This window comes from Bradyrhizobium sp. NBAIM08 (assembly GCF_020193935.1).
GTDB lineage: Bacteria > Pseudomonadota > Alphaproteobacteria > Rhizobiales > Xanthobacteraceae > Bradyrhizobium > Bradyrhizobium yuanmingense.
Genome location: NZ_JADYVR010000026.1, coordinates 1 through 42,668, shown reverse-complemented (window position 1 = coordinate 42,668; position 42,668 = coordinate 1). Strand labels below are relative to the sequence as shown.

Annotated in this window: 30 protein-coding genes, 8 pseudogenes and 1 riboswitch; of the genes and pseudogenes, 20 read left to right on the top strand and 18 right to left on the bottom strand. The window is 58.8% G+C overall.

Annotated features, from left to right (window positions below):
* The first annotated feature begins 476 nt into the window (after positions 1-476).
* On the top strand, positions 477-755 hold the full coding sequence (locus tag I6F37_RS37695; RefSeq protein ID WP_225129189.1) for a hypothetical protein: 279 nt from the start codon (positions 477-479) through the stop codon (positions 753-755).
* 287 nt (positions 756-1,042) lie between these two features.
* Here I6F37_RS37695 and I6F37_RS37690 read toward each other — a convergent pair whose 3' ends face one another.
* The 4 genes and pseudogenes from I6F37_RS37690 to I6F37_RS37675 all read right to left on the bottom strand — a co-directional run bounded on the left by I6F37_RS37690 (position 1,043) and on the right by I6F37_RS37675 (position 2,983).
* On the bottom strand, positions 1,043-1,618 hold the full coding sequence (locus tag I6F37_RS37690; protein WP_225154086.1) for a hypothetical protein: 576 nt from the start codon (positions 1,616-1,618) through the stop codon (positions 1,043-1,045).
* Positions 1,619-1,952: 334 nt separating this feature from the next.
* Positions 1,953-2,111: pseudogene (locus I6F37_RS46105) on the bottom strand (recombinase family protein); the annotation flags it as partial.
* 303 nt (positions 2,112-2,414) lie between these two features.
* Complete coding sequence (locus I6F37_RS37680) at positions 2,415-2,702, bottom strand: recombinase family protein (RefSeq protein ID WP_225129194.1); 288 nt, start codon at positions 2,700-2,702, stop codon at positions 2,415-2,417.
* 107 nt (positions 2,703-2,809) lie between these two features.
* The gene (locus tag I6F37_RS37675; protein ID WP_157785360.1) at positions 2,810-2,983 is read right to left on the bottom strand and encodes a hypothetical protein; all 174 of its coding nucleotides are present in this window, start codon (positions 2,981-2,983) and stop codon (positions 2,810-2,812) included.
* Positions 2,984-3,289: 306 nt separating this feature from the next.
* Here I6F37_RS37675 and I6F37_RS37670 point away from each other — a divergent pair.
* From I6F37_RS37670 to I6F37_RS37650, 5 genes and pseudogenes are all read left to right on the top strand, one after another.
* A pseudogene (locus I6F37_RS37670) lies at positions 3,290-3,693 on the top strand (ATP-binding protein); the annotation flags it as partial.
* A gap of 1,399 nt (positions 3,694-5,092) precedes the next feature.
* Positions 5,093-5,734, top strand: coding sequence for an N-acetyltransferase (locus I6F37_RS37665; protein WP_225154091.1), 642 nt, complete (start codon positions 5,093-5,095; stop codon positions 5,732-5,734).
* Between the two features lie 430 nt (positions 5,735-6,164).
* A pseudogene (locus I6F37_RS37660) lies at positions 6,165-6,311 on the top strand (IS5/IS1182 family transposase); the annotation flags it as partial.
* Between the two features lie 125 nt (positions 6,312-6,436).
* Positions 6,437-6,591: riboswitch (cobalamin riboswitch) on the top strand.
* Between the two features lie 103 nt (positions 6,592-6,694).
* The gene (locus I6F37_RS37655) at positions 6,695-8,620 is read left to right on the top strand and encodes a ribonucleoside-diphosphate reductase subunit alpha (protein WP_225154085.1); all 1,926 of its coding nucleotides are present in this window, start codon (positions 6,695-6,697) and stop codon (positions 8,618-8,620) included.
* Entirely contained in the window at positions 8,611-9,684 is a 1,074-nt protein-coding gene (locus I6F37_RS37650; protein ID WP_225154084.1) for a ribonucleotide-diphosphate reductase subunit beta, read from the top strand. Before I6F37_RS37655 ends, I6F37_RS37650 begins: the two co-directional genes overlap by 10 nt.
* A gap of 1,178 nt (positions 9,685-10,862) precedes the next feature.
* Here I6F37_RS37650 and I6F37_RS37645 read toward each other — a convergent pair.
* From I6F37_RS37645 to I6F37_RS37625, 5 genes and pseudogenes are all read right to left on the bottom strand, one after another.
* A complete protein-coding gene (locus I6F37_RS37645) occupies positions 10,863-11,636 on the bottom strand; it encodes an outer membrane protein (protein WP_225145055.1) in 774 nt (257 codons plus the stop codon).
* A 1,142-nt stretch (positions 11,637-12,778) separates the two neighbouring features.
* Positions 12,779-13,030 (bottom strand): hypothetical protein, encoded by a 252-nt coding sequence (locus tag I6F37_RS37640; RefSeq protein ID WP_014490241.1) that lies wholly within the window; start codon positions 13,028-13,030, stop codon positions 12,779-12,781.
* A 3,580-nt stretch (positions 13,031-16,610) separates the two neighbouring features.
* Positions 16,611-16,820, bottom strand: a pseudogene (locus tag I6F37_RS37635) (transposase); the annotation flags it as partial.
* Entirely contained in the window at positions 16,726-17,184 is a 459-nt protein-coding gene (locus tag I6F37_RS37630) for a hypothetical protein (RefSeq protein ID WP_244431553.1), read from the bottom strand. The gene I6F37_RS37630 and the pseudogene I6F37_RS37635, both read right to left, overlap by 95 nt.
* 8 nt (positions 17,185-17,192) lie before the next feature.
* A complete protein-coding gene (locus tag I6F37_RS37625) occupies positions 17,193-17,402 on the bottom strand; it encodes a hypothetical protein (protein ID WP_100213412.1) in 210 nt (69 codons plus the stop codon).
* A 526-nt stretch (positions 17,403-17,928) separates the two neighbouring features.
* On the opposite strand from I6F37_RS37625, the pseudogene I6F37_RS37620 reads away from it, so the two are divergent.
* Positions 17,929-18,063, top strand: a pseudogene (locus I6F37_RS37620) (transposase); the annotation flags it as partial.
* Between the two features lie 716 nt (positions 18,064-18,779).
* Here I6F37_RS37620 and I6F37_RS37615 read toward each other — a convergent pair.
* Positions 18,780-19,076 (bottom strand): annotated as a pseudogene (locus tag I6F37_RS37615) (integrase core domain-containing protein); the annotation flags it as partial.
* 753 nt (positions 19,077-19,829) lie between these two features.
* Here I6F37_RS37615 and I6F37_RS37610 point away from each other — a divergent pair.
* Positions 19,830-20,126 carry a DUF3892 domain-containing protein gene (locus tag I6F37_RS37610; protein ID WP_011091022.1) on the top strand — a complete coding sequence of 99 codons (297 nt, stop codon included), beginning with the start codon at positions 19,830-19,832 and terminating at the stop codon, positions 20,124-20,126.
* Positions 20,127-21,765: 1,639 nt separating this feature from the next.
* Here I6F37_RS37610 and I6F37_RS37605 read toward each other — a convergent pair.
* From I6F37_RS37605 to I6F37_RS37580, 6 genes are all read right to left on the bottom strand, one after another.
* The gene (locus I6F37_RS37605) at positions 21,766-22,056 is read right to left on the bottom strand and encodes a hypothetical protein (RefSeq protein WP_157785319.1); all 291 of its coding nucleotides are present in this window, start codon (positions 22,054-22,056) and stop codon (positions 21,766-21,768) included.
* 603 nt (positions 22,057-22,659) lie between these two features.
* The gene (locus I6F37_RS37600) at positions 22,660-23,559 is read right to left on the bottom strand and encodes an HlyD family secretion protein (RefSeq protein WP_157785322.1); all 900 of its coding nucleotides are present in this window, start codon (positions 23,557-23,559) and stop codon (positions 22,660-22,662) included.
* A 1,732-nt stretch (positions 23,560-25,291) separates the two neighbouring features.
* Positions 25,292-26,494 (bottom strand): bifunctional diguanylate cyclase/phosphodiesterase, encoded by a 1,203-nt coding sequence (locus I6F37_RS37595; RefSeq protein ID WP_225154083.1) that lies wholly within the window; start codon positions 26,492-26,494, stop codon positions 25,292-25,294.
* 639 nt (positions 26,495-27,133) lie between these two features.
* Positions 27,134-27,652 carry a GGDEF domain-containing protein gene (locus I6F37_RS37590; RefSeq protein WP_202948393.1) on the bottom strand — a complete coding sequence of 173 codons (519 nt, stop codon included), beginning with the start codon at positions 27,650-27,652 and terminating at the stop codon, positions 27,134-27,136.
* A complete protein-coding gene (locus I6F37_RS37585; protein WP_202948394.1) occupies positions 27,615-28,046 on the bottom strand; it encodes a hypothetical protein in 432 nt (143 codons plus the stop codon). The genes I6F37_RS37590 and I6F37_RS37585 overlap by 38 nt, the downstream gene beginning before the upstream one ends.
* Before the next feature lie 810 nt (positions 28,047-28,856).
* Entirely contained in the window at positions 28,857-29,165 is a 309-nt protein-coding gene (locus I6F37_RS37580) for a hypothetical protein (protein ID WP_036046636.1), read from the bottom strand.
* A 110-nt stretch (positions 29,166-29,275) separates the two neighbouring features.
* Here I6F37_RS37580 and tnpB (I6F37_RS46100) point away from each other — a divergent pair, with 110 nt between their 5' ends.
* From tnpB (I6F37_RS46100) to I6F37_RS37545, 7 genes and pseudogenes are all read left to right on the top strand, one after another.
* On the top strand, positions 29,276-29,428 hold the full coding sequence (gene tnpB, locus I6F37_RS46100) for an IS66 family insertion sequence element accessory protein TnpB (protein WP_157785328.1): 153 nt from the start codon (positions 29,276-29,278) through the stop codon (positions 29,426-29,428).
* Positions 29,429-29,834: 406 nt separating this feature from the next.
* Positions 29,835-30,677, top strand: a pseudogene (locus I6F37_RS37570) (ISL3 family transposase); the annotation flags it as partial.
* Positions 30,678-31,539: 862 nt separating this feature from the next.
* Positions 31,540-31,755: a cold-shock protein gene (locus I6F37_RS37565; protein ID WP_081493998.1), complete on the top strand. Its 216-nt coding sequence runs from the start codon at positions 31,540-31,542 to the stop codon at positions 31,753-31,755.
* A gap of 670 nt (positions 31,756-32,425) precedes the next feature.
* A complete protein-coding gene (locus I6F37_RS37560; protein WP_225154082.1) occupies positions 32,426-33,025 on the top strand; it encodes an Hsp20/alpha crystallin family protein in 600 nt (199 codons plus the stop codon).
* The gene (locus tag I6F37_RS46095) at positions 32,995-33,294 is read left to right on the top strand and encodes a hypothetical protein (protein WP_225154088.1); all 300 of its coding nucleotides are present in this window, start codon (positions 32,995-32,997) and stop codon (positions 33,292-33,294) included. Before I6F37_RS37560 ends, I6F37_RS46095 begins: the two co-directional genes overlap by 31 nt.
* A 284-nt stretch (positions 33,295-33,578) precedes the next feature.
* Entirely contained in the window at positions 33,579-33,878 is a 300-nt protein-coding gene (locus tag I6F37_RS37550) for a hypothetical protein (RefSeq protein ID WP_157785339.1), read from the top strand.
* 347 nt (positions 33,879-34,225) lie between these two features.
* A pseudogene (locus tag I6F37_RS37545) lies at positions 34,226-35,505 on the top strand (ISNCY family transposase).
* Positions 35,506-35,739: 234 nt separating this feature from the next.
* On the opposite strand, the gene tnpB (I6F37_RS37540) reads toward I6F37_RS37545, so the two are convergent.
* Both tnpB (I6F37_RS37540) and I6F37_RS46090 read right to left on the bottom strand, forming a co-directional pair.
* The gene (tnpB, locus tag I6F37_RS37540; RefSeq protein WP_202948395.1) at positions 35,740-35,898 is read right to left on the bottom strand and encodes an IS66 family insertion sequence element accessory protein TnpB; all 159 of its coding nucleotides are present in this window, start codon (positions 35,896-35,898) and stop codon (positions 35,740-35,742) included.
* A 120-nt stretch (positions 35,899-36,018) separates the two neighbouring features.
* Positions 36,019-36,318, bottom strand: a complete 300-nt coding sequence (locus I6F37_RS46090) for a transposase (RefSeq protein WP_063710717.1) — start codon at positions 36,316-36,318, stop codon at positions 36,019-36,021.
* Between the two features lie 644 nt (positions 36,319-36,962).
* Here I6F37_RS46090 and I6F37_RS37525 point away from each other — a divergent pair.
* The 5 genes from I6F37_RS37525 (at position 36,963) to I6F37_RS37505 (ending at position 42,563) form a co-directional block, all read left to right on the top strand.
* Positions 36,963-37,670, top strand: a complete 708-nt coding sequence (locus I6F37_RS37525) for a hypothetical protein (RefSeq protein ID WP_225154081.1) — start codon at positions 36,963-36,965, stop codon at positions 37,668-37,670.
* A gap of 482 nt (positions 37,671-38,152) precedes the next feature.
* Positions 38,153-38,929, top strand: coding sequence for a cupin-like domain-containing protein (locus I6F37_RS37520; protein WP_081494001.1), 777 nt, complete (start codon positions 38,153-38,155; stop codon positions 38,927-38,929).
* Positions 38,922-39,899: a threonine/serine dehydratase gene (locus tag I6F37_RS37515; RefSeq protein WP_050992087.1), complete on the top strand. Its 978-nt coding sequence runs from the start codon at positions 38,922-38,924 to the stop codon at positions 39,897-39,899. The genes I6F37_RS37520 and I6F37_RS37515 overlap by 8 nt, the downstream gene beginning before the upstream one ends.
* Before the next feature lie 1,180 nt (positions 39,900-41,079).
* The gene (locus tag I6F37_RS37510; protein ID WP_225154080.1) at positions 41,080-41,400 is read left to right on the top strand and encodes a hypothetical protein; all 321 of its coding nucleotides are present in this window, start codon (positions 41,080-41,082) and stop codon (positions 41,398-41,400) included.
* Entirely contained in the window at positions 41,394-42,563 is a 1,170-nt protein-coding gene (locus I6F37_RS37505) for a DUF3141 domain-containing protein (protein ID WP_249795421.1), read from the top strand. Before I6F37_RS37510 ends, I6F37_RS37505 begins: the two co-directional genes overlap by 7 nt.
* Positions 42,564-42,668: the final 105 nt, after the last annotated feature.

The following is a 42,668-nucleotide window of genomic DNA, read 5'->3' as shown; positions in this document are numbered from 1 at the left end:
TCGGCCAGCGCTGATGTGATCTCGCGCTTTGCGCGCATGCTGATCTTCCCTGCCATAGCCGCCACCGATCTGATTCGGCAGCTCCGCCCCAGACACGACAGGGAAGTTGTCCGGTAACATTTTTAGCCAGGCAATGCGGCCCTCGACGTCACGAGGAATTGCCCCCTCCTTGGATAGCCGAGGAGAGAGCGAATGAACGAGGAACGAATCAAAGGCTTGTCGTGGAGTAATCCACGGGGGCAGGTGATGAATACGCCAGATGACGTGGCGGAGATGTTGCATCTGAGGGTGTGTGGGTGAGGTCTAAAGCGGATTGCGCGCCAGCTGGGCTGCAGACGGTGAAGGACTACGTGGCGCGGGTGGGTGTAGCCGTTCAAGTCGCCTGAGCGGGCGAAGCGGGTCATGGCCTTGAAGGCTGGCTGCGCGAGAGGTTCATTCGACATCGCGGCAATGCGGATGCGGTCCGTCACGACCTGTTGGCCGAAAACGGCTTGGCGGTCAGCCGGCGAACGCTGCGACGCGCCGTGCAACCCTACCGCCAGGCACTGAAGGCCGAAGCGCTGGCGACGACCCGGTTCGAGACGCCCCCGGGGCGGCAGCTACAGATCGACTTCGGCGAGCGTCTGGTCGATATCGGCGGGGCGAAGGTCAAAGCATTTGTGTTCGTGGCGACCCGCGCCGAAAAGCAAGAGCACTGGTTCGCTGGGCTCGAGAGCCATTCACGACCTTCGATGGCGTGCCGGAGGAAGTGCTGAAGGACAATCCACGCGCGCTCGTGGTGCGCCACGGCAGATGAGCCGGTCGGTTCAGTTTAACGACAAGCTCATCACGTTCGCGAAGCATTGGGGCTTCCGTCCTCGCGCCTGCGCACCGTATCGGGCGCGCACAAAGGGCAAGACGGAGAATGGCGTCCGCTACGTGAAGAAGAACGTGATCGCGGGGCATTCCTTCGCGAGCTGCGAGGCATTCGAGACGCATCTCGCCGAGTGGGAGGGCGGGGTGGCGAACGTACGTATCCACGGCACGACGGGCGTGGCGCCGATCACTCGCTTTGCGTGTGACGAGGTACACCGTGACGGTCGCGGCTGGCGAGGTGCGCATCCGCCATGGCATGCGCGAGGTTGCAGTCACAAGCAATCGGAGGATCGCCGGCCGCGGATCGTCGAGTTCGCCCACCTCGACGGGGTTGCCTGTCGCGATGGCGCGGTCTGCCAACCAGCAAGCGCGACACCGACAGTGCCGGCGCCTTCACCACTGCCTCGTTGTTACGTCCTCTTGCCGAATACGAAGCTACGATCCTGTTGCGCGTCGCAGCTGTTGCACCCGGACTTTCCCAAGCTCTCTTGAGTTCGGAATCAAGCGCAAGTAACCGATCGCGATCGATGTCGCTCAACGTCATCTCCGGCGTAGCCAACAACGTGTCGCGCTCGCCCTCAAGCTCGCGGACAGCGACCAGGCGTTCGTTCCAGCGCCGCTCCAGCTCGCCGGCAACAAGACGATTGTCCGAATCGACAGCCTCGTATCGCCGACGAGCGCGAGTTGCCTCGTAGCGTGCCTGCTCCAGAGTCAACTCGAGCTGACGCAGCTTGTCGGCGTGTTCACGGCCGCGCGCTTCCATGGCCGCCAGCGCCGCCTGTATACCCAGCGGCTGCAGCCGCGCGATGACCTCCGCGCTGATCGCGCGATCCGCGCGCAGACCGCCTAATGAGATGCACGGGTCTCCACCATGGTTGATCTGGCTACCGCGGCAATGATACCGCCCGACAGTACTGTGCGTACCGCTGTAGGTAACGTGAAGTTTGCGGCCGCAGTGGCCGCAACGAAGAACCCGCGAGCAGGCCTTCGCCGCTGCGAACCGAGCCTCGACTCATGAAGCTTTTTCCGTTGGCGTTGTCGGTGATCAGGCCCTGATTCTTCTCGAACTCCGCCCACGTAATGTAGCCCTCATGGTGGTCCTTGATCAAAACCTCCCAGTCGTTGCGCTCGCGCCGGAAGCCCCGCACGATCCTCTTGCGGCCGGCCTCGATCGTCACCCGACTGCCCGAGCGCCCGAAGACATAGGCGCCAGCATAGGCGGGATTGGTCAGGATGTGGTAGATCGTATTGTACACTGGCAACTTCCATTCGACGTGGCGGCCCTCGGGGCCATGGCCGCCCCCCGGGCAAAGTGATTCGCTCCTGCCGTAAGCAGAGGTGGACCTGGCGCGGTGTCTGCATCTCGGCAAACTTGGTGAACACGAGTGCGAGCGCCTCCTGAATGCGCCGATCAGGGTCCTTGTCGATCCGATCGTTGGAGACCTTGAGATAGCCGATGGCGACGTTGAGGAAAAGCTCACCCCTGCGTGCCTTCTGCTCCAAGGCTTCAAGCGAGCGTTGCCGAACGATAGACAGCTCCATCTCGCTCAGCGTGCCTTTCATGCCAGCAGAAGGCGATCGTTGGGATGGCGAGGATCGTCGACGCCATCCTCATCGACGATCAGTGTTCCAACGAGCCCGTAGAACTCCAGGAGCGTATGCCAATCCCTGCCGTTGCGCGCCAGCCGAGAGGCCTCACTCGAGACCACAGCGCCAACTTGCCCTTCGCAAATGGCGGCGAGCAGCTTCTCGAAACCGGGACGCGCGGTGCCGCCACCAGAGCGACCGAGTTCGTCGTCGATTACGGCCACCTCGCTCCAGCCCAGCTGCCGGGCAAGGTCGGCCAAGCCGTACTAGCGGCGCTCGCTCTCGCGGTTGTTGATGACCTGGTCTGCCGTCGACTGGTGAACGTAGACGACGGCCCGGCGAGCAAGGTGCTCAGGCGTGATATTGCTCACCGCCGTCCTCCCGGTTTCACGTCATGTGCCTCGACTGCGCTGTCGGTGAGCGCTTCGCTCAGAATCTCCTTTAACAGCTCGAGCATTTGCTGTTGGGCTTCGATTGGAATGCTGCTGTATGTCGGATGGCTCTCAAGCAGATCCCCCTGACGACGTGATGCGTCCGCCATGACGGCCTCCTCGCGAGTTGGACGATTCCCTGGAAGAGGAGGCTAAGAGCGCCTCGACAAGAAGACGCGCCTCCAGTAGACGATCCACCGGAAGCTGCGGATCAGCTTTGAGATGGAAGGAAGCGGCGGCGGGAGCCGCCATCCATGCCGGCAGCAGCGTTAAGGTGGCGTCAGGTTGTCTGATAACAAAATGCGTCTCACCCCCAAGCCGCTTGCAGGAGACAATGACGACTGACGCTCCGCATCGCGGATGGAACGGGTAAAGGATCTCCAGCTCAGATCCCAGACACCCGGCATTATGACGCTGGTCCGCCAGGCGTCGGCAAGACGCACCTGTCGATTGCTCTCGGGCGAGAGGCGATCCTGGCCGGGTACACGGTGCAGTTCACCACGGCAAAGACGCTGGTCGCGGGCCTCGCCAAGGCGCACGGCGAGCGGCATCTGGACGAAAAAGTGCTCGCGCTGTCGAAGCCAAAGCTACTAATCGTCGACGAACTCGACTACCTGCCCCTGAACCCGACGCTGCGCATCTGTTCTTCCGGCTGGTCAGTCGCCGTTACGAAACCGGCGCCATGCTGATCACGTCGAACCGCAGCGTTGCCGAATGGGGCACCGTGTTTGCCGATCCCGTGGTAGCCACCGCGATCCTCGACCGGCTCCTGCACCACAGCCACGTGCTGACGATCCGCGGCGACAGCTACCGACTCCGCGCCAAGAGCTCATCAAACCGCCGACCGCCGGTGACGGCCGTCCGGTCGGCTCCGCCTCCCTCCGTCCCGTCACCGGCGGAAGCGACCATCAAACGTCCGATGGTGGGGCAGTTCTTCATGACGAAAAGGGGGCAGTTCCGGATGGCGTTCGACAGACTATGCTCAAGGTTGAACCCGGGCCAACTCAGCATCAAGGGCGGATAGATCCCTACCCATTCTGGGGAGGTCTTCGCTACATTGCCTTCTGATATGCTGCCCCGACTACAGTTTTCCAAGACAGAACGAAACAACATGACTCACCACGTGGATCTCGGACCTGGTGTGGCAAGCATACCAGCGCCAAGAAATCTTCCAAACCGTTCCGATCAGGGAGTGAGTTGGAACAAGACCTATGAAGCCATCAACGCTTGTGGCCAAAAACCTCTTTTACGAGAATTACTCGCGCAACTACGCCAGCCTGCTGTCTTTCCCACTATGGCAAGGATCGCGGCGGATACAACTGACCTGGGCGTCAAGTTCGACGACGGCACGACAGCAACGTTTTCGCTCGATAGAGCTAACGCCGTTGTGCGAGCGATCGACACGCCTGACGATCAATCAAGGCACGAAAGCTCTCGCGCGATCCCAAGTTGCGTTGTTTAGTAGGTCGACGGCGGCAGCGTCGTGGTATCCAGTCGCGTTGCCTTGATCCGACAATCGCGAATCGCGGCGATGATGCGCCGAGAGTTGTTGGACACAAGAACATCAAGGAGCGCGGACAGCATGCGATAATTGGAAAGCCGCTGTACTACGCATATGAGTCTCGCAGACGAAAGCTCTCTCTGCCGGTGACCGCGGACACGACGTTGGCAATGGAGGTTTCGCACTTAGCATGTGTTTTGACCAAGAAACTTACGAGAACCGCTCAATACGAGACGAGGTGATGATTCCCTGCCTAGTCTGGACCTCGACGCGCGACACTTGGCTAGCTGTTTGCTCGTGCCGGAGCCCGGTTCAGGCAGCCATCGCCCGATGTTCGCCATGCCCTGACTTCTTCGCACTTGCAATCTCAAAGGCGTCCTCATGTCATTCCCTTCGCGGACGGTTGCAGGCTGCCGAACCGTGTCGACCTTGAGAACGTCGGAGCTTCCTTTGGGAAGGGCGGGGCGGGTTCCAGATAGGGCGTGGAAGCGCAGAAGCTCGCCAGGAATATGTAGATCCAAGCATTGCCGACCAAGGAGCCTTCGTCCGAAGTGGCCGTCAACGTCAGCCGTCTGAGACAGGCGGAGATCTCGGAAGGGAAACCAAATGCACCCGGCGGGTCCCCGTCGGTGCATCCATTCCGCTCACCGTCAGACGCGTCGATGCCATGCTCCTCCTTGGAAGGCCAATGCCAAAACAGAGCCCCGAAAACGGCATCATGACAGAGGAATCAGATATCAGATCTGCGAACGCAAACATTCGTGCAAGCACTGTCTGGACCATTGTGCTCGGCTTTGCCGCGGATCCGTTGATGCGTTGGAGTTGGCCTGACCCAGGGCAATACCTTAGGAGCATGCCTCAGTTCATTGACGCCTGTGGGGGCCGAGCATTTGCACATGGCACAGCCTACGTCGCGGGAGAGATTCGTGGCGCGGCCCTGTGGCTGCCTCCCAACGTGCAGCAAGATGAGGAGGCATTGGATGCAATCATGGCGCTATCCCTGCGCCCGGAGATTACCGAGGATATGGCACACTTGCGGCGGAGAATGGCCGAACATCGTCCCCACGAGCCACATTGGTATCTGCCACTCATTGCCGTCGATCCGAACTGGGTCGGAAAAGGGCTTGGCACGTTGCTGATGAACTACGCCCTTCAACGATGCGATGAGGACGGCATTGTTGCCTACCTCGAAAGCTCGAACCCTGAAAACATTCCCTTTTACCAACGTCACGGCTTCAAGGTCGTTGGTGAGATACAACACGGTTCTTCGCCGCCGCTCACGCCAATGTTGCGAACGGCTTCATTCCCACCCAGCAAGGCCGCGCCGCCGGATCGGCTCGTCACCCAGACTCAAGCATAGCTCATCCCGTTAGGATTGATTGCCAATAACCTGACATGACCGCGTTCGGTCAGGACGGCTTATGTTCGCGGCCAGACAACTGAGCACGTGAGGCGGCTCGCCCGGCCTGCGAAAAGCATACGAATCGCCTCTTCGGCAAAGTTGGCACGTCTGATGTGAGAGCTGGCGGGGTCAAATCCACTAAGCGTGGGACATTGCCACGGGCGGCTGCATCGATTGCGGTCGGGCTCCAGACAATTTTTGATCTAAGGGCCACAGAAAGCGATGAATGGCGAGACGCGTATGGCTACCGAAACCCGATCCGGCCCAACTCAATTCGCGGACCGCGAACCGATCGATGCCAACATTCAGGATGTCCAGGGTTGCTGTTCCCCTGTTGGAGAATTTGCGACGCCACTTCCAAAGGCTTGAGCACATCTTGGCCGATCGCAGGCGCTCGGTCGTCGAGCGCACCTTTGCGTGGCTCGGCAGATGTCGGCATCTCTGCAAAGACTTCGAAGGTTCCGCCGCTACCGAGCTCGCCTGGCCGCTCGTCGCCCATCTGAGGCTCCTAACTCGCCGATTGGCCAGGCCTTGAGACATCTATGCTTTTTGAGTGAGGCTCTCAGGACAGGCGCTCGGCGAATTTCGAACCTCGACCTCGGGGCTGCTCCAACTGGTTAACTTGACTGTGCCGTCTTGACGAGTCTGGGCAACGGCTTCTATATGTGGTGTCGTCGTGGTTTTCAATTCGCCTATATGGTGGCACGGAGTTAAGGGGAACCCATTGTGCCGGCAGCGGCTATTCCGAGGCATTAGCGCGACAGCGCTGGGAAGACCCGCGAGCCAGGAAACCTACCGCGACAGAACCCATGTCCTCGGGCGGGGTGCCCGGTGGGTCGCTTGCAGCCGGGGACATTGGCCGGGTCTCCTCGCAAGTCGTCCGCACGGTCCCAGCCCCCAAATATCACGGGGTTGCCGATGTCGGCGTCTTACGATTTCGATCAGTATGGTCATCTCATTGAGCTGCCGAGTGTGCGGCAGCCCTCAGCGCAGGCAAAGGTCTTGTGCAGCCCCCCAGCATTGCCGGCTCCCCTGCCGAGGCCCCCCGCGCGATCGCCAACTCCGTCTGACCTTTCGCTCGATCGGTCGCGCGACGACCTGCTGACCTCGTTTGGTAGGCTGACGCTGACCGACCGCTATCTGCTCGCCGGCGAAGGCCTCCAGGACATGTTCGCCCGAGTGTCTTGCGCCTTCGCGGACAATGTTGCGCATGCCCAACGTCTATATGATGCGATGTCTCGGCTGTGGTTCATGCCGGCCACACCGGTGCTCTCCAACGGCGGCACGACGCGCGGCCTTCCGATCTCGTGCTTCCTTAACTCAGTGTCGGACTCGCTCGAAGGCATCGTCGGCACCTGGAACGAGAACGTCTGGCTTGCTTCCAATGGCGGCGGCATCGGCACCTACTGGGGTAATGTTCGCTCAATCGGCGAGAAGGCGAGGGGCGGCGTCACCTCGGGCATCATCCCGTTCATCCACGTCACGGACGGCCTCACGCTGGCGATCAGCCAGGGCTCGTTGCGGCGCGGCTCGGCGGCGGTCTATCTCGATATCCACCATCCCGAGATCGAGGAGTTCCTCGAGATCCGCAAGGCGTCTGGTGACTTCAACCGCAAGAGCCTCAACCTACATCACGGCATCAACGTCACCGACGAGTTCATGTGTGCCGTGGGCGCCGGCACCGCATTCGCTCTGCGCAGCCCGAAGACTAACGAGGTCGTCCGCGAGATCGATGCCCGCCAGCTGTGGCAACGCATCCTTGAGAACCGGCTGCAGACCGGCGAGCCTTATCTCTTGTTCATCGACACCGTGAACCGTGCGCTCCCCAAGCACCAGCGCGAGCTCGGCCTCAAGGTCTCGACCTCCAACCTGTGCAGCGAGATTACCCTGTCGACCGGCATCGATCATCGCGGCGAGGAGCGCACCGCGGTGTGCTGCCTGTCGTCGCTCAACCTCGAGACCTGGGACCAGTGGAATGAGGAGCCCGGCTTCATCGAGGACGTCATGCGCTTCCTAGACAACGTGCTCACGCACTTCATCACGGTGGCGCCGGACGGAATGAAGCGTGCCCGCTACGCCGCCCTGCGCGAGCGCTCCGTTGGCCTCGGCGTCATGGGCTTCCACTCGTTTCTCCAGGCCAAGGGCATTCCAATGCAGGGTACCCTGGCCAAGTCATTCAATCTGAACATGTTCCGAAAACTTCGTCGCGAAGCCGATGCGGCATCCGTGGCGCTCGCTCGCGAGCGTGGCCCGTGCCCGGATGCCCTGGAACGCGGCGTGATGGCGCGCTTCAGCCACAAGATCGCAATCGCGCCGACCGCCTCGATCAGCATCATCTGCGGCGGCACCAGCGCCTGCACTGAGCCGATCCCGGCCAACATCTACACCCACAAGACGCTATCCGGCGCCATCTCGGTGCGCAATCCGCACCTCGCTAAGGTGCTGGCCGCGAAAGGCGCCGACACCTCGGCGACCTGGGAGTCGATCATCGCGCACGACGGATCGGTCGCCCATCTCGACGTCCTGTCGGAGCACGAGAAAGCGATCTTTCGCACCGCCTTCGAGATCGACCAGCGCTGGATCGTCGAGCTTGCCGCCGACCGCGCCGCGTTGATTTGCCAGAGCCAGTCGATCAACCTCTATCTGCCGGCCGACGTCGATAAGTGGGACCTCCACATGCTGCACTGGACGGCGTGGAAGCGTGGGGTGAAGAGCCTCTACTACTGTCGATCAAAGTCGATCTCGCGCGCGGCGTTCGCCGGCAAGATTGCCGGGGATGCAACGCCGACGCAGCAGCCGGCGCGGCAGCGCACCGACTATGAGGAGTGCCTCGCATGTCAGTGATCGATCTATCGCGCGCCGATCCGCGCACGTTGATCGGCAAGGGACGCGTCGGCCTCCTTGACTCGACCGGCAGCTACGACGTCGATCGCTATGCCTGGGCTTACGAGTTCTGGAAGCGCCAGCAGCAGACCCACTGGATGGGCGAGGAGGTGCCGCTCGGCGCCGACCTCAACGACTGGGCTTCGGACCGCGTCACCGACAGCGAGCGCGCGCTGCTCACCCAGATCTTCCGTTTCTTCACTCAGTCGGACATCGAGGTCGGCGACAACTATTTCAAGCGGTACATTCCGCTCTTCCAGCCACTCACCGTCCAGATGATGATGGCCGCTTTCACTAACATGGAGACGGTTCATATCGACGCCTATGCCCTGCTGCTCAAGACGCTCGGTATGCCTAAGACCGAGTTCGAGGCATTCCGCGGCTATGCGCAGATGCGCGCCAAGGCGGACTACATGCACGAGTTCGGCGTCGACAGCGTGGCGGATGTCGCCCGTACCCTGGCGATGTTCGGCGCCTTCACCGAAGGCATGGCCTTGTTCGCCAGCTTCGCCATGCTGCTGAACTTCCCACGCCACAACAAGATGAACGGCATGGGACAGATCGTAAGCTGGTCAGTGCGCGACGAGAGTCTCCACTGCGAGGGCATCATCAAGCTATTTCACGAATGGCACCGCGAAACCGGCGCGGTGACGCGCCCCGTCCGCGACGACATTGTCGACGTAGCCAAGACCATGGTGAAGCTGGAGGAGAACTTCGTCGAGCTCGCCTTCGGCCTTGGCAAGATCGAGGGCATGCTGCCTGAGCATATCCACGCCTACGTCCGCTACGTCGCCGACTGGCGACTGGCCCAACTCCGGATTGCCCCGGTCTTCGGCTTCTTCGAGGCGAAGGAGGGCGGGTTCACCCAGCTCAAGGCGCATCCGCTGCCGTGGCTCGTCGAGATTCTCAATGGCGTCGAGCACGCCAATTTCTTCGAGCAGCGCGCCACGGAGTACTCCAAGGCGGCGAGCCGCGGCAGCTGGGACGGCGAAGACGGGGTGTGGGCGACTTTCGGCCGTATCTAGCCCATTTTATTCATGCTAGCGGCATTGACAGCGGCAGGCGCCGGTAGTCGTCGCCGTCACCCGCCAGCATGACAAAGGCATAGAACCGGACCTCCTCATCGTGGCGTCTTGATTGCAGCGCGACAAAACCGGACACACAGATGGTTTGTTGGGTTAAGCCGGTACATGCGCTCCATTGCTGATGGCGGCTAGGGTTTACAGTATTTCCGCAGGTCGGTGAGGTGGGTCTCATGAAGTAAATCAGCGCAACACGGCTACGCCCTTGAGCAGACGAATGTTCTCGATGATCGCCACGGCCGCCCCCCTCGTAGGGCTAGAGGGGATTACTATCACGCAATCGGAAGTTGTAAAGAGGGCAACCCTGTCAAAGGGGGGCATCTTCATTGCAGCCCGGTCGGATCAGGCAAACCGATTTGTTCTTCATCCCCCTTCGCGCTTGATTTCGTCGCCGACCCACTGACGGTCTTCCTCGGCCGTGGCTTCGCGGAGGTGATCTACTACGAGCAGACGCTGGCAATGCGGCTCGGATGACAGCCGCGTTTCTGTCCTAGCACAAGAGTTCCGCTTCAGCGCTGCCGATCCACCTCTGGAGATTTTGCATCCGCTCTCCGAGGCGCTCCCAATTGATCCGCGCCAGCGGGGGTTCGGCAGGCTGATCGGGCGCAGAGATCGGCAGCGACGATGACGCAAGCCATCACGTCGTCGACGTTATGTCCCACCCTCGCACGAGCGCCGCTTCGACCGCTCGTCGGCCTTTCGTCCGAGGTGGCCAGTGCGGCCGACCGGAACGATTGTAATCGATGACCTGTGTCTCCCTAAGCGAGGGCCGGGTTAACTACGACGGTCGACAAAACTATTTTTTGCCTCATCATTCTCCGACGGCCGGAAAGCCGACGGTGATGCAGGTGGAGGCACGGGGCCGGGAAATCGGCGCAGCCAGCCACTAAGCGGCTGGCGTTCGACCACGGCAGCACGCTTGAGTTCGCCGCGATCTTCGCCGTGGCGCTGCGTCATAACCAGATCAGCCAGATTCCTTTGAACCACGCCTAACCAGCTCGAGCCGATGTACCGACAAGAAGCCGATAGCGCCATTGATGCGAGTCCCTGTTGCCAAGGTTTCTATGCCGCGATGCGGCTCAGATATTGGTGCGAACCCGCGCCATTTTGGCGAAGATCGATCAATAGGTCGTGGCGATCACGCCACCCCACCGGTAGTTCACACGGACCAAGCCGATATCGACGTCCTGACCGATACGGGCAGTCCCTGCAAAAGTGCCCACCGGAACACCCACGAGTCCGGGTGAAAAAAAGAAATCCACATCCCGACGCCCCATGAACAGGTGGTCGTATTCAACGCCGATGGACCAGTTCGGAGCAAAGCCAAATTCAAGGCCCGCCCCTACCGTGCCGCCCCAACGAGTTTCGCTGCCGTTGTCGATAGTGAGCCCGGTCGCAAAATCGGAGACCCGGTATTTGTCACGGACGACTGCAGCCCCACCTCTTACATAGAGCAGCACGTTATTCCAGGCATAGCCGACTTGGCCCGTGAACAGGCCGAATGCATCAAGCGTGGAGTCATCCCGGACGCCTGCGAAAGCAAGGTTCGCGTTGGAGCCCTTGAAATCGGCCCAATTGCCCTGCGCCTCCAGACCGAACACCGAGTTCGCTATTTGCCAGCGGTAGCCGATTTGACCGCCGACCGTGCTTCCCGTCGCATGATGGCACCCCATGCCAACGGGCGGAGCGACGACCACGCCGCCGGCGTTGACCACGTCCCAGCACTGATGCGCAGAGCCGCCACCGCCATTGATGCCGACGTAGAAGCCGCTCCAATCATAGATCGGAATGACCACCGGAGGCGCTTTGACGTAGGAGCGCGCAGCCAGATCAGCGGCTGCGGCAGGCGCGGCCAGCGCGATGAGGGCTACCGTGCCCGCCAGCAATTTTTTCATTCTTCTGAACCCCAGTTTCGAATTCGACGCCCCCGGCGGGGTATTGACGACGATTGGCACGTTTCCGCCACCTCCATCAACTGCAAGGGTTGGTAGTTGACGGGGTCGCAAGCGCCGCCTGAGCGGCCGGTCGATGGGCAAAGTGCATGTCGGGTCGGTCGCGGATGCTGTCCGCCGACTGTTGATTAAGTGGCATGACCCGAAAATGTCTAATCGCGGTTACCCCTCCTGCGCGCCCTTCGAGCACATCAGCATGACAAGAGTCAGCCTCGACAGCGAGTCAGTTTCCTGATTGCAGCTGCTCCGCGTGTCCTCGTTCCGGCCGTATCGACCGTTCGTCGGCCATTGGATGCAAGTGTTCCCGCTTACGGCGAAGCTTCGACGGACGAGCCGCATTCCTCCACTTCGTTCCGGGCGGACGATGCATCCGCAGTAAGACGGAGGCGTGTGTAGGGGCCAGCGATAAGGCTCGGCGGCGCCGCATCGAGTTAAGAGTCCAGAATTTCTTGCTGCGGCTGGCCTTCTCGATCACGGGCTGTACCCTCGTCGATACATAAAATTTGAGCCGCGAAACGGGCCGAGCGACATCCCGAGAACTGGCTATTCCAGGAGCTCTCACAGAACTCCCAGCCGAGTTCGGGATTGAACGACCGCGCTCGGAGCGGCCGACTACGGCACCCATCTCCAACAGCCACGTGAGCCGGTTGCTGGAAGACCGGGCGCCGTGTCGTCTTCGCCTTCATCGTCACCGAGTTCGATGCAGAAGCTGCAACGGCGCAGTTCGGCAAGGTCGCCGATCCGCTCCGTCCCAAACTCGAAGCGGCGATGATCCCTGAGTGCGCTCTCGCGCATCCGAAGCTGAGCAAAGGCGTCAAACGAACGGCGCCTTCGAGAGCTATCGCACGCTCGATCCCGTGGCCCTGCTGGCGGAGATGAGGGACGCCAAGATCGAGCTCGGCACGCGTATCGGCGCCCGGCCGCCCCTTGCTTGCTGCCAACGGAGGGAGAGGCTACTGCGATAAGAAATATCATGTCTTGTCGATACGGGCTTAGTCGTGTCGCGTGATCATTTTCATTCACGACGCATCCTCGATTGTCGAATTAGCGAACCAGGTTCAAGGCATTCGCTTTTGCGGAAAATGCTACCCCCTGCGCCGAAATGTTACTGTCCGCTGCAATCGATTTGGTTCGGCTTGATACCCCGGAACTGTCCACGCAAGGCTGTGACTGTGATTTGTTTTGACGGGGTCTTCGTTGGCCCACCACGCATCATATTCATACGCTGATTTCGGGAGGGAGCGACCGATAAGCATCTCGATGTCGGCAAAGGTCATCTTGAGCGAGGCAGAGCTGTTTGCGACCAGCTTGTCTCTCAAAGGGTTATAGATCGACATCGGGCTCCCCCATCCAACGATCTCATATTATATAGCCAATCCGGACTTTTCGTCACCAATTGCGGATTTTGTCCGATATTTGTCGGTTTTCGTTCGCAGCGGCACTGACGCCGCCGCGACATCATGTCGAGCAGCAGCCACGTCTGCGCCGAAGGCAGGCGGACGTACCACCTTTTACGGCCCTGAACATCGGCCTGAGCGGCTCTCGAGCAATGAAGCTACCGAAACGATATAGCCTATCCGGAGACTTTCGTTCATCTCGATGTGTTAGGCCCGCTGGCATTGGCATATGTTCGAAGAAAAGCGCGAAGCCGTGCCTGCCATTGAGATGCCGGTTTCGGCTCTTGTGCTACAGCATCGCAAGTGGGCCGCCGGTCGGGTGGAGATATCCTCCGGTGGCCCTGACGGTCAGTTTCAATGCGCTGTCATGCTTTTAAGCGGCTAGCGTGGCCGCCATGGATCCGACAGGTGCATGCAGACGCTCGCCCCGCAGCACAGGGGAATTGCGGCTTTACCAGAATTAAGCAGCGCCTCGATGAGGCGACCCAAGCCCAGCAACAGGAACGCTGGTGCTTGAAATCGCCCTCAGGCCTCGGAGCTTCTCGGCGGCGCTCCAACTACTGAGAGCCTCGTGTGTTAGATACGTCGCGGCCAATTCATTCCAGGATCTCACGACCTGATTCCAGCTCTCTTTTCGGGCGGGCAAGAGCTCAAGCATCCTTTGCGCCTTGCGGGCAGCGGCAAACCTCCCGTCTCGCGTAGCGTCTTTCAGAATTCTCCGCACCAACACTTCGGTTCGCTTCCATCCGGCGCCCGTCGATCTATCCTCGGCCAAGGAAGCGAAGTACACTCGAAAGGTCAGGGCACGTTCGGCGGCGATGCCCGATGCCAAGCTTGGCTCGTTCAACCATCGGTAAAGAGACTCGAGCTGCTCCGAGTCGCCGAGCGTGAAAGTGTCATCATCCCCGAAAACCAAGAATGTCGCGAAACCGGCGATCTCAAGTTGCATGCCCAAATCTTGTGAGTCCAGCCAACGCGTGATTGCTTCTAGTGGAGACATAGCTTTGCTCTCCTGTGGGGTTGATCGCGATTCAGCCCGGAGGACACCGCGCGGGTCAACTACAAGAATTTGTAGCTGACGGAAATAAAGAGCTGTCAGGCGTGCCGCCGCTATGGTGTTTCTGCATTGAACGGAGGGATTTCCGAAGGACGGCTGAGCAGCGCCACCCCGCGCCGACGACTTGCAAATTCCGAGCCTCGTTACTCCAAGAGGCGCTTGTTCGATTGGAGAAGATTCGGCGGCTTGCGATATCCGTTGGAACATCAAGGACGAGCCCAACCCCGACCAGCTCGAAGGAATTGACGCTCTGAAGCACGGTCGCTAGGGCAAGGTTGTAATCTTTGAGGCGATCAGCGAACATGACGGATGTGCGGATTGACACTTCGACGTGGGAGCGCGAGTACGGGAAGAAGCCAAGCGGGCGCCGCTATCGGCGCTTCCGGATCATATCGCCCAGTATTGCAGTCAAAGACTATGAATTAAGAACGGAGATCCCAATGACGTTCCCCAGGGCGTGCAGGGGGGCAATAGAAAGGGCGCGGCAACGCGGTTCGGCTCAAATCGTGCTGCTACCGTGAGGGACCCTGACGAGTTTGACGATCGAACGCATGTTTTCCCGAGGGCTGAGACGGAACAAGAGCTTGGGATCACGGTCATAATGGAAAAGTGGATCGTCTCCCAATCCGTCATCAATCCAGCCTTTGACTCTAACGAGAGAGAAAAGACTGGCTAGCAGCTAGGCGACATCTCGCTCTCGACACTCGATCTCGCCGATTGCAGCCGCGATCGCTCGTGAATAAGGGAAGCGACCAAGGCCCGGCAGTTGGTCTCCCCGGTCACAGCAACAGTTCAGCCCTATCACTACAAGGCGCTGCTCCTTCCGAGCCCACCAAATTCGGTAGTTGAGGCGACCGCGGCAGATTTGCAGAGTAAGGCCATCTGTCGATCACAGGGGCGAGGCCGGAGCAAGCTTTATGGCTGGCGTTCAATACTTCGTGTCGCGCCATAAAGGCCGGTGGAAGGTTGCGCTCAATTTTGAGTACTCCGGCCCCTACGCCACTGAGGAAGAGGCGACCGCGTCGCCGTCGACGCCGCGGCAGGGCATGTCGCTCAGGTTCTCGTTCAAAGGGAAACCACCAATTTAGAATCGAGTGGACATATGGCCACGACCCATACCCCCACCAGCCAGCTAATCGCTGACCACATGAGATCGGCGCCGACCTTTCCCGCCACGCCCGCCCCGCAACACCAAAGCGCGTGGCATCAGCAGGGCGGAATCTCACACCGAACACTTATCCACTTTCCGACCGCGCTTCTGAGGCCGGCCCTGTCGAGCGCTGCCGTGCCAGGTTCTGCAGCGGGCGTGCCCTTGGTCTGCGTGGGGAACAAGGCGTTCGTCGCAGGTCAACAAGATCGGCGTCACCGTGAATACTTCAACATCGATACGGGCAAAGCCGAAAAGGTGGCTTTAGATGACGCGGTGTTCACGATCGGCCGTGGGGCATGTGGTCGACGGAAAATTCGAAGAAATCTACAGATACCCTCTGCCTAGTACTTCTTAAAGAGGAGCGGCAAGCCGCTTGAAGTTCCGCGCCTTTCAATCCGCTGAATCTTCACCAACGGTGCGAGCTGGAATCACTGCTTCCTATCACAGTCAAAGGAAACCTGATATGATCCCTATTGAGGAGTCCTTTATTCGAGCGATAACGTTGCTTGGCGGACCAAAACCGACCGAGCAACGGGCTGAAATCGTCCCTCACCTGGATACTACTATAGACTATGCACGCGACGATACCGAGGAGCGCCTAGCCCATAGTTTCAAAGTGATGGCCCTGAACCACCTAGACAGTATCGGTCGAGATACGTCGACCATTGTTGAGGAAAAAATGGAGCTGGCTCTGATCGCCGCCGAAGAATTGATTCTAGCTATCGTCGAGCGCAACCAGCGGGGAATAAGATCCGAGCGATGTCCATGCAGGGAACGTTGCAACTGGGCAATACGCCGGCCGGTGTCGCGATCAAATAAGCATGAGCGAAGACGACCACACCCAAAGACATGCACGCAGCGCCATCAGACCAAGCAATAACCTTCGAAGTCACGGCCGGCGCGTGACTGGAAGTCCTTCGATCGAGGAGTTCATGGTCTACTTGTTCGAGCCCGACGGGAATATAGTGCACTGCGTAAGGCTGATTTGCGCGGATGAGGAAGCGGCTAAGCAGCGAGCACAGCAATCAGCCGAGACCAACAGGGTCGAGCTTTGGCAGCTCACTCGCAAGATTGCGAGCTATCCGTCCCGCGCGAACTAAGGCGCTTAGTTTGCGCAATCCTCGCTCTTATAAGCCCTTCGCCGAAAACGGGCCAGTGCCCGATTAGCTATCTGGGAACGCGGCGTGCTGATCTCATTATGGCCTGGCTGCAACCGCAGCCCACTCGCGAGAGGCCGGATACATTTACGCAGACTGTCGAAGTCGGATCGCCCAAGAGCCTTGCACAGGCGGGGCAGACCATACATTTCGGCAGATCACGTCCTGCAGCATCTCCTTGTCGAGCGACAGGTCCGCGACCAGCTTCTTCAGCTTGCCGTTCTCCTCCTCGAGCTGCTTCAGCCGGCGGATCTCGGTTGGCAGCAGACCGTCATACTTCATCTTCCAGTTGTAATAGGTCGCCTGGCTGATCCCGGCCTTGCGGCAGATCTTCGCCACCGCAACCCCGTCGTTGCCCTGTTTCAGGATGAACGCCTTCTGGGCGTCCGAAACGTTTGAGGCCTTCATGGTCCGTCGCTCCTCCCAGCCGAGGGGATTTACGCAGCGAGAACTCTAGCCAAAATGGTCCAGTTTGCCAGCCGCAGATCACAGTCAACGCGAGGGTTGGTGGCGCGTCTGGGGCGGAACGGTTGAGCATCGTCATCCAGAAGGCCGGCCAACTCAGGATGCAAAAGAGCGAGATCAGGTTGGTCAGACGCTGGGCGGTCCTAAGCTTCGACTCCTCAGCTTTGCAGCCCGATTTGAGGATCTTGTGGAACACCTCGATCTTCCATCTCAAACCATACCATTCCAGCTTCTCAATGGCGTCGGTGCGGGAACCAACAGGCAGGTAGGTGATCAGTTTCCATCGATCTTTCTGTTTTTCGGCGTCCCGCGCTCTTCGGCACGGATCACCGTCAAGGTCAGAGCGGGATAGCGCTTCTGCTTTCCGATCGGCGGCAGGACGCGAATCTTGCGATACCTAACCTCAAGAATGGCCTGGTCGGGATCGTCGTTGCTGTCTCTGACTTCGATGCGATGGAGGCCTTTGACGGCGACCTCGTCCATTTCGTCGGCGATCGTGTGATCCCCATCTCCAGCCAAGCTGGTCGATGCAGGTCCTGATCAGGAAATGAGTTCCGATCTCCTGTGCTGCGCAGAAAAGCTCGTAGATGTCACTTTCGCGATCACCAATATGGATGCATCGTCCCGGATGACCCAAGAGTTGTGTAGATTGCTTGAGATTTTCCAACCACCGGACGCTTTCCTTTTTCTCGATGGGAATCCAGGTCGGATTGATCTTCTTTTTAAGCGCTGCCGTCCCCTTGAATTTCTTCCGGGCCCAGAACTTAACGGCCGCCAACCCCAGCGGCACTCCTTCAATTGTAACCGCGAGGCTCGAATGCATCAGGATGCCGCAAACCGTGTGCGATCTGAGGCGACCTGCCTTATCCCGTCCACTGTTTATGCTTTTGGTGATGCCGATCGCTTCTGACTTCTCGCGTTGATAGCTGAACTCGGTTGTATCGTTGACCTTGCCCCACGGGCTTAATCCAGTTTGAAGTTCGCTCTGGCCCATGACAAGGACCAGAGCATGAAGCGCAGCCGCTTTTCGGACGAGCAGATCATCGGGATTTTGAAGGAGCATGAGGTCGGCGTGTCGGTCGCCGATCTATGCCGCAAGCACGGCGTCAGCGACGCCAGCATCTACAAATGGAAGGCCAAGTTCTTTCAGCGTCGAGCCTTGCGGAAGCGCGCGGTTTCGTCGCGCCTAGAGTAGAATATTAACATTGCAACCGTCTAGGTTGTGTGCGACCATAGGCTTGGGTCTCAGAAACCGAAGACAGCATCAGTGGCCATCAATGGGCCAGCGTGCTAACAGCCCCGTTCGGCGGGGACGGTGCGCCCGTGTCCAAGGGCACCCCAAAAGCACATTGGCCGGTCACGATTACGGTTTCTGAACCCCGGCAGCCAGTCCGCTACCGGCATCAGAGCTAAAAGCAAAATCCATGAACCATCAGCGAATCTCGCGCCGCGTCGTGGCGATCGCTCGCGTCTGTAGTCTCGAAGTTCTGCACGACAACGAAACATCTCAGCAGAGGGCCGACCGGTTGATGGCACCGCACAAGCGGGGCAACCGTTGTCCGTTGTCAAATGATTTGAGGCTGATTAGGCGGCTGGCGAAAGGAGCGTCGGGCTCCTCAGGGGCTAGAGTTTAAGCGGCCTGCACTCGATGCTGCAAGCGAAGGTTGCGTCTCATCGGCGCTATCCTGCTCGAGCGGCGCCCAAGTTGAGCACCCGCAAGCAAGAGTCGCACGGGCGCATGTCCGTCGTCACGACGATCCCCAAGGAAAAGGCGAAGGGGTTTGTTCGCAGGCTCGCTGAAGCTCTTTCCGGCAATCATAGTCAACGGCCCCGGGTTTGCCGGAGGCCATTTGGTTTAAGTTATGCCGCCTTGGCTGGTTGTTCCAGCATGGCGTAGTAGCGTTGCTCGGCTTCGGCCGGCGGGATGTTTCCGATGGGCTCCAGGAGCCGCCGGTTGTTGAACCAGTCGACCCATTCGAGAGTGGCGAACTCGACGGCCTCGAAGCTGCGCCATGGCCCGCGCCGATGGATCACCTCGGCCTTGTAGAGACCGTTGATGGTTTCGGCAAGAGCGTTGTCATAGGAATCTCCGACGCTGCTGACAGACGGCTCGACGCCAGCCTCAGCCAGGCGCTCGGTGTACTTGATGGATACGTACGTTAAAGTGCTGGTCAAGAAAGCTGACGTTTCATCGAAATGACCTTGGCTACCCTACAGGACATGAATTGCCGGAGAGCTGCCTAGTCGAACTCCTTCGCCGCTGATGTTCACGAGTTTAAGTAGGCCTTGTTGACCAGACCGTCGCCGAAGACCGGGGCTGACCGCCTTTGTCCCCGAGAGAGTCGTGCGGCACTCAACCCTCCCACTCTAGAAGCGCGCGTATGCGTGCAGCGATCCGTCGCGCGTCGTTCGGCCTAAGATTGGGCTTCACGCTGTCGAGGATGCCTAACACTGCCCGAGCCTCCTCGGCATCAAATGTCGCGACTTGGCGATCTGCCAGGCTCAAAGACTGATCGGCCGCCCGGGCCTGATTGGCTGCAAGCACCTCAAGCGCTTGCGACCGTAGGGCCGTGATGTGCCGCTCGAATATATGCATCCTTTGGCCCCATGGTTGGGAGTTAGCGGCCACGTGGCTCGGCGCTCAATCTGAGAGAAGAAGAAGCGCTGTCCCTACCACGCGCGCCGCTAACTCCACCGCCAGCTTCGGGGAGGGAAGAAGGCTGTCGGTAGGATACATCCACCGCAAAAAGCCGTGGCACAACTACCAGAACTGGTTGCCGCATCACAGTCACGGTCGCCTGGCAATGGGGGCGCGACTCGGCGCCGAGAAGGATGCAAGGCAACCTACTGGGATTGGTCGGCACACTAACCCACGGCCGAGGTCCACACTGAGGCTCTTTTTTCTTGCAGATGGGAGAGACCCGAGTGACCAGCCGCATACGAATTCAATGCATCAACAAGACTGACAGGCAGAACCCTCACGAGCGAATCAAAAACGTTGGCGGAGTAAACCCGGACGGGTCTAGGTGGAAGCAATCCGTCGATCACACGATCAAAGAAATCGAAAACGGTGTATGGGAGTTCTATGTCGAGGAAAAGCGCACGGCCGATGTGATTGTGGCCGTCCACAACGGGCACAAGTACATCAAGACGAAGGCCGACGGCATTCAACCGGACAATTTGCTTTCACTCCCTGAGTGCCCCTAATTGTCGCAAGGATAAAGTTCATTGGCGATCCGGCTGATCAGTAGTATAATTTTGATAGAGCGCCTCCCGAGAGTCACTTGAAAAGGTTGGACGTGTACGCTCCTATCTGCCAGCCTTCCGTTCTGAGGTCAGCCAGTCTGGGAGCGGATCGCTCGATGCGGTCTCCCCGGTAGGCAGACCGGACGCCCGGTCCAGATACCAATCAATCGCCTTGCGATCCCAACGCTGAGTGCCGGGGATAGCCTCCGGTACCAAGCCCTTCTTAATCCACGTGTTGAACGCGTCCTTGGAGCACCCGCAATAGGCGGCTGCGTTGGCCTTAGTGAGGCCCCGAGGTGCGATCTGATCGGCGCGTAGTATCCGCTCCGAACGTCTCAGCTCTGCGGGCGAAGGTCTGTCACGCTGATGATCACCGTCCATTTGGACCTATGGTAGAAGTTAGCGGCAACGTGACTCCGCGCCCGAGCTGGAATTAGAGGCGCTGTCCCTACCACGCCCCGCCAACTTCAACATGGCCAGCGTCAAGCGACTGAAGCTGACGGCGGAAAGTATCGTCCGGGAAAGCCCGTGGCGCAACTACCAGGACTGGTTGCCGCCAGGCGCTTGGGCGATCAGTCTCAGCGACCGGAAGCAACGCGGGCACGGCTCGGCGCCAGGTCAGGATAAGAATCGGGCGTTGTCCCTACCGCGCCCGCGCTGCAATTGAGATTAGCGGTGACGTGACTCGGCGCTCTAGCCCCCTCGCGTACACCGGGGCACGCACTGTCCCTGCCACGCGCCGCTAAGCTCAATGGCTGAGTATTCGGGCTAGCTTTCCAAAAGCTGACAAAGATCCGCGCGGAAAATTTACAAACGAAAAGCGGCCCGCTTGGGCCGTTCAAAGCTCAATCTGTTGTGGGCAATCATGCAGCCACGCAAAGACGCTCGCTAGACTGTAAGGCCGTGCGACTTCATGGCCGTCAAGCTTAATGGGGTGATCTTCGATAAGATAGAATTGCCCGTCGGCTGTTCTGACCATCCGATCTCTTAGCTCAAACCACACGCCCGTCGGCCACCTTTTGTAGGATACTCGCGTCGCGAAATGGACCGCTTCAGCAATGTCCCGCGCGCGCAAATGCCTTAAAGGCTTAGCCTTTGGTGCCATGATTTCCTCGTCGGCTCAAAAGCCGCGCGGATGCGACTCGGCGCCTTTATCGGCTGGGGGGCTTAGATAGAGGCGCTATCCCTGCCGCATCCGCACTGCCCCGTGAAGTTAGCCCCTCGGATCATAAAGGCTAACCCACACCCTGCTTTCCCGTGAACCTTTACCCGCTGGGAGCTGAAGTGCGGTTTAGCGAGAAAGCCGCCGTGCGTGGCCTACCTAAATTGATAGGCCAGACTGAGCGACTTAACGCGCTCAGCCTGCCAGTATTCAGCTTCGGTCTTTTGCAGATCGATCAGGCCGCAGACAAAAGGCGTTCGGCCCGCTTACGATCAGCGGCAGCCGCATCACGACGGCGGGTCGGATTGGCGCTCAGCCAATCTATTGCACGCTTACGGCTGATTGGCGTCACGATTTCAGGCACTCGCGGCTCCCACGTCTCTTCGACCAAATAGACTCGCCCGCCCGACCAACCGATTTGTTCGGCCTAGAAGGTTCTTAGTGTTGTTTGAGAGTGTAGGGGCGACGGCGCGTGCGGGAGGCCCATCTATATTGGTCCCAAAGCCGTTGAGCTATGCTCTGGTGCGTGAAGACGCGTTCCCCGCTCTCTTCGATCACCAGCTCGCGAGTAAGCCACTCTAAACGCAGCTCGGCCTCCAACGCGCATTTGCCGTCGCAGATAGCCGCCGCGACGACTTCAATCTGTTTTTCGATAAGATCCCGGAGGACTTGGATGCGGGGTAATGCGCCCATTGTGCTGCTCTCCGGCTGAGAAAAATGGCGGGCCATTTTACGCTCTAAGTTCCGGCTGGCAACTACCAGAATTGGTCGGCCGCCGAAGGGCGCCGCGCCCGCTCTGAACCTTTGATCCCACCTTGCTCATTCGATCAGGCTTTCTGGTCGGATACCGTGCTTGACATCAGGCTTCGGAAGCCGACCAGCTACTTAGGTTGTCAAGCGACGTCCGGATTTAACCCCGTAGCGACATGAAGAAGTGACCCCTTGTTTGTTTTGGCGGATGTGGAGCAAGCCGCTCGCGGAGCGCGCCCCCATAGCGCCGTAGCGAGCAAGCGGCTTGCTTCACGGCTTTTTCTCCGATTTAGCTTCTGGCGCGGCGGCCTTCTGCAAAAGCCCGCTACGACAGAAAGCATCGTCAGAGCTTCGAGGATGGCGAATCCCAACTGAACAGCGCGTCCGCAGTCCAGTCGAGCGGCGCCAACGTTTCGGTGAAGCGCCAAGCCATATAACGCCAAGACAGTAGGGCAGCTGTCGCCAGGAGAAGAGCGCGCCAATACCACTTCATCGGATTGAGAAACGGAAAGACGGTAAGCCAAAGCCCAATTATGAGGGCGACGCCTGCGAAGGCAGCAACGAGTGGCGACACCAGAAGCATCAGAGCCCGTGCCGCGTTATAAAGCGACGGAATTGTGCGATCGGGCCGGCTGTGAAGATAACGCGTCCAGTACGTCCAATCGCGCAGCCGAGATCTGCCTCTCCTGCAAGGTCTGGAACTGTCACTGTGACATCAAAGCGCTGGAGATGTTGCGCACTTGGACCCACAGCAAAATTGGTGTAGAGCGAGGCCGCACCGGATCCGCCAAGGCGGGTTATGGTTCCATTGAAAATACGATCATCTCGAAACAACCGAAATTGCGCGGCCGTTCCCACCGAGAGACCGTCGTAGAGAGATTCGCTGACGCCCGCGGTGACGATCAGGGTACGGCAGTCAACGATCTTGACGAGATCCTGGCCGCGCCGGGCGTATTGGCCATCGTCTATTAGTATGTCCCAGACCAGACCAACGACGCTGGCATTAAGGGTAGCGAAGCTCAAATTATTGACACGAAGACGCTCGGCATCGACTTGCCGGTCGAGCTGTACAATACGTGCTTTCACCTGCTCCTTGTCGACATTCAGCTCGGCCAACCGCTGCTCGAGCTCTCGGATACGTTGGGCCGAGGAGGGAGCGTCGTTATAGGACTCCCCGATGAAGACGCCCTCGCGAGCGGACGTAAGTTCCGTCTCCAAATATTTCACCCGCTGCTGCGTACTCTCCAGCTCTTGCTGCGCGACGTCATAAGTTGCACGAGCGCGATCCAAATTCGCCGCCGTCTGTACACCACGCGTGCTTAGTTCGTTTGCTCGCTTGAATTCTGCGTCCGCTTGACGAAGGCGTGTGGCCGCAGCGTCCTGAGCTGCTTTCGTTTCGGCAATTCGAGCCTCAATCTGCCGAACCCTTCCGCGCTGGTAATCAGTTGATTGAACATCGAAGCGAGACCTGGATGCGGACAAGGCCTCTTGCTGGCTAACGAGACGGTTGATCTCGATCTGCTGGTTCGTGCGATCGCGTCAAGCTCAAGAAGCCTCGCGGTATCGAAGCGTTGGTCGTTGATTTCTGCTATGAGCTCGCCGGGACTAATGCGCGCGCCGATGCTCTTTACGGCAAGGGTTACCTTTCCTTCGATCGGGGCGCGAACGATGTAGAGCCGCGCATTGAGTGTAGCATCCGCCGATGTTCCAGCGTGGTGCTCACCGATAATAACGTACAATCCCACTGCCAACAGGGCCAAGCCGACGATTGCACGTACGAGCCTCATAGCTCCCAACTGCATTTATGACGGGAGGGTCGCGCAGCGTATTACTGAGCAGCTACGGCCCAATCGTTTTCGCCTAAGCGACCCTCCGCCTTGCTTTGGATTGCCAAGTCCGCTCGGATGCAAGTGTTAGCGGGTCAGGCGTCATGATCAGACTAACAGGCTGGTAAAGAAGAGCTTCGTGATCTCAGCGGCAGGAGGATCCGTATCGTCAGAAGTGCAAACGGTCATGAATTCATTCCTGCAGTTCCAGCAGCGCCAGAGATCTTGGACCCCCCGCGCACCGATGCGTTCATGCCACTCGAGGTGGACCAATGCAGAGCCACATTGAGGGCAGTTTTTGTGACGTGCTATTGAGACCGACTCCATGTGGCAGCTCGTGTCATTGCGTCAAAAGGCCACAGCCGAAGAAGCGTTAGCGTAGCCGCCGCTTCGTGGTCGGCTGCGGTGGATGCGCCTCTCTGTTCAAACCCTGTGCCAACTGCGACAGCTTGATCAGTAAGGGAAAATTTTTCAAGGAAGTGTACCAGACCGACTGCATGTCAGAAATCGGACAGTCAAGGTCATGTTCGAACGTAATGTCGCAAATCGGACTAAGTCTCGTTTTGGAAGCCTTGGGGGATCGTTTGGTGCTGAGCAATGCGGCCTGGGAGGTTTGGCTGATCATAAACGGCCTGATCAGGAGGGCTCCCACCTGACGGGGAGCCGCGGATGTCCGTGGAAGTGTGATTCGGATCGTGTGCGTCCGGCCCTCCCTGGAGTAATCAGGAGTCGTTAGGAGACAGCTCCGGCGCTTCAGTCGGAGGGGCATTAGGGGATTTGGATAACGGCTCTTCGAGACAATATCCAGACTTCGGGTATCTGATCGCCGTTAATTCAGCTCATCGTGCATCTGCACGCCGCCAGAGCGAAGAGGAGTAGTCGAAGATCAGGCGCTTGGCCGCTCGCGCACTCTGAGCGCATAGGGCCGTTCGCGGCCCCTGTGCGTTGACGCTGGAGTCGGTCAAAACAGTGATGCACGACAGGCCGCCGCCCGCAATCGCGTAATCGAGCCAAGGTGATCTCTTAGAGTCTGCGCCCTGTCCAAGTGAATGCGCCCGCCCTGAGCAACAATGCAGGGTGATGTGTCGAATGTATCGCGGCAACTCTAGACGCTTTATTCTGATCAAGCGTCTCCCGAGCACGCTTGAACTCAGCGCGTCGGCTCACGCATGTGGGTTTCTTGCTCCATCTTCAGTGACCGGTCCGCGGCTGGCTTCGCGATCGAGCAGCGCGGGGATACCGGCGGCTGGAACGGGACCACTGAACAGGTAGCCTTGTCCTTCTGTGCAACCATTGAACACCAGATAGACGAGCTGGCGTTCGTCTTCGACTCCCGGCCGTGGTCGTCAAACCAAACCCTTCAGCAAGGCCGATTATAGCACGAACGATCACCCGGCTGTCAGTGCTGTCGTGGAGATGCGACACGAAGCTGCGATCGATCTTGATCTTGTCAGACGAAACGAAAGCAGCTGGCTAAGCGTAGCATAACCTGTTCCGAAATCATCGAGCGCGATGCGGACGCCGGCTTGACGAAGTTCGTCAATCACGGTCTTCGCAGCCCCGTTTCTTTCCACGAACGCGCTCTCTGTAATTTCAATTTCCAGACGGCGCGGACTAAAGCCGGTTTGCTCAAGGAGCGATATAATGCGCTCTCCAAGCGCGGAATCCCGCAACTGAACAGGCGAAATGTTGAAGGCAAGCGAAAACGTCTTTGGCCACGCAGTGGCATCAAGACACGCCCGGCGAAACAGCTGATCTCCAAGAGCGTTGATGAGGCCTGTTTCCTCTGCAATCGGAATAAACACGTCAGGCGGAATATGCCCCGATGTCTTGTTCTCCCAACGGGGCAGCGCCTCGAACCCGACGATGCGATTACTTACAAGTGAAACCACCGGCTGGTAATGGGGCTCGATAATATCCGTTGCGATAGCGCTCCGAAGCTCACGCTCAATATTGATGCGCCGCTCGACATGCACGTCCATGTCAGGTTCAAAAAAGCGAACACGCGACCTGCCGTCGCCTTGCGCGCGATAAAGTGCGCGTTCTGCGCGCCTAACCAATTCGTGGGGAGTGACGCCATCAAGCGGAGCGATGGCGATGCCAATTCCAAGACTAAGCTCGGCTGCGCCAGCCTCAATCGCGAAACTGTCGGCGGCAGACGCCACGATACGGCGCGCCAGATTGGCGGGATCCTCGAGGGAGCTAATGTTGGGCAGGACGATCCCGAATTCGTCGCCTCCGATCCTCGCCAGGAAGCCGTCCTTGCACAAGATGTCGGCAAGCCTAGTGGCAAGTTCGCAGAGTGCCTTGTCCACCGCTGCATGGCCGTGCGTATCCTTGATTCGCTTTAAGCCGTCGAGGCCGAGCATCAGAACAGCGACTTGATGCGTGTCGGTGGCGAGGCCAACGCACAGATCAAGTTCGTCATCAAACAGGCGGCGGTTTGGCAGGCCAGTCAATGGATCGTGTCGCGCCAAATCGCGGACTTCTCTTTCTGTGATGGTTCGTGCTTCAGTTCCGTCGGCGAGTTCTCGGTAGCGCCGAACACCAAAGATTGTGAGCCCAATGCTCAGCAAGAATGCAACGAACACGATGAATATAATGTCGTCGAGTACCGACTACACATAGCGCTGTCCCAGCTGCGCTAAACGAGGGCTGAGCCCATAGAGACGCGCTAAAAGTGAAGTGAGAACGACGCCGCCGAAGAGAGCAATGAAGTCCCTCGTGGCAGAACTGCGCCAATCGAAGTGCAATACGCGCAATCGTGGAGTTGACATTCTCATCTCATTCAAACACTCCGCAGCGCGGGGTGGCCCAGTGAGGTTCTTGGCCGCAGCATGTTTGTTGAGAACCAGATGTTGCGCCGATGCCGAACTTCAGTAGCTGCTTCGAAAGCAGCAATGAGCCATCGGGGCGCGATAGCGGCCTCCCGCAAACGTTGTGTTCGAGCGACAGGCAAGTTCGCGCACCGAAGCAACGAGCTATATCCTGAATATGCCGCTTCAAGACTTTGACGACGGCTGTCACGCGACGCCGTCGTAGCAAGCAACGACATAACAGCTCCCGGCAGCTAGTGACCGCAGCCTATTGCGGTGCGAACCTGCCTGCAAACTGCAATGGATGGACCATGACCGAATAGTTGTTAATAGAGGCGGCTTTGGCTCGGAGAACAGCGAGAACGGGCGTCCGGGTCAAGAGCACCGGAGACGGAGTGAACGATGAACGATATCCTAGGCGACAACCACACGGTTGCGGCCCTCAAATTTTGCGCGATAGAGTCGCTGGTCGGCGACGTTCACGAACCCGTCGAGCGTGTCTCCATCACGCCTGAACTCCGACACTCCAACGCTGATGGTGACGCCGACCGACGGTTCGGCTCCGACGTCGAATGCAGTGCGTTCGATGGCCGATCGAAGGCGCTCGGCGACCGCGCCAGCCGCGTCGAGCGTCGCCCCCGGTAGCAGTACCATGAATTCTTCACCGCCCACGCGCGCGACAGATTCGTAAGGCCGGATTGCCTCCAGACACTTTCGCACGAATACGCGCAGGACCTCATCGCCGACGCTGTGACCACGTGAGTCGTTTGTATCCTTGAAATGGTCTAGATCGAGGGACAGCAGAGACAAGGGCGCCCCGGTCCTCTTGGCTCGTGCGATCTCCGCGCCGATATGCTCGATAAAGTGGCGCCGGTTCCCGGCACCGGTTAGTGGATCAGTGGCGGCGAGCCGCTCCAGCCGTTGATTGCTCAATTTCACTTGCTGAAGTGCCTTTTTGAGTGTCGGCCATCGATTTGGCCAGGCGGGCGGTCATTTCTTCCTGGCTATAGATGGTGGCGAACGATTGCGTTGTTCGGAAAGCCTGGACGACGCCATAGCTGAGCAAAAAAAATCCGCCAGCAAAGATTGCGTGAGCCAGCCACCACATATGATTCCACGGCGCGGCCAAAATGAATGCGAGCGACGATAGCGCAAACCATGCGACAGAAACGCCGAAAACAAGCATGAGCGGCGAGTGAATCCGTCGCATGAGCAAGACCGCGACGTTCAGCGCACTGAAGAGCAATGCGCCGCCCTCCATGGACAGGCGGACCACCGGGTGCCCAGCATAGGGTGAATAGGCGACCAGTGCGACAGCTAGGTCCATCGTATGCGACAGCTAGGTCCATCGTAAGGAACAGGCCAATCCACGTCAGCCATGCGCGCGTGTCCGAGCGCTTCTCAAGTCCGTCTGACGGCCGGTTGTAGCTGAGTAGCCCGACGAAGAGCAAAATCGACATCGCCAGACGCGACGCTGGCCCATAGAGCAGAAACAGCCAAATGTTGCGATGTGCCATCCCCGTGAAGGCGCCGTGCAGCGTATAGATCAGCACGAAGGCCAGAAAACCAAGCGTCAACCACCGCAACAGAGGCTCGCCTGAAGACTGATAGCAACGCCACGTCACATATGTGACGAACAGCCCCTCGAGGGTAGCGACGGCGATGGCGAATTCGTGGAACAGGTGGTCTTCAAACTTCAGCGCGGGAGCTTGCTGGAAATAGAGGTAAGCGATGAACTGAGTGGGTAGCAGGGCGAAGCCGATAATGAGAAGGCTCGTATACGCCTGTGTGATCAGCCGCAGCGCGCTGGGCGGCTCCTGCAACATAAGATTGGTACTCATATGCTATACCGTCATTCCATGATGATCGCACGCGGTCCTTTCATGAACTCGTGGGGCCCTTCTTCAAGCATCTTGTCGTGCTAGACAAGCAAAGTGAAGGCATCATGGCTCGTCTCCGCCGTAGCTCATCCAACACCCGGCACGGTGATCCCGCTGAACGGGCGCGGAAGTCACAAGATTTACGTTTCCGTCCATCGGCTGCACTCATCCGGACGGGGCTGCGACGCCGCCAGGATTGGCTTGCCATCCAGGAGCGGCCAAGTTCGCCACTGCGGGATCGTCGGTGCCGTGGCGGGTTATGTGTTCGAGCCCACTACGTTCAGCCCACCCGCAAGGGTATCGTGCGTGTTCAGTACAGTATCCCAGCTGCTGCCCCGAGTCGTCACGATCTGCGACCCGGTCGAAAACGCGCCGGAGGAGGAGGAAATCACGAGGCCATTGAGGAAGGGATTCTGCGCATTACCGTACTCAATCGTCTGCTTGTCACCCACTGGTAGCGCCGCTGTGACGGTCGGTCCGGACTGGTTCGGCTCGGAGCCGACGAGCGTGATGAGCAACACCGTAAGTGTCAGCCCGCTTTGATTGATGAGTTTCTTGTATACCATCTGTGACCTCCGTCGTGCCCGTGTCCCCGCGGCAAAATGCGGGACAGAGGTTCCGCTATATACATTAACTGGTTAAGCTAAGCCCCTGCCAGATCTTGTAGGCGGCCGACATTTGGAGCCTGCCAGGACTGGGCAGGTCACTTTATGCCAAGCGGCTGGAGCGCGGCCGCTTTTTGTGGCCGTCGGCGGCGGACGTGGTGACAATCACCCCAGTCCAGCTTCGCTACATGCTCGACTACCCATGCGAATGCTCCTCCTCGTGAGGCTGTGATTCTGAGATGGAGATGGTCGAGCTCGTGATTGCGTAGTTTTCGAGCCTCCATCGCGCACGGCGTGTTGGAGAACGGGTGCGCGTCCGAAGGGATGCGATCGATTAAAAGGCCCGCTTGCCTGCTGTTCAATACGCCAGCGAAATTTCTGTGTGCTTAGCAGGTCGGATGAATGCCGCCATCGCGTACAGGCCGGGCGTGCAAGAGAATGCGCTGGGCCGTGATGGGCAGCACGTTGTCGGGGCAATTTGGCGACCGATGTTGCTAGGTCGTCAATATGGCAGCGATTAGCAATTTCATCATCGTGCATGTTGGTGCGGGCGGGCTTGAGCACGCGTTCTACTCACTTTTGATGCAGTTTGGAGGATGTCTTGCGCTTTGATTGGGGAAAATCAGCGCCATGCAGCAAGCACTCCACCGCTCCAGTCTGGTGCCGCGTGGGTTCGTTGAAGAGAGCGCGTGCTACGAGGGTGACAAAGTTGTCATTACGGTCCGAGCATCCAGAAGCGTTGGCGTATGTCCGTCGTAGAGAACGGTTTCCCGACGTGTCGATAGCCGGAATCGACGACGCGTGACCGATCTGCCGCTCTTGGGGCGGATCGTAGGAGCTCCTGGTGATCGCCCGTCGCTTCCGCTGCGACGCCGTCCTGTGCGGTGCTATATATTCGCTGAGCGCTTCGCAAGGGATACTGGCTCCGTCGGCGCGACGCACGGCGAGGCTGGGCTCTATCGTCCATCACCTTGGTCTGGCGCTTGGCGGTCGTCCGGCGGCAACCTTCGCAAAACAGCTGATGTTGCCGGTAAGTAAAGATACGCTCCTGCGCGTGGTCCGACGCCGTCGCCGTTCCCTGGCTGGCCCGCTCAGGGTTATCGGCATTGATGATTGGGCCTGGCGGCGCAATCACCGATGCGCCAGCATCATCTGCAATCTGGAACGACGCCGGATCGTCACCCTACTGCCGGATCGTGAACCCACGACCGCCCAAGCCTGACGTGCTCATCCCACGATCGCGATCGTCGCCCGAGACCGTGGTGGAGAATATTGTGAGGCGGCGGCCAAAGCCTTGCCGCAGGCGGTGCAGGTCGCGGATCGCTGGCATCTAATGGAGAACGCGAGCCGAGCCTTCCTCAAGGCCGTCCGCAAATCGATGCGTCAGATCCGCGTCGTCATCGGTGCGACTGCGATTGGTCCCAATCTGCTGACAGCCGCCGAGCGCCCCAGTATGAGGGCTATCGCCAACGGCTCTTTAATTGCGGGTTGTTGTCAACTTTTTTTGAAGCCATATGGCAAAGTAGTCGCGCTCGGCCCGACGGAGCAGGTCGGGGTTGCGCAGACGGGGCGAGCGCGGCTGGTGGATCTATAGCGAGCTCGTAGTAATAAGCTGATTTGCTGTCACCTGGTTTCAATGTGATCAGTTGCCCGATGGTCCTTTCCGAGGTCGTAAGCGCCTCATGATGATGTCCGGATCGGGTGCCTCCTCGTTTGCAACGGGGTGCGGACGAGCCGCTACCAGCCGATTGACCGAGGTCATTACGACCACCGTCCCAGCGGGCATCGCCAGCCCGGCGGACCGGGCCAGGAACCTGCAAAAAAAGTCGGGCTGGCATGTTGCCCCCGTCGAATGATGTGCCGTCGACCCAGATACAGTGGAGGATGACAGTGATCTTGCGGGCCGGTCCGGACGTGTCGGTGCCCCCGGGATCGGACACGCGAGCGTGAGCCTGCAGTCCGAAGTTCGGCGGGACCAACTGGGACGGACAGTGCCCCCGTCGGCCATCAGTTTTCAGACCAAAGCGAACACCTTGACCCTGTAGCCCGCCACGAAGCGCCTGCAGAATCTCCAATTCTCGATTCGGCACGACCCTTGCTCGGTCCTGGGCAGCATCACCGGGTCTCCAGATGCGGTAATGTTACCGGCGGGCTCGTCGCTTGTAGCGCCTGGTCCGCCCCGCCGGTTTGCTGTGAGGCGAGGTGAGTCAGGATGTTCAAGTGGCGGCGCTCATCTTCGCTCGCGCTCGTCGCCGTCGAGTTAGGAACGGAAAGTGCACCCGCAGCTCCGGAGTAGTAGGCGGCGATATCGAGCCGCAAAGACCTTGGAACAAACATGCGCACCGGAACAGTAGTGTCGTACAGCGTTGAAAAGGGCTGGGGGTTCATTCGGCCTGACTATGGCGACGGCAAGGATTTGTTCGTGCACATATCGGACCTTCGCGACTGCGCAGGAGCTGATCTGGTGTCCGGCACGCGCGTGACTTTCGGTATTCGTTTCAATAAACAGCGCTCGAAATACAGAGCCGTCGAGGTCAGGCTGATCGATTGAAATATCGCGCATCCTGCTGCAGGCGTGCGCGTTACATAACATCCATAGCGCAAAAGCAACAATGGATCGTGCATGAGTTCATTTGCGGGAACCAGACACCTAGTCATGGACGTTTGCGACGCTCGCGCTCGGAAGCGCGACGCTAAGCTAATCGATAGGAATTGTCTTCATTGTCAATGCCGAGCAGACAGCCAAGCTCGCCCGCGCATATCCGCTTAAGCGATCCCGATTGAGCAAGCGCTACCAAATGAGATAGGTTCGCCATGTTGCCGGTTGTGGTACTTTCCGAAGCCTCTTGGTCGCATCTAGACCACGCAGCGCGCTGCGATCCTGTTCAGACGGGGAGACGTTGAATGCCCGCGAGAAGTCCCGAGTACGAGAAACGCGAACGGAAGTCAGATCCAGAGCCCGAACGGGCCGCCCGGGCATCAGCCGGAGACAACAGACCTGTTCGGTGCGGCATTGAAACACGGGTCAAAGCTGGCTGCTTCCTCTCTGCACGCTCAGGCCAATCTTCTGAAGAATCTTGCCAATTCCAAAACTCTCTCGGACGTAATGAAGTGCCATCTGGATTTCGCGGAGCGGCTCTGGTCGAAATCGTTTAACGAAAGTGACAGATAATATGTAAAGCGGGCCCGTCATCTGCGGCAAAGGTGAGCAATTCGCCGACGTGAAATCGCGCGCTATTCCCTCCGAGGTGAAAGAGCTTTTGGCAGGCCGATTATTCTTATACGGACTATCGGCGCGCTGCACGTCGCGGACTGCCCAGGAAGTCAGCAACGTCGTCACCTATTGGACGAAATCAACTGGCGGCCGGCGGCCACGACTAATTCTCTTGCGACCGAAAGCGTCAAACTTCCATGGAGAATTGATCACGGCAACTGAAACCAAAGACCTGTCGCGAAGTTCGACCAACGATCCCGCCGTCGCGGGCGAGATATGGCAACCATTTTCGGCATTCAGAAGCGAGATCGATCGGATTTTCGACGATCTCGGTGGCCGCTTTTGGAACCAGCCAGTCCGCTCGCTCGCGCGCCTCAAACGCGATCTTTGCAAGAAGCTTTCGGCCCCGGCGGTCGACGTGACCAAAAGCGACAATGCGTACGAGATAACGGTCGAACTACCTAACCTCGACCAGAAGAATATCGCAGTCAAGCTTACTCATGGTGGTCTTAGTATCAGGGGCGACAAGCGAGATGAAACCTCTTCGCCCTACCGGACGGCGTCAACTCCGACAAGATCGAGCCCACTTTTAAGTACGGTGTACTGAATGTCGTTCTACCGAAGACCGAAGAGGCGCAAGAAGGCAGCCAAGACCATCAACGTCAAGGCGGCCTAAGGCTTCGCTGGGGCGAGGCTGTGCCCCCAGCCTCGCTCATCCTGCAAGTCCCCAGCATCGGTGAGGCGGCCTTTCATGCGTACACATCTTATCGCGAGCAAAGACCTCCTCTCGTGACGCCACACACCACAATCCAAAGAGCAGCCAATATCCTGCTCTGGATTCATGTCAGCGCGCCGGCCTCTCGTCAACGACGTTGAAACTGCTTCAAAAAGTGACTTTTGAAACTGTTTCGAACAGTGACTTTTGAGATTGGCGCACCGGTTCAAGTAAGCCGCATGGCATCGTCAACTTGATCAACCGCTGAGTCTCAGAGATTCGAGAGCAATGGCGCTTATCGTCGTGTATCGCACCAAGTCGCAAAGCAGGCGTGCAGAAGACGGAAGTCGGCAGTGACGGCTCCGGGATATTAAGAGGCAGGCCTAGAGCGGAGCTCAGCCATTAGGCCATCTGCTTAAAGTATTGTTCGTTCCAGGCTCCGGAGGTGGAGTGCATCGGCAAGGGCAACGCAGGAGCAGAGCCAGATGTCTTCCTTGGCCTTATCCGCTACTGCGGGTCGACCGGAGACGGTCCGGTTCATCGTGAAGCGCATGACGGAATGGAAACTCCTGATGCGCAAGCCGAGACGTTGCGCAAAAACTGGCGGCTCACGCACGCGCCATTTGATGAAGCGTCATATACGCGCGATTTGAATACACTCAGACGTCCATTAGATTACACCCGTTGTCGGATGTTCGACGAGTCGGACATGGAACGCGGCGATTCGGAGGTGCGCGTTGTTTAGAAAGATATACTGCTCTGGCACGTCGTTTGCTCCACGATGTACAACAACGCGCCCGGCTATTTAGGCCCCTCTAATGACAGGGCTTTCCGAATGCTCGCCGGTCCTGATGCTTCCGTCGTTCCAACAACTCAATAACAGATGACTGAGAACACCTGCCGAGCTGCAAAGCGTGGGGTCCGGCGACAGCGAACATTAGCCTAGAGGGGCGCGACGATCATGGACAGATTGTACGGGCATGATGAAGGCTCTTCGTACCGGGCCAGACGTTCGCTCCCGAAACAGAATCGTTTTTCAACGTTCGGGATTTCAGCGCAGCCGCTCATTGGGCCATCGAACGGCTCACTGATATGCTGTCGGGTAACGACGTTGAAGGTGTGCGTCTGCAAAGACCGGTCGATCTGATGGCCCGCGCCCGCAACCTCATGACGGCGGCGGCAGGCGTGCGCTACCGGCGTTCGGATCGCGAAGAAGGCACGGATATTGGACGAGTTCGTCGACATCACCGGATCCCATCGCAAGCATGCGATGCGTCTACTTCGAAACAAGGAAGACGCACGCCAAGGCCGACGGGGGCGACGTCGGATCTACAATGAAGCAGAACACACCGCGCTTTGTGCTGCTTTGGGAGCATAAGACCGGATCTGCGGGAAGCGACTGAGGGCGTTAATGCCTGCGCTGATCGAGGCGATGGAACGCCACGGGCACCTCGACCTTGCCCCTGAGATGCGTGCCAAACTTTTGGCGATGAGCGCTGCGACGATCGATCGCGCATTGGTGCAGGTCCGAGAAAAATTAGGTCGCAAGCGCCGGCGGCACACAGCACATTCCCTGCGTCGCAGTGTTCCATGATACCGTGTTCGTGAACGAGACGCTGAAGGCCTACTGCGAAGCGGCCGACATTGTCTCCCCGCGTTGTCGTCCCTACCGGAAGAATAACCAGGCGTTCGTCGAGCAAAAGAACGGCGCCGTCGTGCGCAGGATGGTCGGCTATCGTAGGTTCGAAGGCCTGGAAGCGGCCGAGCTGCTGGCCGAACTGTATCGATCAGCGCGGCTGTTCGTGAACGTCTTGCGACGGTGCTCGTGTACGCAAGACATACCGCGCGTCAGCAACGCCTCACCAACACCTGGCAGCAGACGCCCGCACGCCTGATGCTGTCCGCCATCATCTCAAGAAATCTATGCCGTTCTCGATCCGGTCGCGTTGTTGCGCGACATTCGCGACGGGCAGGAACGCCTCGCGGCCCTCGCGGATACCCAACCAATCGGCAGCCCTGCTGCGGCATCGCACTCGATCGATCGTTTCCTGGCAAGTCTACGCACAGCTTGGAAGGACGGAGCCATGCGACCAACGGATCGGCTACTCGTGAAGGCGAGAAGAGGCCGGCGTCGTCCCGACCCGCTCATCCGGGCAACGCCAGATTTGCGAAAATGGTTTGAAGCCGAGCCTTGGCGGAGTGGCAGCGAACTGCTCTCGCGCCTGCAGGTGGAGTATCCTGGAGCCTATCCGGATCAAGCTTCGAACCCTTCAACATCGGCGGAAATCCTGGCGCAGCGAGCAAGCGAATGCGCTCTGTTCGCTTCAAGTGAGAAAATGCCGCCAGGGTATGAGGTGACAACGCCCCAATGACGTGCGAGGTGCCTGCGGAGGGAGGCCGGACGCTCCGAAACCCCGCCATCTCCGCACCCGGCCTCCTCCTCAACTCAGGCCAGGAGCAAAATAAATGAGGCAACCAATCGCGCCCGGGAGCATCGATATGTGAGGCAATACGCGCGTTCTCATCCCGATTGTCGCGCTATAACCGGCAACCGATGGCTAGATGAGCTTCCCTCTCTCGAGTATTTTTGTGAACAAGCAGGCTCCCTAGCCATCGTTCCAGATCGCCTTCACAAGGTCGCTGCGGCGACCGCGGAAGACGAACAGATGACCGCTGAGCGGGTCTTTGTGCAGCACCTCCTGCGCTTGGAGTGTTCGCGACGGAAAGCTTCTGCGCATATCCGTGTAGCCTGTCGCGAGCCACATTCGCACATTCCCCAGTATAGCAATCATCGGCATCCAAGCAATCGAGGACCTGCGCCAGCGCCTTCGGATCGACGTGCGCATCCCCCCAGATGCACCATCGGTTGCCGAGATCGATCTCTATCAATCCAGTACGCGCGGCTGCCACGGAGCGAACTCCGCCCTCAACCGCAGGCAAAAGCTTCGGAGTTTCCTCAGCCGATCCGCCACGGCGGCGATCTGCACCGGCGTAAAAGATGGTACAACTTGTTCCGACGTCCGTGCTTGTCGATGCCAAGTAAACACCAGGCTGGCCGCTACTCCGTTGCGACGCGCAACCTCAGTCACCTTCGCGCCCGGCGCTAACGTCTCGACAATCCGCGCCTTGTTGTCCTGCGACCAGCGCCGCCGCCGCTTCCGCCCGCCCAAAACCTCGACCCGCATCGCCTGACGACCTTAAAGCTAGACTTAAGGTCACACGCTTCGCGAATTACCATCCGTCACGCAAGACGGCCCCCTTCGGATGCGTACCTCTCGAAATCCGGCCTGACTTCAGCTCCCCTGTTGCCGCCCCGAGGGGCTGACATCACACAAGCGAATATCGTCTGGCGAGCGATCGGCGCTCAGAGCGATGTGATCACCGCAATGGCAGTGGACTAGAATGCGGCGCAATCCCATCTCGCGCATCTCGCCGAACGTGATCTTGAACGGCCGGCCATCGGCTTCAGTGCGCGCGCGGTGACGAACCGCGGCTCGATCGCGAGCGCTGGCCGCCGGAGGCGGGCATGCCGTGATTAGAGCGCCATCGTAAGTACCTCGCAATTATCTATCCCTAACCGAGCGAATAAGCCTACGAGATAAGGTAGTTGAAGTATTGCTGTTTGCACGGCACCTTCCAGCCTGGATCCAGCGCTCAGGCGATTGTCACCTTACCAACCCAGTGGTGAGCTGAACCGGGGACACGAGCTCGCCCCCGGGGAACCCAGAGTGCGACTCCGAACAGACCACACTCGCCAACCAATCTGCGTCAGTAACTAACGGAGAATTACCCAATGGATTATGAAACGCTTGTGGATCTATCGCAGGACTTGCTGGTCATCACGGCGAGATTCCAGGAGCAGCTCGAGGATGTGGCAGACCAGATCGACCTCACGACGCGCTCTGGCGCACGAGTGTCGAGATCGCGGGCGAGGCGCGCATTGCGCGACGAGAACCTGTCCCGTGCTCGTCTCGATCGTGCAGCTCGCTCAGGGTTGCGGGCCGTTCGCGTGGCGCGCTCTCTGCGCGACGAAGAGTTGCGGGCCGAGCTCGCAGATCGTGCGGCGCGCTCGTTGCGGGATGAGGAACTGCGGGCCGATCGTGCAGCGCGCTCCCTGCGCGACGAAGAGTTGCGGGCCGAGCTCGCAGATCGTGCGGCGCGCTCGTTGCGGGATGAGGAACTGCGGGCCGATCGTGCAGCGCGCTCCCTGCGCGACGAGGAGTTGCGGGCCGAGCTCGCAGATCGTGCGGCGCGCTCGTTGCGGGATGAGGAACTGCGGGCCGATCGTGCAGCGCGCTCCCTGCGCGACGAGGAGTTGCGGGCCGAGCTCGCAGATCGTGCGGCGCGCTCGTTGCGGGATGAGGAACTGCGGGCCGATCGTGCAGCGCGCTCCCTGCGCGACGAGGAGTTGCGGGCCGAGCTCGCAGATCGTGCGGCGCGCTCGTTGCGGGATGAGGAACTGCGGGCCGATCGTGCAGCGCGCTCCCTGCGCGACGAGGAGTTGCGGGCCGAGCTCGCAGATCGTGCGGCGCGCTAGTTGCGGAATGAGGAACTGCGGGCTGATCGTGCAGCGCGTTTGACGCGACGAAGGGAGTGAAATGGCTGTACTTGCAGCGCGTGTGGCGCGTGAGCTGGGAACGGTGGCCGCCCGATGGTGGCGCGATTTCCAGGCGGTCTAGAATTGTGAAGTAGTACAGTGCTCACTCCATCCGAGAAGCGAGTGGGCCTCCTCCTGAATTTGGAGGTCCGACCGCATATCTCCATGAGGAATACTTCATCCGCCATCGCATCGAGGCGACTAAGCGAATCCTTCTCACCGCCAGAATCGATGTGCCGGCTGTTGCTTCGCATGATCGAGGAGGACCCCGATAGTAACCGTTTCTGGAGGTCACTACGCCACGGAAGAGCTGAACCAGGACATCCTTTATAGGCGTGACCTTAAGCAGAACGGCCACAGTGATGAAGTCATAGACGAAACTCCTCCACTCGGTGCGACAGAGTTCAAATTTAGGAGCGATCATGAATCCGTCCGTGGTTAACAGAGCGTGGCTGGAGACCGCGCAATCGATCGAAAGCATCGCTACTCCGAGTGCAGAGGAATTTTATCGACGATTTGTGCGTCCGGCGCTTCCGGTCGTCATCAAAGGCGCGGCATTGACCTTGGGGGCTATCGAACGTTGGAGCTCCGGCTACTTAAAGGCAGCAGCAGGCCATAGGCGGGTGCCCATCGAATTCTCTCCGGACAAAGAGTTCGCAGTCCCAGAGCGAATTGGCAAAGATCAAACCCACTCGACCTTCGGCCGCTTCGTCGATTATCTGCTCTATGGCGACGTAGCCAGTCAAACGACCTATTATCTCGCCCAGATTGATACGTTGCGGTATCTCCCTGAACTTGTGGGTGATGTCGTTCGTCCGCCGTTCGCCCCACTCGCGAAGATAATGAGGCCTCCATACTTATGGATGGGAATTGGCCGTAACGCCTCGAAGCTGCATTACGATTCCTACGACAACCTGTATGCAATGATAAGCGGTCGTAAGCATATTACCTTGTTCCCGCCGGCGGATCGCAGGAATCTCTACCCATATAATGACCATCCTAAGCATCGTCACTTCAGTCGTTTAAACCTTCGCCTTCCAGATCTCGATCGGTTTCCGAGATTGTTGAACGCGCGGCCTTTCGAATGCGTATTGTGTCGTGGCGATATTCTTTACATTCCCGAGGGGTGGTGGCACTATCTTCGGTCTCACGGCCTGAACGTTGCTGTGAACTGGTGGTGGATAGAAGGGCATGCCTGAGGGCGCTGGCGCAAGCCTTGTTGGTCGTATAGTTGCGGCTGAAGCTCGCATCCGATCACTCGTGAGGGAGACTTTCGTCGACCGTTCCCCAATTCTTTCGGGTTTGTCCGGGGGAGGGGAGGTGTGGCTCAAGTACGAGAATCTTCAGCACACGGGATCTTTCAAGGTCCGCGGCGCTCTCAACAAGATCCTGTCCCTCTCCAAAGACGATCTCGCCCGAGGCGTCATCGCCTCGTCAACGGGGAACCATGGACTTGGCGTCGCCTATAGCCTTTCCGCGCTAAAGGCACGCGGGACCATATTTCTGCCCACGACTGCCTCGAAATCCAAGATCGTCGCTCTTGAGCAGTACAAATCCGTCAAGCTGCAGTTTTTCGGCGCGGATGCTGTTACTTCCGAAGCGCACGCGCGCGAAGTCGCGGTCGTCCAACATAGGACATACATCTCGCCCTATAATGACTTAGACGTTATCGTGGGTCAGGGCACCATTGGCATTGAACTTGAGCGGCAATGCCCTAGGCTAGACGCAGTGTTTGTATCGGTCGGTGGCGGCGGCCTTATCAGCGGCATCGCTAGTTATCTCAAGCCCCTCCATCCTGAGCTCCGGATCGTCGGCTGCTGGCCTGAGAATTCCCCGGCACTATATCTTGCGTTAAAGGCTGGAAAAATAGTGGATGTGTGCGAGAACCCTACATTGTCGGACGGTACTGCGGGCGGCATCGAAAGTGGGGCCATCACTTTCAATTACGCTAGAGATCTCATAGACGAGTGCGTCCTGGTTCAAGAAAACGAAATCGTGGACGCTATTCGGCTCGTGCTCGCTGGCCACAGGATGGCAATCGAAGGAGCCGCAGGAGTGGCGGTAGCCGGCTATCTGAAGACGGCGGAGCGATACGCTGGCCAGAACGTTGCCGTCGTGGTTTGCGGCGGTAATATTTCCTATGAGATGCTATGCTCAATCGTCTGCTAACAGAGCGGCCGGCTGTCGGCTTCAGTGCGCGTGCGGTGACGAACGGGGCGTGGCATGCCGCGATTAGAGCACGATCGTAGGTACCTCGCAAACTATCGATCCTAGCCGAGCTCGCACAAATAAGCCTACGAGATAAGGTAATTGAAGTATTGCTGTTTGCACGGCACGTTCCAGCCTGAATCCAGCGCTCAGGCGATTGTCACCTTACCGACCCAGTGGTGAGCTGAACCGGGGACACGAGCCCGCCCCCGGGGAACCCAGAGTGCGACTCCGAACAGGCCACACTCGCCAACCAATCGTATTCCTCCATTGAGGACCGTCTTGTTTGACGAAGGCGAGGGCTGCAGGCCCTAGGGGTAATCCTAGGCTAGGCTAAGATCCACTGCGGGGCTTGCGGCGACCTTCTTGGCAACCGACCTTCCAAGACTAGCGTGCGGGGGGAACGAGCGGCGCCAGAAATCGCCGCCAAAGAAGTCTTCGAACAAGCGATCCACCTCGTTGCGCAATGCCTCGAGTGGGCGCCATGCTTCAGGAAAAAACGCGGGCTCACTAGCCTTCCTGGTGACGGGTAGTCTCGTCTCATTCGCCATGATCTAACTCCATGTTTGAGATCATTCTGGAAGGCGCAATCTCTGACTGCGCTGAGCGGACCAGGTCGTCATAGACCGTAATAGCAACCAATGTGCCAACTCGCCTCCTGATTGAGCGCTCATGTGTGAGACGAACATATTTGAGGCGATGGCTACGGGCGACCGGTCGAAAGTTTGGAAGATTGAGCAGGACCCATCTGAAATAATAGGTGGTCCCGGGGAATGCTCCCTAGGCATGCGAGGTCGCTGTCTAACAAAGACGACCCACAGCGTCCGATCTCTGACAAGCTTGGTTCTCAATCGGACAAACGCTATGCAGCAGAAGAGGAAAGACGGAAGTTGCTTGGCCATCCTTCGTCCGGCAGCAACGAGATGCCTGGCATCGACTTTGCACCGAGAGATCTGGGAACGTCGTGGAAAGTCACCCTGCTCGCAAAACGTCCTCTTGAGGTTACGCTTCCTTGGTCACACTTTGACCTCGCTTGCGAGCAGTTTGCCGGATGAAAGACGCCATCGATAGGCAATCCGGCACCACAGCGCAATTTAGTATCACGGGGCGGCATCGACTCTAGAACAGAGGAGGTTAGGCCATGTCTGACTCGTTCCAGCGCTCCAACCTGGCCCAGTCAATGGAAGCGCAACGTGCAGAAGTCGAGCACGCGCTCACCCGCAGCCCATTCAGAATCTACGCTGATCGCATGGGCCAACAGGGCGCGAAGACCATCAACATTCTACAAGTTGCCTGGATACTGCGGGTCAAGCGCGGCTGCGAAACGGTCTTTACACGCCTACCCGAGCTCTTGGCAAGCGGCGAACGTCTAGCCAAAGATCTGAGGAACCTGCGTGACGATGGACGGCTTGGCGTTGGCGTGAATACATCCGCGACGCGGGCGAGCGCGCTATATTGCTAATCGATCTTCTCCGAGAGAGCGGCGACCTCTTCCTTGAACATGAGGCGGCAGGCTGTCCGCCGGTTCTTTTCTACGAGTACGAGAAGATCATGGACGGAAGGGATCTTCCCGTAAAGTCCAACTTCGTATTGCTGCGCATCATCCCGTCGCAAGATGTTACGGTCGATTACTCCCGTCGTCGGCCCTTTGTTATCATCCCTCCACGAGCGGGACACACTGCGGGTGTGGGAGCTCACGAGCACGATAGTCAGCTCGGCGTCGCATTGCGCGAAGGTCATCCGGTTTATCTGGTGAGCTTCCGTCGCGAGCCGGAGCAGGATCAGCAACTCTCTGATGTGGCCTATGCGGAAGCGGCGTTTGTTCGAGAAGTGATCCGCCGGCATCCGCGCGCGCCTCTGCCGGCCATTATCGGCAACTGCCAAGCAGGCTGGGCGACCCTCGTTCTCGCCGCAACAAACCCTGACTTGACAGGACCCATCGTCATCAATGGATCACCGGTGACGGCTGTATCGGGAAACATCGGCGACAACACTTTCCGCTACATTGCCGGCATATTCGGCGGAGTCTGGATCCCGATGCTTCTGTGCGACCTTGGCCAGGGCATGTTTGATGGAGCCAATCTCATACACAATTTCGAGATGCTCAATCCCGAGCGCCGGCTGTTCCTAAAGTACGCCGAGCTTTTCCGCGACGTGGATACGACGCGCGAAAGCTTTCTTGCCACCGAGAAGTGGTGGAGCAGCTTCTGCTTGCTGCACGAAAACGAGATCTGCTGGATTCTCGAAAACTTGTTCATCGGCAACCGGCTCGGCAAGAACATGGCCTACCTGGGATCGGGGCGTCAGCACGTGGATCTCAAGCAGATCCGCGCGCCGATCATCGTGTTTGCCAGCCATGGCGACAAAGTGACGCCGCCCCAGCAGGCTCTGAATTGGATTACAGATGTTTACGAGAACGAGGAGGAGATCCGCGTTCGCGGCCAACACATTATCTATATGGTGCATGACGACATCGGGCACCTCGGCATCTTCGTCTCTTCAAAAGTTGTCAATAGGGAGTTCCGGCAAGTTGCAACCACGCTTGAGGCAATCGAAGCGTTGATGCCTGGCCTCTACGAAATGTGCATCAAAGATGTTCAGGAAGAGCTGGCCCCGGTTGTCTGAACAGCAATTCCGCGTCGATAAGTGGAGTTTCTGCCAGAGTTAGGCTGCCGCGCGGAACGGCAGCGGGCTGAAGTAAGCTTGATCGGGGGTGCCGCCGTCAAGGCT

Excerpts from the sequence above, each read along its gene's own strand:
- I6F37_RS37690 (WP_225154086.1), bottom strand. The coding sequence starts at position 1,618 with ATGGAAGCGCGCGGCCGTGAACACGCCGACAAGCTGCGTCAGCTCGAG.
- I6F37_RS37675 (WP_157785360.1), bottom strand. The coding sequence starts at position 2,983 with ATGGCGGACGCATCACGTCGTCAGGGGGATCTGCTTGAGAGCCATCCG.
- I6F37_RS37665 (WP_225154091.1), top strand. The coding sequence starts at position 5,093 with ATGACAGAGGAATCAGATATCAGATCTGCGAACGCAAACATTCGTGCA.
- I6F37_RS37655 (WP_225154085.1), top strand. The coding sequence starts at position 6,695 with ATGTCGGCGTCTTACGATTTCGATCAGTATGGTCATCTCATTGAGCTG.
- I6F37_RS37650 (WP_225154084.1), top strand. The coding sequence starts at position 8,611 with ATGTCAGTGATCGATCTATCGCGCGCCGATCCGCGCACGTTGATCGGC.
- I6F37_RS37645 (WP_225145055.1), bottom strand. The coding sequence starts at position 11,636 with ATGAAAAAATTGCTGGCGGGCACGGTAGCCCTCATCGCGCTGGCCGCG.
- I6F37_RS37640 (WP_014490241.1), bottom strand. The coding sequence starts at position 13,030 with ATGTCGATCTATAACCCTTTGAGAGACAAGCTGGTCGCAAACAGCTCT.
- I6F37_RS37625 (WP_100213412.1), bottom strand. The coding sequence starts at position 17,402 with ATGGACGAGGTCGCCGTCAAAGGCCTCCATCGCATCGAAGTCAGAGAC.
- I6F37_RS37610 (WP_011091022.1), top strand. The coding sequence starts at position 19,830 with ATGGGAGAGACCCGAGTGACCAGCCGCATACGAATTCAATGCATCAAC.
- I6F37_RS37605 (WP_157785319.1), bottom strand. The coding sequence starts at position 22,056 with ATGGCCCGCCATTTTTCTCAGCCGGAGAGCAGCACAATGGGCGCATTA.
- I6F37_RS37585 (WP_202948394.1), bottom strand. The coding sequence starts at position 28,046 with ATGGACCTAGCTGTCGCACTGGTCGCCTATTCACCCTATGCTGGGCAC.
- I6F37_RS37580 (WP_036046636.1), bottom strand. The coding sequence starts at position 29,165 with ATGGTATACAAGAAACTCATCAATCAAAGCGGGCTGACACTTACGGTG.
- I6F37_RS37565 (WP_081493998.1), top strand. The coding sequence starts at position 31,540 with ATGCGCACCGGAACAGTAGTGTCGTACAGCGTTGAAAAGGGCTGGGGG.
- tnpB (WP_202948395.1), bottom strand. The coding sequence starts at position 35,898 with ATGTGGCTCGCGACAGGCTACACGGATATGCGCAGAAGCTTTCCGTCG.
- I6F37_RS46090 (WP_063710717.1), bottom strand. The coding sequence starts at position 36,318 with ATGCGGGTCGAGGTTTTGGGCGGGCGGAAGCGGCGGCGGCGCTGGTCG.
- I6F37_RS37520 (WP_081494001.1), top strand. The coding sequence starts at position 38,153 with ATGAATCCGTCCGTGGTTAACAGAGCGTGGCTGGAGACCGCGCAATCG.
- I6F37_RS37515 (WP_050992087.1), top strand. The coding sequence starts at position 38,922 with ATGCCTGAGGGCGCTGGCGCAAGCCTTGTTGGTCGTATAGTTGCGGCT.
- I6F37_RS37510 (WP_225154080.1), top strand. The coding sequence starts at position 41,080 with ATGTCTGACTCGTTCCAGCGCTCCAACCTGGCCCAGTCAATGGAAGCG.